Here is a 57,671-nt window from a genome sequence, read left to right on the forward strand (position 1 = left end):
GCAAACGCCTATATTTCGGAAAGTTCCTGATGCATTGAGTTCAGCATAATGCGTAGCTTGTCCGAATATAAAAGTTTGGGGTAATGATTGCTTGTCGCTATTTTCAAATGCTGATGGATTTTCCTGGAAAACCAGGCCGGGTAAGCCTTCTGGGATTAGCTTAAGTTTCTCCGTATAGTCGATGCGTTTATTTTCCAATACCCAGAAGTACCGGATATATGGCCGGAGTGGGAGTATTGGTGGTATGATACGAGCATCCATTGTCTAATGAAGGTTATCATTTAATACAAACTAAAATTAAGCATTTTTAAACAACATGATTTGTTACCAGATATATACAGATTTACTGGATAATATTAATTTTTTAGTACCATAGATAAACAAATTAGTATTTTATTGGTCAAAGCAGAGGCCGACAGTTAGCCAGCAGCAAAGACATTGAGGTTATCACGGATGCATTTCCATTATAGGAATTACCTGCAGCTGTGAATAAAAAAAGGGATATCCTGTGGTAACAGGATATCCCTAATGAATTAGCCATATTGGAAGAGTACACTTACATGAGTATAACCTGCTGCTATATTTGTAGCGGTTATTCTTCGAGCTCATTGCTCAATTCCTTCCATATGTTGGTTACGGTTGTTGCATCAGAGGTTGGCTGCTACAAAGGATTGGGTGTAATCTTTGATAATTTGGCGAACTGTTCTGAATTGCTGCATGATCTCTTCTTCAGTTCCCGTAGCTTTTGCAGGGTCAGGGAAGTTTTCATGGAATTTTTGCGCAGTGCTTGGGAAAAACGGACATCTTTCTTTGGCGTTGTCGCAAACGGTTATAACAAAGTCGAAGGGTATGTCCTGATACTCCGTAATGTTATTGGAGGTATGCCCTGAAATATCGATGCCATCTTCTGTCATGGTAGCAATGGCACGCGGATTGACGCCATGCGTTTCTACGCCAGCGCTATAAACCACTGCTTTATCTCCGGCAAAATATCGTAAATAGCCTTCTGCGATTTGGCTCCGGCAGCTGTTGCCGGTACAAAGGACAAGGATTTTTTTCATGTGTTGTTTAGTATAATAGGTGGAAGGTTTATGCTTTTATAGTGTTATTGGGCGAGTGGTACCATTTCTTCCGAAGCCAGAAAGCCACGTTTACCAGGGCGATGAGTGCAGGCACTTCAACCAGCGGCCCAATTACGCCAACGAAAGCCTGACCGGAATTGATACCAAATACGCCGATGGCTACTGCAATAGCCAGCTCAAAGTTATTACCAGCCGCAGTGAAGGCAATGGCCGTATTCCGGGAATAATCGGCGCCCATTGTTTTACCGAGGAGGAAACTTACGAAAAACATAATGGCAAAATAAATTACCAGAGGAATGGCTATTCTGATAACATCAAAAGGTATCTGCACAATCAATTCGCCTTTAAGACTGAACATCACTACGATGGTAAACAATAAAGCTATTAACGTAATGGGAGAGATGAAGGGCACAAATTTTTCTTGATACCATTGTTCTCCTTTCCATGTAATCAGGCTGTAACGGCTGATAATGCCTGCTGCAAACGGGATACCCAAATAGATGCCGACGCTTTTAGCGATTTCGCTGATGGAAATGGCTACAGTCAGGCCTTTCATGCCAAAAATAGTTGGTAGCCAAGTAATGAAAACGTAGGCGTAAACACTATACAGTAACACCTGGAAGATGCTGTTTAACGCAACTAAGCCAGCAGCGTATTCGCGGTTGCCATCTGCCAATTCGTTCCATACGATGACCATCGCGATACAACGGGCTAGCCCAATCAAAATAAGGCCAGTCATATATTCCGGATAGCCGTGTAAAAACAGTGCTGCCAACACGAACATGAGGATAGGGCCCACTACCCAGTTTAGCAGGAGAGAAGTGGTCAATACTTTTGTATTGCGGAATACTTCTCCCATGTTTTCATATTTCACCTTAGCCAGCGGCGGATACATCATCAATATCAGGCCTATTGCCAGTGGTATGTTGGTAGTGCCTGAAGAAAAAGAGTTGATGAAGCCCGATGAGGAGGGGAAAAAGTATCCGATACCAATGCCGATGACCATTGCCAGTAGTATCCACAAGGTCAGGTAGCGGTCCAGGAAGCCTAGTTGTTTCCGTTGTCCAGGATTGCAGTTTTGCATGATGATGCAGTATATATTTTCTAAAAGTCAGGAATACAATTCGGCCGATTAGCAGCAGCCAGGAGGGCAGCAAGCGGCATCGGATGGTTTTTCTGCATATACCGTAATGCTGTAGATGCCGGTATTACCTGAGCGGAAAGCCGCCATTTCTTCGGCGTTCAGGTAGTTGGAAAGAATATCATCCGGAATAGTAATGGTTTTTTCCTTTTGAATGCTGATATTTTTGAATCCATTGTTGTGTATCAAGTCAAGGTATTCTTGTTTTTGTATTGCTCCAGATACGCAACCAGCATACATTTCAGCCGCTTGCTGGATGCTGGCAGGTAAGGTGCCTTGCAATACAATGTCGGAGATACTGAAATGACCGCCAGGTTTCAATACACGGAATATTTCCTTTATCACACCGTTTTTATTGGGCACGAGGTTGAGTACACAATTACTGACTACTACGTCTGCAATGTTGGCTGTTACTGGCATTTTCTCAATATCGCCCTGACGGAATTCCACATTATTAAAGTGTAGTTTCTCGGCGTTGGCCCGTGCTTTTTCAATCATGGCAGATGTAAAGTCGATGCCAATTACTTTTCCTGCTTCTCCGGTTTCCTGTCTGGCGATAAAACAATCATTGCCCGCACCAGAGCCTAAATCAATGACGGTATCTCCTTTTTTGATTTTTGCAAACTGTGTTGGTAGGCCGCAACCCAGTCCCAGATCGGCAGCAGGATTGTATCCTTCCAGTTGGGTATAGTCATCGCTCATGATGTTATATACCTCAGTAGAGCAACATCCGGAGCCGCAGCAGGAAGCCTCGTTGGTAGCCTTGTCCTGTAATGCGATTTCGCTGTACTTCTGTTTCACCAAATCTTTCATTTGTTCATCGGTAGCCATGATAAAAATATTATTGTATTATTGCAATATTGCGATAGATTTAAACAAAAAATTTTAACAACAGGATTGTTGCGGATCTACGTCTTTAAAGAATGCGTTGAACAGCTCTTTATACTGCTTCCATACTTTTGGATTAATGCAGTAGCATACGCTGGCGCCTTCAATGGAGCCTTGTATTATCCCGGCTATTTTCAACTCTTTTAAGTGCTGGGAAGTAGTGGCTTGCGCCAATCCCAGTTCTTCCACCAAATCTCCGCAGACACACGCGTTCTTTTTTACCAGGTACTGCAGGATGGCAATACGGGCAGGATGCGCCAATGCCTTAGCCATGGCGGCTATGTCGTTCTGTTGTTTGGTAAATAGATCTGCCTTTGTTGCACCCATTGATTTATGTTAATGTTATTGTTATATCGCAATATTACGATATAGTTTTAAAAGAACCAATTTTTTATTAATTGGCTCTAAACTGAGAGGTTAGGCAGCAAAAGTCATTGATAGCCAGTATAAGTAAGATCTTAATTTTTTCGGTATCCTTCCCGTTCATTTGAAATGTAAACAGCAAAGCCGCTTCAATCATACGATTTATGCGGCTAATATTTGCTTGACCTTATTTTAAAGTTATTTAACCTTTTGATATTACCACTTACGAATTGTTATACAAATTACCGTTAAGGACGTACCATATAGGTACCTGGTATTTGAAAAGTATGATTATCCCAATTACCACCTGCTTGCCACCATGATGAATAAACTTTACCATCACTTCCAACCCAGAATATATCTATATGGTTTGGTTCTCTGGATGTACTTGTAATTATGGTTCCTGTTGCAGGTGGTGGATAACTTCCTGGTATTGAAAAAACGTGATTATTCCATGTGTCGCCTGAGTGCCACCATGAGGAATAGACTTTTCCATCATTTCCAATCCAAAAAATATCTACATGGTTTGGTTCTCTGGAAAGGCAAGTGATATTTGTTTCAGCGACCGGCGGTGGATATTCTCCTGGTATTTGAAAAACATGGTTATCCCAGGTAGTGCCAGCATGCCACCATGAGGAATAAACTTTTCCATCATTTCCAATCCAAAAAATATCTACATGGTTTGGTTCTCTGGAAATACTGGTAAAATTAGTTCCTGGCGCTGGTGGTGGATATTCTCCTGGTATTTGAAAAACATGATTATCCCAGGTAGTGCCAGCATGCCACCATGACGAATAAATTTTTCCATCATTTCCAATCCAGAAAATATCCAGGTGGTTGGGTTCTCTGGAAACGCTGGTAATATTAGTTCCAGCTTCAGGGGCAGGATATTCTCCTGGTATCAGAAAAACGTGATTATCCCAGGTTGTATCCGCATGCCACCATGATGAATAAATTTTTCCATCATCTCCAACCCAGAAAATATCTACATGGTTAGGTTCTCTGGAAATGCTGGTAACATTCGTTCCAGGTGCCGGCGGTGGATAGTTTCCTGGTATTTGGAAAACATGATTATCCCAGGTAGTGCCGGTATGCCACCAGGATGAATATATTTTTCCATCATTTCCAGTCCAGAAAATATCTACATGGTTAGGGTTTCTGGAACAACTTGTAATAGTGGTTCCAGGCGCCGGCGGTGGATAGTTTCCAGGTATTGGAAAAATGTGGTTATCCCAGGTATTCCCGATATTCCACCAGGATGAATAAATCTTTTCATCATCACCAATCCAAAATATATCTACATGGTTAGGATTTCGGCTAACAGAAAAACCACCATTGTTTTTGGTAACTGATGGAACTACTATTTCATATGTTCCTGGTATCTGGAAAGCATGATTATCCCAATTGCCACCGGTATGCCACCAGGATGAATAAAGTTTCCCATCATTCCCAATCCAGAAAATATCCAAGTGGTTGGGTTCTCTCGAAACACTTGAGATATTTGTTCCCGGAGCAGGAGCTATATAATTTCCAGGTACTTGAAAAACATGTTCATTCCAGGTCCCTCCGACATGCCACCAGGATGAATAGACCATTCCATCGTTTCCAATCCAGAAAATATCCAGGTGGTTAGATTCTCTGCATACGCTCGCGATATTTGTGCTGGGCGCTGGCTGTGGATAGTTTCCTGGCACTTGGAAAACATGATTATCCCAGTTACCACCCGCATGCCACCAGGAAGAATAAATCTTTCCATCGTTTCCAATCCAGAAAATATCCAGGTGGTTAGGTTCTCTGGAAATGCTGGTGATTTTCGTTCCCGGTGCTGGCGGTGGATAATTTCCTGGTATTTGGAAAACATGATTATCCCAGTTACCACCCGCATGCCACCAGGAGGAATAAATCTTTCCATCGTTGCCGGTCCAGAATATATCTACGTGGTTTGGTTCTCTGGAAACGCTGGTAATATTCGTTCCAGGCGCCGGCTGGGAATAATTTCCTGGTATTGGGAAAACATGATTGTCCCAGTTACTACCCGCATGCCACCAGGAAGAATAGATTTTTCCATCACTGCCAATCCAGAATATATCCAGATGGTTTGGCTCTCTTGAGACGCTGGTGATTTTCGTTCCCGGCGCAGGGGGTGGATAGTTTCCTGGTATTTGAAATACGTGATTATCCCAGTTGCCACCCGCATGCCACCAGGAAGAATAAATTTTTCCATCGCTGCCAATCCAGAATATATCTAAATGATTTGGCTCCCTTGATACGCTGGTAATATTTGTTCCTGGCGCCGGGGGCGGATAGTTTCCTGGTATTTGAAATACATGATTATCCCAGTTGCCGCCAGCATGCCACCAGGAAGAATATATCCTGCCATCGTTACCAACCCAGAATACATCTAAATGATTGGGTTCACGACTGATCGAAAAGTCAAAGGAATTCCTGGTTGCGGGCGGTAAAACACGGGGAAAATAATCCCTTCTTTCATAATTGGTTCTGAACAATGCATATATGGGTTTACCATCATTTTTGCTATATACTGCATTAACAGGATCACCGGTGGAGGCAAGACTTAAAGTAAGTGTGATGGTATTATCCAGTTGGAAATTCGGATCGTAAATTCTCATTATTACACGACTTCCGGTCATTCGATAACCATATACGGCTACCTGGTGATTCTTACCCAAATCGCCAGGATTGAGTGACTTTACGCGAATCAGACCAATTGTACTTGGGTGCCCGTTGTCAATATCATTTTTAATCATTGGCCACTCTTCCTTTATTGTTACATAAGCTCTTCCTTGTTGCCCAGCTTGATGTAATACCCCGTCATCTGTGTCGGCATATGCTGGGCTCATGAGTTTTAAATACATGGTTACATCATTTAAAGTAAAGCTTGCCAGCAATCTATCGATAATGTACTTAGTCAGAGGATCATCAGCATTATTAGGAACTGTGTTTATTTGGGGAATAGGTGTTTTAGCTTCATAATAATCCCTGACGGCATATATCATACCACCACATAAACCATTACTTGCATCTCCAAATTTTATATTGCCGATTAAGGGAATATTCTGCAATGCTGGAATTTTATATCCGAAGTCATTCCATTGATTTGGAAACTTGAAACCGCAGGTGGATGGCAGAAAATTCGGTATCAGGATATCTTTAGAAATATCAATGTATAATTCAACGTTTTCATTGTAGCTGTTGTCATTTCCAGTATGCCAAATGGCATAATCATCGGTAATAAATTCATGGAAAGAATTGTAGTGACTACCCACGATGTTACTAGCCAAAGGGTTGTTCCAATGAAAGTAAAATTCTGAATTTCTTCCATCTTCTATTCTATATCGGACATGACCTTCCGTTCCCGTCATGGTGACAGATTCTCCTTCAAAGGAAAGTCGACTGTGCGGTGGAATTGTTTTAGGGGGAGATACGTCCCATGTCCAGGCACCATGGTTTAATACTTCTTCAATTTTTGTCAGTGGAAATCTTGTGAGGTTATTGATACTTACAATTACACTTCTTGCAGGCATACTATTAAATTTAAGTGTTAGAATTATAGGCTCTTTATATTTGGGGAACGGTAGGACCTGGCGACTGAACGCCTGGATTTTGTGGGTTCTTGATCGTCGATACTAATGCGTAGCGCTTGATAAAATTCGGAAATAAGGTTAACGTAGAATTGTAAATTTTCGTCATTCTTGGTGTGCATAAAATGAAAAAAGTTGTCACTACATCGAGCAACAACTTTTATTTTTAGCGAAATATCGAAATGTGAATCAGGATACCTACTAGTCAATCATCTGCTGATCTTTTAAATAATCAAATATCAACATATCAACTGCAGAGATTTTGTCTTTATCTGCAGATGTCAGCCAGGTGAAACTTTCTATTTCTGCACATGCTTTTAACTCGCCTGTGTAATTTGCCGTATAGCAGGTCATCTTTACAGACACGCCATCAGGATGGCTATCTGCCTGTGCTTCAAAGCTGCCTATAAAATGTAGCGTTTGGGGATCCAATTCAACATTAAGCTCTTCTGAAATTTCACGACACAAGGCCTGCGCATCGCTTTCTCCTGGTTCTCTTTTCCCACCTGGAATATAACATTTAGTTTTTCCGAAGGATTTGGTAGATAATATGGACTTATTTTTTATCTCTATCCAGGCAAGTTTGTCTATTATTTTCATGTGCAGCTTTTATAAAGCGTTAAAGTTACATATTTAAGGCTTGTAGCCACTGAACTTTTAAACAAAGAAATTTGAGCTTTTTAACAAAACTTCAAGTAGATAATAGTTGGACCTTTGATCTCGAAATGAGATAACAGCGAACTATGAAGCTGTAAAGTAAAAAAGTGGTATATGAGACATGACCTGCAATATCAGCAACAAACTGCAAACGTTCCCCGCATATTATTAAATTCCTATACTGATGGGAACATAGAAGGGGAGGCATTTGTAACGGATCATATTTTCAGCTATATCATAAGTGGTAAACATGAGGTGTGGCTGAGTGGTATTAAGTATACTTTTGGTGAGGGAGACTTTCGATTCTTCCGCAGCAACCAGCTGGCAAGGTATGTGAAAAGTCCGGTGAGTGGGGTTTTCCGATCGGTAGCTGTGCACATGGATCAGTATACACTGCGGGCGATGAGTGAACAGTACGGCCTGAAAAAAGACCAGACCAATACTTCGGAAGTGCCATTATTAATCCATCCAGATAATCTGTTAAGAGGATATGTAGACTCCTTACAAGCGTATCTTCATCTACCTCAACCGGACCAGCGGCTGATAACACTCAAAACACAAGAGCTGGTATTGCTGCTGATAAAAAATGATACCAGGTTTAAAAATATACTCTTCGACTTTAGTGAACCAGGGAAGCTGGACCTGGAGGCTTTTATGAATCGTCACTACCGTTATAATGTCAGCATGGAACGCTTTGCATTCCTGACTGGGCGTAGTCTTTCCGGGTTTAAGCGCGACTTCGAAAAAATATATCATACAACACCAGGCAAATGGTTAGTTCAAAAGAGATTGCAGGAAGCGAAGTGGCGAATAGAAGACAAAAAAGAGAAGCCTGCCAACCTATACCTCGATCTTGGATTTGAAGACCTCTCACATTTCTCTCATGCTTATAAAAAAGCATTCCGTTATGCACCGAATCGCAAAATAAACATCAAATAAAATAGTAAATAATGGATACACAATTAAAGGGCAAAAGAGCCCTGGTAACCGGTTCTAGTTCCGGTCTGGGCGAAGCCATTGCCAAAATGCTCGCCAGCGAAGGCGCAACTGTTATTATTCATGGCCGTAACATTGAACGAGCTACCCAGGTAGCCGCCAGCATCGTGCGGGCCGGTGGAGCCGCGGATATAGCCATCGGCGATCTAATCACTAATGAAGGTGCAGACGTAGTAGCCGCTGCTGCACTTCAAGCCGGTCCTATCGACATTCTGGTAAATAATGCCGGCGCTACCTCCCACAAATCATGGGGCCAGGCCACAGCAGAAGACTGGCTGGATATTTACAATACCAATGTAGTGGCTTATGTAAGGATGGTGCAACGCATTGTGCCGCAGATGAAGCTACAAGGCTGGGGGAGAGTGATCCACATTGGCGGGGGCCTGGGCATACAGCCCATTAAGGAACAACCACATTATAATGCTACGCTTGCTGCGCGTCATAATATGTCTGTATCACTGGCCCGGCAATTAAAAGAAACCGGTATTACCTCCAATGTAGTATCTCCCGGTGCTATCATCAATCCGATGGTAGAAGAGTGGCTACAACAGGCCGCGCCAAAATTCAACTGGGGAACAGATCCTGAAGAAATAAAATACAAAGCAGTACAGGAGCTGGTTCCAAACGATACCGGCAGGTTTGGAGAACCTGATGAAATTGCAGGGGCGGTAACCTACCTGTGTAGCCGTTATGCGGATTATATCAGCGGTGCTGTCATCCGCGTGGATGGTGGCACAATCCGTTGCCTGTAATCGTTGACAGGCGGTGGTACAAGGACGGCTATGGTCGTCCTTTTGGCGTTTATAGCATAAAATGCAAAGTTTGCGCTTTGTGGCGCGATAAAAGAGACTTCATATTTCATATCCGATAAAAAACAGATATAATAGATAGACAATTTGCGGGCCCGATAGTATTGTACAATAATAATTCATATGCCCATTGCCGTTATTATTATCTTTGAGCGGATTTTTAATAGTATATGTCATTATCTTCCAACTACTATGATATGATCATTGCTCATATCAGCGCCAGGGTCATTTTAACAGAAGAAGAAAAACAACGTTTCTGTGATGCTTTAGTAATGCGGCAATTATTGCCCAGGCAATACCTGCTGCAACAAGGCGATATCTGTAGACATGAAAACTTCGTCTGTAAAGGATTACTGCGTTCTTTTTATGTAGATGACAAAGGGGATGAGCATACATTGCATTTTGCATTGGAAGACTGGTGGATCTCTGACCTCCAGAGCTTTATCAGACAGGAGCCGGCTAGCCGTAATATTATTGCCATGGAACCTGTCACCGTATTACAGCTTGAAAAACACGCCAGAGAAGAGCTTTTAAGGGAAATACCGGCGCTCGAACGTTTCTGGCGTATACTTAACGAAAATGCATGTGCCTCGCAAGATGAGCGTATCCTTAGCAATATCACCAGCACAGGCGCAGCGCGATATGCGCAGTTGTTAAAGAAATATCCTTCCATAGATCAGCGTATGCCCCTGAAATATATCGCTTCCTTTCTGGGTATTACCCCAGTTTTCTTAAGCCAGATCAGGAAAAAGGAACTGAAAAATTAAATTAGTTTAATTCTATTTATTATAATAGTTATACGTGCAATAGTGGCGCGTGAAATACTTTTGTGTTCATAACAAACATGCTAATGAACACAATAAATCATCCCATATTCAAATCATTTCAGTGGAAGGAACATTCACTGAAAAACAGGCTCACGGTAGCGCCTATGTCGCGCGTAAGCGCCACCACCGGAGGATTGGCAACCGATGAGATGGCGGCCTATTACAGTGCTTTCGCAGCAGGTGGTTTCAGTATGATCATCACTGAAGGGAACTATACAGATGAGACAGCGAGTAAAGGTTATGCACATCAACCCGGACTCACCACCGCCGACCACGCAGCCTCCTGGCAGCCGGTAGTAAAACAGACGAAAGCAAATGGTGCCCTTATCATCGCACAATTAATGCATGCAGGTGCACTTTCCCAATACAATCAGCAAACGCTTGCTCCTTCTGCCATTCAACCAGTGGGTAATAAAATGGCACAATATGGAGGTACTGGTGCTTATCCATTTCCGCAGGCCATGAGCCTGGAGGATATTACCATCGCAAAAAAAGGATTTGTGGATGCTGCCCAATTAGCCATCCGGGCTGGGTTTGATGGTATAGAATTACATGCTGCCAACGGTTATCTCCTCGATCAATTTCTAACCCCTGAACTAAACACCCGTAATGATCAGTATGGTGGCAGCACCAACAACCGGTTTCGTGTCATCGCTGAAATTATCGACGCAATCAGATCGGTGTCTCCGGCGCATTTCCTGGTAGGGATAAGATTATCAGAAGGAAAAGTCAATGACCTCAAATATCGCTGGAAAGATGGAGCAGCCATGGCTGTTGAAATTTTGGAAGAAGTGAAGAACGCAGCCCCCGATTTTGTTCACATCGCTGTTCAGAGTGGAGAGTGGGAGCGAGACAGCTTTTACAGTAATGGTACTTCTTTCGCTGCTTTGGCCAGGCAGATAACTGGTAAGGTGATTATTGCTAACGGCGGAATGCACCAACTCACCAGAGCAGCCAGGGTGATCGAAGAGTTTCATGGAGATCTGCTGTCAATAGGGAAAGCCGCGCTGGCCGATTGCGCCTGGCCATTACACACATTGAATGGCACGCCACCCATCGCTTTTCATCCTGATATGCTATGGCCGGAAGCTACCATCAAACATACCAATACTATTATTCAATCCAATCAATTAATTCATTCATGAAAGGACTTTTTTTAATTCTAATAAGTTTATACAGCTTACATGTTTCTGCACAATCAAACCATTTAAAAAATAATAAAATGAAAATCTCACAAATAAAAATCACTCCAGATCCATATCAACCTTTCCGCCTGGCTCAAGGCTATCGTGTAGGAAATCTTTTATTCATCTCCGGACAAACAGCTATCAATGATGATGGTCAATTAATCGGTATCGGTGATTTTGACAAGCAAGCCGCCAAAGCTTTTGAGAACCTGGAAAAAGTATTGACAGCCGGTGGTTCCAGCCTGAAGAATGTGGTGAAAGTAACTATCATGTTGAAGAGTATGTCCAACTTTGATAAGATCGTGGCGTTAAGAGGTAAATACTTCAAGGCCCCTTATCCCGCGGATACCATACTGGAAGTATCTTCCCTTTTTTCTCCTGATGCGCTGATAGAAATAGAAGCGGTGGCGGTAGCAGATGAGGCTGCAGAATGGGAAAAGTAGTAATGCTAATAACAATGAAGCCCTACCCAATAGCGTAGGGCTTTTTTGTTTTCAGGAAGTAATATTGCTAACTACGTTTATGCTTTTGTGATAAGTCACTTTTCGCCAATTCTTTGTATCATTGGGCATAAAAAATAATTATTCCAGCATGAACTTCAACAAGCGATTGGCACCAGATCTATATTCCTCGTATGCAATTGAAGGCAATCCAGCTTATTTCGAAAAAATGCATGAGGTGGAGTGGCGCGGGCAATTACAATCCAGTACTGGTGGCAGAAAGTTCAGGATAAAGTATTACGGTGAACTGTTCACCTGGGAAGTTAAGCAGCAAGCGACCCACCAGGAAATGCATCGTCGCAACTATGGCAATAACTTCAATGGTCTTATTGCGGAAACGAATGAGGCCCCTGAGCTAATATATGCAGTTGATGCGATCACCGATGAAAAAATACTGTTGTTTGATTATGCTATCCACGGCTATGATAACCTGTTCAACAATGAATGGGATCTCAGCAAAATGCCCCAACGAAATGCGGATAACCTGTACAGAGATGCAGCAGGGAATGAGGTATTTGAAGTAGTTGTAAGTACTTATAATAATGTCGATTATGAGGATGAAGCAGAGGGTTTTGTTCAGGATAATGGTTTTATCCGGTTAATTGATGGGAGAGAAGTAGATATTCCTTTCATGCAGCGTAACGGCTTCGATGCTATTTCAATTATTTTGTATAGTGCAAATGGGGATATGGTGGTTATACATCAACGAGAACTGGCTTAGACTTTCAATTAGGTTATAGTTAGGATAAAGGGAAGTAAACCCTATGCCTGGTTTACTCCTTTTATGACCGCAGGACATTATGCTCTTCGCGATTTAAATAAACCCATAGGTATTAGTTCTTTTGAGTTATCAGAAATAATCCCTGATGACCTTAAAACTCAACTTCCCACAATTGAAGAAATGGAAAGAGAATTAATGAATGAGTAAGGTATTTTCAGTTATTTAAGATCAAGTATTATTCTTTGCTGATAGACCCTTTCCAGAAAAAAGAAAACACTTATTTAGAATTAGTTACAGTTTCCTTTCAGATTTGTTTGACATGATGTACTAAAAACAGAAAAGCCGCTTAAATCCTGTGATTTAAGCGGCTTTAATAAGCTGTGATATTCTTGTTGTGATCCCGCTGGGACTCGAACCCAGGGCCCATACATTAAAAGTGTATTGCTCTACCAACTGAGCTACGGAATCATTCCCTTGAAGGGAGCGCAAAGGTATAAAAAAATATATTTCTCCCAAATTTTTTTTCGATTTTTTAAAAATCTAACGTCAACGCATACACGCTTTTGACAGGAACTTCGAACACACTCGTCTCCTCATAACGACTAGCCACAATGATTTTAGTAGCCGTGCCTTCCTGCTCAAACAACTGCTGCACCAGCTCCGGATTATTGTTGTCCTTGGAAAGATGCGACAGCAAGAGGTGCGTCATATGCGCCGGGCGATGCTCGCGGAAAAGCGTCAGCGCCTGCGTGTTGCTAAGGTGCCCATGACCGCCACGGATCCTGTTTTTCAGGAAATAGGGGTAACGGCCCTGCTCCAGCATCACCTCATCATAGTTGGCCTCCAAAAACGCAGCATGGCATTGTTTGAAATGATGCACGAGCCGCTCACAAGGTGCGCCAATATCTGTAAATACGCCGATTTTTATATCTCTGCAACTCACCACAAAACTATGTGGCTCTATCGCATCATGAAATTTCTGGAAAGCAGTAACCTCTAAATTGCCAATCATAACAGGTTCGTCTGCATTAAAACGACGTACCAGCGATTCTTCTATCACCACACCTCCATGCGACATTGTATTTGCCGTAATATATACCGGCAACTTATGCTTCTTCGATAATACAGCAATACCCCTGATATGGTCAGTATGCTCATGGGAAACAAAAATAGCTTTCACACGGCTCATGTCCAGCCCCAGACGCTTCATACGGCGTTCTGTTTCACGACAGGAAATACCGGCATCTATCAATACCGCCTCCTTGTCATTGCCCACATAATAGCAATTCCCATTACTACCGGAATTTAATGATGTAATATATACTGACATGATGCTGCAAAGAAACCTGATTTTTAACAATTCCGGAAATCTAATCCTAAAGTCAAGATAGATGCAGGATTAAGCAATATCACACCACTTTTCTCTGCCTTTTTTGGCTTAATTTGCCTGTTTGGAAACATGCTAACTTCTCAAACTATGATCAAACCATTTAAGGTTGTTGTTGCTGCTGCCATGCTGTGCGCTTTACATGCTTCCGCACAGGATGCCGATCCCGCACGATACCCACTGATCCCTTACCCACAGGAGATCACCGTAGGTCCGGGAAATTTTTATATTAACAAAAACACGCATGTTGTTAGTCCGGCTATCTTCGCCAATGAACTCAAACAACTGCAAGCCATCTTTTTTCAGTATACCGGCAAACCTTTGCCAGTAGCCGCTAAAGCAGGCAATGGTACCATCGTATTGGTACAGGACAAATCCATCGCTGGTGAAGAGGACTACATCCTCGATATCACCCCGGAACGTGTTACCCTCGCCGCCCGCACCGGCACTGGTATCTTCCGCGGTATCGAGTCGCTCCGTCAACTCCTCCCAATGGATGCCCGCGAACAACGCGCCTTTTTCCTGCCTGCTGCTCACATCAAAGACCACCCAGCCTACGCATGGCGTGGTATGCACCTGGACGTAGCCCGACATTTCTTCTCCATTAACTATGTGAAGAAATACATCGATCGTCTTGCATTCTACAAAATGAATAAGCTTCACCTGCATCTCTCTGATGACCAGGGCTGGAGAATAGAAATCAAAAAATATCCACTCCTCACGCAACAAGGCGCCTGGAGAGAGTTTAATAACCAGGACTCTGTTTGTATAGAGAAGTCGAAAGACAATCCTGATATGGCGCTCGACACGGAACATATCATCCATCGTGATGGTAAAACCCTGTACGGCGGCTTCTACACACAGGCGCAAATGCGCGATATCATCGCCTACGCTGCTGCGCGACATGTAGAAATCATACCGGAAATAGATATGCCAGGCCATATGATGGCGGCCATCAAATCCTACCCATTCCTGAGCTGTAGCACAGAAAATGGCTGGGGTAAAACTTTCTCTACGCCAATATGCCCTTGCAACGAAAGCACCTTCAAATTCGCGGAAGATATTTTCACCGAAATCGCTGCACTGTTCCCTTCTCAATACATCCACCTCGGTGCGGATGAAGTAGAAAAGACCAGCTGGGCAAACGCACCTGCCTGCGCAGAAGTCATGAAGGCCAACAACCTCAAAAACGTAGAAGAGCTGCAAAGCTATTTTGTAAAACGTATGGAGAAATTCTTTAACTCCAAAGGCAAAAAGCTGATCGGCTGGGACGAAATCCTTGAAGGTGGTATTAGTCCTACCGCGGTACTCATGTACTGGCGCTCCTGGGTGCCTAAAGCCCCGGTAGAAGCGGCCAAACATGGCAATAAAGTCATCATGACACCAGGTAATCCGCTGTATTTTGATGCTACGCCAGACAGAAACTCTATCTCCAACGTATATCATTTCGAACCAGTTCCTAAAGTCCTCACGGCTGAAGAAGCGAAATTCATCATCGGTGCACAGGCTAACTTATGGACAGAATGGATCGCCTCTGAAAAACGCGCCGACTATATGGTGATGCCCCGCATGACCGCACTGGCAGAGGTTTTATGGACACATCAACAGCGATATGAGAACTACCTGCAAAGACTGAACACCCATTATACCATCCTCGATGATATGGGCGTTCATTACAGAATGCCAGACTTGGAAGGCTTTACAGAGGATAATGTCTTCGTAGATAAAGGTAAACTGGAAGTCATCAAACCTAAACTGAAAGGCATCACCGTTAAATATACCACGGATGGCAGCATCCCGAATGATAATTCCACAGAACTCGATGGCAGCCTGGAAATCACACATCCGGAAACGATCAAACTGGCGGCTTTCTCACGTTTTGGCAACAGGGGAGATATCTACACACTGAAATATCGCCAGCAGAACTACCTGCAGCCTGTTACTGCAAACGGGTTACAGAATGGTTTACAACTGGACTACTTCAAAGGCACTTATAAAAGCGCAGCTAAAATCAGCAAAGAAAAAGACAGTACCCTCATCACGCCAAATATGCTGGTGCCAGTGGAACTGGGCCAGGGCGGTAAGCCGTTCGGCGCTAAGCTGCATGGTTACATCGATGTACCCGAAACCGGTATCTACAGCTTCTTCCTGACTGTCGACGACGGCGGTATCCTCTACATCGGCGATAATGAAGTAGTGAATAATGACGGCTGGCACGCACCTATGCAGAAAAGCGGCCAGGCGGCTTTACAAAAAGGTTTACACCCGGTGCTGGTGTCCTTCGTTGAAGGTGGCGGCGGATTTACCCTCAAGCTGGAATACAGCCTGAATGGAGGCAAAATCCTGCCTGTTCCTGATGCTTGGTACAAGCACTAATTCATAACAGCTATAACTCGTTTTTTACGTAAAAGCGCCCCTGCATTGAGTTGCAGGGGCGCTTTTGCTTATAGGATTTCGACTTACTTATTTATCATCTTTTATATGCTTTTCATAACTCTTGATGTTCACTAAGAAAATCAACAGAATAATCATCACCGCTATCAACATCACATACGCAATCATAAAAGGAAAATTGTAGATCGTAAGCGGCATCAGATTAGGCTGCTTTTCGCCTGGCCTTGAAAATGGCGCTTCGTCTTTAGGTGCATTGCTTGCCTCTTCTTTTACATATGCTAGTATATTGCGTATCTGATCATCGTTCAAGTCGGGATGGTCTGGCATTACCACTTGCGCATTCTGATTAAAGACTTCCAGGGCGGCTTTATCGCCAGACTTCACCATCGCCTGCGAACCCTTTACAAAGCTGAGTATCCAGGCCTCAGGATGTCGCTCTTCCACGCCTGCAAGGGCAGGGCCAGTGAGCTTCTGGTTAACATTATGACAGGAAGCACATCTCGCCTGAAACAGCATTTTACCATCTTTGGGATCCGCTGCAAATACTGCTGCTGAAATACATCCCAATATAACAGTAACGATTATACGCTTACAGTTCATGTTGTAATTTTTTTATGTCAGATAACAACTGATCCACTTCTTTCACGGAAGTGCCGCTATAGAACCCACGGATACGTTGCAGGTTATCCAGCAGCACCAGTCTGTCGCTATGAATAAAGTCTGTTTCTCCTCCGTCGCCATCGGTGGCGGTAATGTATAAACCCTTACGGGCAAAGAGGTACAGCGATTTTTTATCTCCCGTTAATAATTTCCATCTAGGTTTTAAGACATCATATTGCAGGCTATAGGCATGCAGGCGTTGAGGGGTATCGCGCTTGGGGTCTACAGTAAAAGACATTATAATCACAGAATCACCGGTAGCATTTTGTACTCGTTGTAATTGTTCCATCATCTGCGGACAAACTTTCGGGCAGCTCGTGAAGAAAAAATTGGCCACCACAATTTTATCTTTCATAATAGCATTTGTAATGGTTTGTCCATCCTGATCCTGGAAACTGAAGTCTGGCAAGGAAACCAGCTCTTTGGCCTCACTATTTACGATAGTGGTACCAGCATAAACGGGCAGACGCCCGAATTTATGCTCTAATACATGCACAATGCCATATGTCAGCAAAGGCACAGCTATAAGCACTGCCAGAAAGAACTTCCAGGAACTGACGATATGTGAACGCCTGATATCCATGCTTATTGTTTTTGAACCACAGGGGTTGGATTAGTAGGGAGATAAGGAGGCGCTTTCTTACCGGTGTTGTTCAGCGCATCGCTGATTGCGGGAAGATAGGCCAGGAAGATGATCAGCCCCATTAACAACAGCCATGGGCGGAAGGTATCCAGGACAGGTATACGCTTTTCTTCGTGCAGCGATTCACTATCCGGGAAGGCGATAACCGGTTCCATGCTGCGTTTGCTGAAGAAGGTGCCAAAGAAAACAATGAAATACAGGAACCCGGCCACAAACATGATACCTCCACCTGCCAAGCCAAGCATACTGGAAATTACCCAATAAGGATGGAACTGGTCGCTGGCAGGATTCAGGTAGGTGAGGCCCATATTGGTGCGCCGAGGTTCGCCCATGAGCCCTCCCCACATCAGTCCTGTAGAGAAAATCAGCACACCCACCGTCCAGAGATAAGGAATGATTGTATTGATCACCGGCAGGAAGATCTTTTTTCCTGTGAGCTGAGAACATAGAAAGATAGACATGCCCAGAATCGCCAGGAATACTGGTCCTGCAACGGTTAGGTGGAAATGTCCGGGTATGAAAGACGTATTATGAACGACATTGTTGAGTGAGTAAGATGCATTGACCAATCCCGTTAACCCCCCGAAGATAAAGAGTATGAGGCCATTGATCAGGTAACCGAAGAGGAATACGTCTTTGCGGAAAAAAGGCAGTTTCCATATCCAGTTATAGATCCCTTTGGCGCCTCGAAGTCTGGCTGCATATTCCAAGGAAGCCGCTATGGTAAAGGCGGTGATGAAGCTGGGCAAAGCCACGCCAAAGGTTAGCAGCGACTGTGTCAATTTGATACCGCGGCCAATGGATGGATCTCCAAATTGGTGGTGTACGCCGATGGGAATAGATAGCAGGAGGAAGATGAAGAATGCGATCCTGCCTGCTGTGCCGGAATATAGCTTACCGCCAGCCAGTTTGGGCAGCATCGTGTAAAACATAATATAGGAGGGTAGTAGCCAGAAATACACAAGGGCATGGCCGAAGAACCAGAACAGTGTGCGGGCCAGCGGTACATTAACGCCAGTGGTCCAGCCAAGACTCCATGGCACCAGTAATATCAGCACTTCATAGGCTACCGCCAACGTACATACGAACCAGATGGTGAAATTGACCAGCGTGCCGATCACGGCCAGAGGTGTATTGATGGTTTTATTTTCGCGTTTCCATCTCACATAAATAACAGACCAGTCGAAGAATGCCACCCAGGAGCCTACGATGAGCATGGCGGTGCCGATATAAAACGCAGGATGTGCTTTCAGCGGAGGGTAGAAGGTGTATAGTACAGAGGCTTTGCCCGACAGCATAGCCCATGCAGCCAGTAGGGTGCCGATGATCATCAGCCACATGGAAAGCGCTGTTGCCATTTTGCTGGGCTCCCGTTTCAGATAATAGGCGATGGTAGCGTGTCCGAAGGCCACTGCAAAGAAAGTGGTCAGCACGATGGCATTGATAACACCATGCAGCGTGAGGCCCTGGTAGTAATCCAGTTTGGCTACGGAAGACTGATGAATAACCCCGGCGCGGTAAATAACCTGCATCAGGCCATGGTAAATACCGATGGTCAGCAGGAGAATAGGTACAAATAACTCAATGAGAATGATATTTTTCAAAAACCTGCTTACTTGCATAGTTTACTTTTTTTTCGGATAGTTGACGATGATTTCTGCCTGCATGTTTTGGTGGCCGGTGCCGCAATATTCGTGGCATACCACCTTATAGACGCCTGGCTGATCGAAGTGGATCGTGGTTTTGCTGACGCCACCAGGTACTGCCATGAGGTTGACGTTTTTATTGTAGATGTCGAAGCCGTGGACTACATCATGGGAGGTCACGAAGAGGTCTACATCACTACCTACAGGGATATAGGCCACTGCTGGCTCAAAAGTCCACATCCTGGCTACATAGAATATTTGGTAGGTAGATTTGTCCAGCTGCTCCACCCGGGCTGTTTCGTAGGTTTTATCGTAGGGCAGACATTCCGTAACGTCCGCCTTTTTAGCACCGAGCGCGTAGAAGAGGGAGAAGATGAACAGCCCCATGACGATGAGGGCAGTGATGATGATTCTTTTCTCAAAAATATCTATCATGAGCCAGCGTTTTTAGATTCTGGATAACATAAGGAAATAGATACCGAACCAGATAATGAGTCCGAGAGCGATCAATAGGGCGAAGAAAGCGATTGCCCCTCGTGGTACGAATTTTTCGGGAGTTTCCTGCTGTTGCATACTTTCGGTTTTGGTTAGCGCATTTTACCGGTATTAACCATTGGTAGCAACGAATTGTTTATAGGGGTTTCCTCTTATTTTGGGAAATTTGTATATGAGAATTTGGGGTAATTATGTATTTTTGCGCTCCGTCGTCGGTATTTAACAATAATATTCAAGATACGCGCAGATCCGGTATTGTACTGAAAAGGCTTCTCAGGGCCTCCAAGGCGATACGCAGGGTCTGCGTTTTTTTATATCTTTTTGATAGCCGGGAAGGATTCAATGGCAGCATCTCCCCCATAATCTTTTTCTTCTGCTTCTTTGTTTTCTTTGGTCCAGAGTTTCCAGATGCCTACCCGCTGACTTTTGAAACGGACGCCTTGCTCTTTCAGTCTTTTTTCGGCGAACCAGGTGGTGAGTCCATATCCTTCATTTTTGTAGAAGAGGCCTTCAAAGGCTGGATTACCATTTTCGCAGCGTTCTCTTCGAAATTCGAAATTTCCATCTTTACTGAAGAAAATTTCATAGCGCAGGATATCATGATCGAATCCTCTGGTGGCGAGCAGATGTTTATCATGATATAGCATCACTACTTTGTGGGTACTGTCTTCATTGAAGGAATAAGTGATGCTATCCGGCGGTGTTGCGGCCTGTTCGAGGATGGTGTTTTTAGTATGTTCGTACCATTGCTGATGGGCGACAGTCGTTTGTTGGCGCTGACATGCAGCGAAGATGGGAAGTGATAATATGAGTAGTGGTAGTTGTGGTTTCATCAATGGCTTTTTATTCCGGTTCCCACAAATTAGATTCTTTTTGGATAAACGGTTATTAATGTCAGAAATAATTATCTAGTTTTCTGAAATCTTTAACATGTATACGTTCCCGTTATGAAGTCATTCATCCATATCTGCTGCTGTTTGCTGTGTTCGTTAGTGATGAAAGCCCAGCGGCAGGCGCCGGCATATCCGCTGGTCACGCACCATCCATATTTCAGTGTATGGTCTTTTAATGATACACTTACGGCCGATGCCACACATCATTGGACAGGTATGACACAGCCGCTTGTGGGCAGTGTTACCGTTGATGGCATTTCGTATAGGGTATTGGGTAAGATGCCGGATTATTACCAGGATATTTTATCTGCCGAAGGCGATGTAAGGTATACTACCAGTGTGCCTGATGGCGACTGGGCGAGTCCTGCTACCAATGATGCCACCTGGACAAAAGGCAGGATGCCTTTCTCTGATCATCCGTCTGACCAGGAAACCTTATGGAATAGTAAGGAGCTGTATGTTCGTCGCAGTTTCGATTTGAACCAGCTGCCGGAAGGGCCGTTGTATCTGAAGTTGCATCATGATGATAATATTACGGTGGCGGTTAATGGAAAAGAAATTTTCAGCCGTAACGGCTGGAATGGACGTTTCGCTTATTTTCCTATACACCTCGACAAGGGACTGCTGAAGCGCAAAGGTAATCTGCTGGCTATTCATGTCAGTAATACCGCTGGTGGCGCTTATTTAGCGGCTGGTTTGTCTGTGCAGCAAAAGAATAGTCAGGCTGATGCCCGTGTTGCGGAGCAACGTGGTGTGCATATCAGTGCTACCCAAACTGCTTATGATTTCAGTTGTGGTGGGGTAGCTGTAAAATTAAAATTCAGATCCCCATTGTTGATGGATAGTTTAGCGTTGATGTCGAGGCCGGTGACCTATATCACTTACGAGGTAATTGCAAAGGATGGGAAGTCGCACCAGGTAAGCGTTAGCTTCGCTGCTTCCAAAGATTTGTGTTTAGAAGATAAGTCGGCCACGGTAACGACTACACGTTATAATACCGGAGGACTATCCGTCTTGAAGGCCGGAACTGTTGCCCAGCCGGTATTACAGAAGAAAGGAGATGATTTACGTATAGATTGGGGCTATATGTATGTTGCAGCGAAAAGCTCGCCTGGCTTGAAATACGAAGTAACGGCATTACCAGGAGCCGGCAAGGAGAAGGCGCCTGCAGCAGCGAATACGTTATTATCGTTTACAGCGCCACTGGGCGATGTAGGAGCGAAGCCGGTATCCCAGGTATTCTTGATAGGGTATGATGATATCAAGGCGGTGGAGTATTTCCATCAGCCGCTGGAGGCCTGGTGGCGGGAGAATGGCGCAGTGACTATGGATCAGGCCTTGACAGCTGCCATGAATGACTACAGCGCTATCATGCAGCGCTGTGATAACTTCGATGCACAGCTGCGAGCCGATGCGAAGAAAGCAGGAGGAGAGGAGTATGCGCGACTTTGCGAGCTGGCGTACAGGCAGAGCATAGCGGCGCATGCTTTGGTGCGTGGGCCAAAGGGAGAGTTGTTGTTTTTATCCAAGGAGAATTTCAGCAATGGCTGTATCAATACGGTGGATATCACTTATCCTTCGGCGCCATTGTATTTGATATATAATCCTTCGTTGTTGAAGGGTATGATGAATGGTATCTTCTATTATTCGGAGAGTGGGCAGTTTACAAAGCCTTTTGCAGCGCATGATTTGGGTACTTATCCTATTGTGGCCGGGCAGGTATATGATGAGGATATGCCGGTGGAGGAGACGGGCAATATGCTTATCCTGGCGGCGGCTATAGCAAAGGTAGAAGGTGATGCCGGCTATGCGAAGCAGCATTGGAAAACGCTGACCACCTGGGCTGATTACTTGTTGGAGTCGGGGTTTGATCCGGCGAATCAGCTGTGTACCGATGATTTTGCGGGGCATCTGGCGCGTAATGCGAACCTTTCGCTGAAGGCAATAGCTGGTATCAAGTCTTATGCGATGCTGGCGGGTATGCTGGGTGATACGGCTACGGCTACACGGTACTCGGACAGTGCCACGGTGATGGCTACACGCTGGGTGCAGCTCGCCGCAGATGGGGATCATAGCGTATTGGCGTTTGGTCAGCCAGGCAGCTGGAGTCAGAAGTACAACATGGTGTGGGACCGTGTGTTGGGTTTTCATCTATTTCCGGAAAGCGTGTATCGGCAGGAGACGGCCTGGTATCTGGGGCATCAGCAGCGTTATGGATTACCGTTGGATAGTCGGCGTACCTATACGAAATCCGACTGGATACTTTGGACGGCGGTGCTGAGTGGTAGCCGCGAGGAGTTCGAGGCGCTGGTGCAGCCTATATGGCGTTATGCCACGGAGACGCCTACACGCGTTCCACTTGGCGACTGGCATGAAACAACAGATGGCAAGCAAGTAGGATTTCAGGCACGTAGTGTAGTGGGAGGTTATTATATGAAGATGCTAGACGCGAAGCTCAACGGGAGATAGGGACGTTTTATGTGTTGGAAGCCTTCATTGTGGCGGCTCTTCAAGCATACAATTAATTCAATCGAGATAAATCATTAGAAATGAATGAAATAAATTTGGTGAGAATAAAATAATTCCTATCTTTGCACTCCCGTTACAAACGAGGGGTGATTGATTCCGTAGCTCAGTTGGTAGAGCAATACACTTTTAATGTATGGGCCCTGGGTTCGAGTCCCAGCGGGATCACAGAAATTCAAGAAGCCTGTCTCTTAATAGAGATAGGTTTCTTGAATTTAATCAATTTCCGGTGGTTGACATTCGGTATTTTCCTGTACTTATTATAGCTTAACGAGGTTTATAGCTGCAGAGCTTTTCCCCACGGCATTGCCAACAGATGTATCGCCTGCTTTCTCATTATTGAAGATACAAATTGAGTTTTAGCCGAATTATAGATCACATTTTATCTACAACACATGAATGTTTTTCATTGGAAGTATATGTCGGCTGAAAAAGAAGTAAGACGTTTTGCGTAGCTATATTAAGATTATCCAGCAACGATATATTCTTCAGCTAGAAAACTTTTGATCATGCATAGTTCAAATTAGTTACTGCCAAAAAGTATCACCGATTTGTGAGAGCATATTGTTGTATTCAGTTAGTGTAATTGGAATGTAATAATATTTAACCGGAGCATGAAGTAGCGAAATCTGACAATTTCTCCATTTCTAACTTTAAGGATTATTTCCGAATTGGAAAAAAATGTATCTTCCTTCTGAATGGGTCAAAGCTATGTTGACAAATTCCTATAAATCCTATATATGAAATTACTGTTTGTAGCATTATTATCAATTACTGTTTGTCAGATTGGCCATGCACAGTTGCCTGGTCGCAGTTATATTTGGGATCTTACTGACCAGCCTTTATTTGTGCGATATAATTTGACTAATCTTCATCACTATAAGGATAGAATAAAGATTATTGACAGCTTGTCCGTTAAGTATCGGTGTACTGGGACAAAGTTAATCGTATTGTGGTGTTTCAATAACTCTTTTAGTAAATGTACTTTTATAGTAAACGGTCCAGGTAGTACTATCAAATGTTATCACTTCCAACATCCATCAGGAAAGGAAGTGCCAGAAGCAAATTTTCCTACTGAATACATGCTTCGAAATCTTGTAAAAGACTCGTTATTTTTTTGTAACAACTTTAGCTTACCGTCCCCAATTAGCAGCTTTACAACGACCTGGGTGTTATATAACAGTGACTATCCGAATAGTCAATTTAGGTTTGTGTCATTGGATGATCTTGCGGAAAGTGAGCGACCCTTTGCAATCCTATTGAAGCTATTTACTCTGAGTAGATAATTGTTGGATAATCTCAATAATATAACACATCGAAATCTGATTCTTATATCAACCTATTCTTTCTATTTATCAAATCCCTATGTCTAATTTCAAGAAACTTGATTTTTATTGGCATTTGCTAATATCAATGTTAGTATTGTTATGTTGTTATTCATCTGTTGAAGCGCAAAATAATTTTGCGATGCTTGATAAAGTGGTGTTGCCTAGCCCGGAAGCTACCGCAATTAATAGATTTGGCAATTGGCCAATTGGAAATTTTACTGGAACACCTGAAGTTTCAATACCGTTGTTTGAAATAAAGTCTGGAAACCTAAAGCTGCCAGTGACCTTAGCCTATCATAGCAAGGGCGTAAAGGTGACTGATGTCGCCAGTAATGTGGGTATGAGCTGGAGTTTAATCGCTGGAGGATCGGTGAATAGAACTCGAATGGGAGGTGTGGCAGATGAGTTGCCGGATAGGGGGTTCTGGGACTCCTGGCCTGTAACTACTTATTACTATTACATTCTGGAGAAAATGGCACATGGAGGGTACGATTCCCAACCTGATATTTTTAGTTACAGTATACCTTCTGGAAATGGGAAGTTCCTCTTTGATAGTAATAAAGTAATGCATGCCATTCCATACGAAAAGATAAAAATTGACTATAACGTTACCTACGCAGGAATGAACAACCCATTTTTCATGGGAGGAGCTATATACCCAATAGTTAAGTTCACCATTACAAAAATGGATGGTACAGTGTACGAATTCGAAGATCTTGAATTGGCATATTCTGAAGCACTCCAATATATTGATAGAGCGGCGGATCCTCAGATTCCAGATGCTGCAGGACTCAACCCGTCTGATGCTTATCCTAATACATGGCATCTAACCAGAATAATCAGTCATGATAAAAAAGATACAATTAGTTTTGAATATGAAGACAGAGACGTTAGCTATAAAGTACATTCCAAGAGTGAGGTGTTTGTAACTGGTAAGGCAAACCCATATTTAAGTGGCTATATTTCTACTGTCCATATTCGCCAACATATTCGAAATAAATGTCTGAAGAAAATATTGTTCTCCTCTGGAAGGGTTGAATTCTATGAAAGAACAGCCAGAAAGGATGAATTAGGGGCCAACCGGCTGGATAGCGTTGTGCTGTATAATAGTAATAACGAGCGGCTAAATGCTTATAATTTCTATTATAGTTATTTGAATGGGACACAGATGATGCCAGATAATGCCATACCAGCAGGTACGCCAGCAGAGGAGCTAAGGCTTTTCCTGGATAGTGTGCAACAAGTTAGTAATAATGCTACTATTCCCCCATATAAGTTCACATATGAACATTCATTGCCATTCCCTTCACGTTTGCTCGGTGCTGGAGATTATTGGGGATATAATAATGGGAAGCAGTGGTATAATATTAGAGATTCAATAAAAGATGCGGATTATCGGTATGATTTAATCAATCCGCGATTAATCTCAAGTATTAAGCAACCATCTTACAATTATGGAATTCAAGGTGCGCTTTCTAAAATTATATATCCTACAGGTGGTAATACCACTTTCTTATTTGAACCGCATGAGAAAGCCGGAAGAATTGTAGATGAACCTATTAGAACCTGTGATGGGAATTTGGGACTTACGCTAAGCAACCTAAGTTTTGCCAATAATGAAACAGTGGCCAAGCTCACAATTCATCCACAGCGGGATAATGCAAATATGATCTCCAATGTAACCTGTACGATGTGGAGCAATTATGCGCAGTTTCCAGCCAATAAATATTTTGTTGAAATAAGGGATAGTGCAACGAATCAATTATTCTATTCGTTTAGTTATGATCCAACCGCTCCAGCTACTGGGTGCTATTCATATACTAACGCGCCTACACCTAAGTGTACTAAACAAATTAGCTTTTTACCCGGCACCTACTATGTAAAAACAAGAAATGACAACTACAAATATCCAAGTAATGATCCGGATTTGGCATTTGCTTCTTTGGATATAGGTGAGGTAAATTGTGGGTTTATTCCAACGCCGCGCACTGACAGTGTAATAATAGGTGGATTTCGACTAAAACAGGTAATCGATGAGGATCCATTGACTGGTCGTAAACAGACACGGAAGTATGCTTACAATAATGCGGATGTCGCTTTTCGGTATGGAGACTTTTTGTTGGAAAATTTGCATAGTTATGATGCGGGCATGACTGATGTTCCCGTACGGATCCTTTCCTCTTCAGGTGTCTATTCCATGGATGATGTAAATAGAAATTATGTGGGATATGCCAATGTGAGAGAAACAGCTGTTGATCTTAATACTGGTGCAACAACTGGGTATACAGACTATCAATACACTACTAACGTAGATGATCTTACCACAGGTCCAAGCTATACAAGCCCTCCATATCCTCCTATCAGATCTTTTGACTGGCTGAGGGGAAAATTAGAGCTAAAGAAGGTATATAAGCTGGATAATAGTACACCTACACTTGTTATGGAAGAGCGGCACTTTTTTTCGAACCTTAAATCGAAAGCAAAAATTGAAGGAGAAGCTTTTTATCAGTATAGATATGCACATGGTGTAGGCCCCCTTAATCCTGATTCAGCATTGCTTTTGTTTCAGGGAGACATAAAGCACGTTAGATTTACCTATGATGAAGCGAATGTGACAGAAGATAAAGTTATCTTAAAAGAATATACTGCGGATGGTAGTGCTGTTGTTAAGGAAATGCGAATGACTTATGATGACGATACCTACCTGGAAACGGAGACACAATCATTTGACAGTGACGGAACTAGGCTACGTACTGTTACGAAGTATCCGGGAAATTATAAGGGCATTACAGCAACAGATAATATTTCCGAAGGTGTTAAAACGCTTCAGAATAAATTTATGCTGGCTAAGCCAGTTGAACAAGTTGTTTTTCAGCTATTGCCCGGACAACAGGAGAGGGTCATGACAGCATCATTTAACAGCTATTATCCTGGTACCGGATATCCATTTGAAAAATATAAGACGGAAAACGAAGGACCTTTGTCTGTTTTTGACATTAACGCTGTAGTCAATGGAAAAGTTAATTACGACACTGCCTACAAAAAACAGGTGATTTATGATTCTTACGATATAAAAGGCAGAATTAATCAAACGCACCTGGCTAATATGGAATCACATAGTTATATCTGGGGGTACAATAATGAATATCCCATAGCCGATATAACCAATGCATCAATCGACGAGGTAGCTTATACAAGTTTTGAAGATGATGGAACCGGTAACTGGAGTTTTATCGGCGCCCCGGTAACGGATGTCAGCGCTCCCACAGGTAGCAAATGTTTCCAGCTCACCGGCAGCAATGGCATTAGCAAAACAGGACTTGTTGCAAGCCAAAAGTATATCATTTCCTATTGGACAAAGAATGCACAGCCTTTGCCAGTGACGGGCACAGTTGCAGGATATCCAATAAAAGGAAGAACTGTAGGGGGCTGGACCTATTATGAACACCTTGTGACTAGTGTGAATACGGTACAAATAACTGGGCAGGGACTCATTGATGAATTACGTGAATATCCGGAGAATGCCTACATGTCAACTTTTACTTTCTACCCAAATATAGGCATGCAGGCCAGTGTTGATAGCAGAAGTATGATTTCCTATTATGAATATGATCAACTCGGACGGTTGAAGGTTGTACGTGATATGGAGGGGAATATCATCAGAATCGTTAACTATAAATATCAGCAATCAACGTCAAATTAAGGAATCATGAGTATAGCTAACAATAACAACATATTTTCTTGTTTAGGCTTGGTTGCCGTTTTTATGGTATCTATGCCTACCCAGGCTCAAAATGTGCCTGGGTCAAAAGTCAGGAGCACTGCTAATGCAGCGCCCCTGCCAACTCCCTATACCAATGGAGTTGTCAATTACGTACGCATTTATGAACCAAGCTTTAAATCGACCGATACCAATCTCGTGATAAATCAGTCTGCAACCATAGCAAAGGTAAAAGTGAAAACGGATTACAGTGATGGTTTGGGTACGCCTATACAAACTGTGATAAAAGGGGGAAGCACAGGTGGTCATGACATAGTAAACCCAATACTAATCGATAATTTGGGTAGAAATACCCTGGAGTATTTACCGTACGCAAGTTTAGATGGTACCGGGAACTTTAAAATGAATCCGTTTGGTGAACAAGAATATTTTTATAAGAATAATTTGAGCGTAAGCGGTGCATCAGAAAATATTTACTACAGCGAGAATGAATACGAAAATTCACCATTAGGAAGAGTCTTAAAAAAATATTCATCAGGAAATAGCTGGGCAAAAAATGGTGATAGTCATCCTATAATCTTTAAATATGAGACTAATACGGTCGCTGATTCTGTCAGACGATGGTATTATGTTAATGGAACACCGATTACTACCGATTGTTATCCGCCTGCCTCTCTCTCCAAATCCATCGTAGTAGATGAATTGGGGAACCAAACAATTGAGTATAAGACGATGAATGATGTGGTAGTGTGTAAACGTGTGCAAACAGATAAGGCACCCTTATCTGCACATATCGGGTGGCATTCGACTTATTTTATTTATGATGCAATGAGCCGGATGATTTGCGTAATTCCGCCCGCAGCTATTGCAATAATATCGTCTAACTGGAATTTTGATTCAATAAGATCTGGTTATTGCTATCAGATGCGGTATGACGGAAGGAGCAGACTGATTACCCGGTATATGCCGGGTGCAGATTCTATAGAAATGGTTTATGACCAGAAAGATAGACCTGTAATGTTGAGAGATGGAAATATGCGACAGGATGGTAAATGGTTAGCCACATTCTATGATGATTCCAGACGCCCGGTGAAACTGGCATTTTATGCCAGCAATCAAACAAGGGAAGCTATGCAAACGTCGATTAATAACAATGGAATGAAGCAAATTACCCAATCTTTTACTGCGCCTGCAATTGCTGACTTGGTTGTTGCTACACATGATAGATTGTTATATGAGGCCAAAAATAGTGTTGAACTGATTGCAGGATTTGATTCGAACAATGATGAAATAGTAGTGCAGGTAAATCCATCCTTGTCCGGGCAAACAACAACTGTTACCGTGAACAGTATTCTTCCCGGAATGGCGGAATCAGATTTAACACCTATTGCCTTTTATTTCTATGATAATTACAATTTTTCGGGAAAACAGGATGTGAGTGTAGCAGACCTCCAAAGGCCGTATCCGGATGAAAGCAATTTTCCTGAAAGAACTCTTGGGGCAACAACCATTGTGAGAGGATTAGCAACCGGAACAAAAGTAAGGGTTTTAGGCACTGATAAATGGCTTACTACCACCAATTACTATAACGAAAAAGGTAATGTTATACAAACAATAACAGAGAATTTATCCGGAGGGAAGGAAATTTCTACTACATTATATAGTTTTGATGGTAAGGTACTAAGTGTGTATAGGCGTCATATAAACCAACAAGGGACAATGATACCTAATGTAAATATTGAAACACGCTTTACCTATGATCATGCCGGGCGCACACTCACAATAAAAAAACTGGTAAATGATAACGCCACACCCGAAAGGATTATTGCTGCCTATACTTATGATGAACTTGGAAATGTTACCGGTAAAGAATTAGGACGAAAAGGCAATGAGGCTCCACTGGAAATAATGACATTTGATTATAATATTCATGGTGCTATCCAGAACATCAATAAAGCCTATCTTAACGGTGATGTAAATGGGATGCATTTTGCTCAATCCATCAGCTATGATGATGTTTTTGAGAAGATTGCCTATAACCAGAATATATCCGGCCTAAGGTGGAAAGGTTGGAATGATAAAACCAAAAGAGCATATGGATATAGTTATGATAGAAGAGAACGACTGACAAATGCCGAATTCTCTGAGGAAAGTGGCGGTTCCTGGAATAAGTCTGTCAGGGATTTTTCTACTGACTGGATCACGTACGATGCAAATGGAAATATTACTGCCATGGCAAACCATGGTCAGTTGGGAACTTCCAGTACTTTCATCGACCGTTTGGCTTACAGGTATGCATCGAATAGTAATCAGCTTGTTTCTGTCTACGATTCAACAAACATTACAGAGCGTTTAGGAGATTTTAAAAATAGTCCTACAAATGATATCGACTATAAGTATGATAAAGTAGGAAATCTTACTATGGACTTGAATAAAGGAATTTCTTCCATACACTATAACCATTTATTCTTACCAGATGAAGTTGTATTTACCGGTAATAAGGGTAGGATCAGCTTTTTATATGACGCGGCAGGTAATTTGTTGCAGAAAAGAATACTTGACCAGACCACTGGTGTGGATAAAGTGACAAAGATTGATTTTATGAATGGGTTTATTTACAAAAACGACACCCTGCAAACAGTCACTCATGAAGAGGGTAGGATAAGGTTTTTATTGAAGCCCGGAAGTAGCCCTCGCTATGTATTTGATTATTTTATCAAGGATTACCAGGGAAATACCAGGATTGTACTAGCCGATTCTACATCACAATCTGTATATTATGCATCTATGGAGGCCCCCAAAGCTGCTACTGAAGCTGCTTTATTTAGTAATATTGAGCAAACAAGAGTTGCAACACCCGCAGGATATCCTCAATATGCAGAATTGGAAGAAAATAAAGCTGTGGCTAAGTTAAATGCGCAAAATGAGTCAGGTAAAATAGGGCCATCACTTGTTCTTAGAGTAGTTGCAGGAGATACCGTGCGTATAAAAACTAAAGCATTTTACAAGTCACAGGGTCCAAAAGAAAATGGTAATAACGACTTGCTCTTAAAAAATATCCTTCCTGGCGCTGTTAAAACTTTAGCAGGAAACAAAACTGGTACCACAGGACATGGTGGCCGGAATGATTTTATTCAGCCTTTTGGCAACTCCGTTTTTGATGACCAATATAATAGTTTACGAAGGAAAGATCCGGCAGGACAGAAAGAGGACCACCAACGCCCCAGAGCTTATCTGAACTATGTTTTGTTTGATGATAATTTTAAAATGGTGGAAGGGAATTCAGGTGTTAAACAGGTTTCTGCCGCATCAGATGAGTTGCAGGTGTTGTCAAGTGATAATATTGTAACAACTAAAAGTGGTTTTCTATATGTATTTACAAGTAATGAAACTGCACAGGATGTTTATTTCGATGATTTGCTTGTTGTACAAAGTGAAAGCCCGGTTGTAGAAGAAACTCATTATTATCCATACGGTCTGACTATGTATGGCATTAGTAATTCGCCATTTTCAGCAACTACCTATCCGGTTAACAACTTCAAGTATAATGCCGGGTCAATGTTACATAGCAGGGAGCTGGCAGATGGTACCGGTCTGGATTGGTATAGCACACCAATGAGAACATTGGACCCGCAAATAGGAAGGTGGTTACAGCTTGACAGTAAACCAGATTTTAGTGTTTCTCCGTATACAGCCATGGGAGGAAATCCTATTAAAAATACGGATCCTCGTGGTGATACATTAGAAGGAGTTAATGAAAGGTCAGCTAATAGATTACTGCAGATTATAAATTCTTCCTTGAAGAAAAGCGGCGCACTTGCAGCTTTGTTTAAGCTGAGTCCTGACCAGGTAACATTTCAGCATATAAATACCCAGGACTTTCTTAATGCGGCTGCAAGTGCTTCTGCAGATGAACTTGCGTTGGGCCTGGCTTACTTTGCTGCAGTAAATACAGGAACAAGACACGTTGTGAGTATTATTAAAGGAAATGAAGACCCAACAGAATATGATTTAAAAAATGTTAAAAAAGGAAAGTCGAATAGAGCAGTATATGAAGATAATACCGGCGGTGGGACTAATAATAATGAATGGGGACCAAACGCCACTTTTACGCTCATGGTGATGGATCCCAAAAAATCGACTGACTTTAGAACAGCAGATGGTAAATACTTTGAAGCAAAACCTACAGTTGAAGAGCTATTAGCTCACGAAGTACTTGGACACGGATATTTTTTACATGGGTATGAGTCGCCGGATTATGATAGTCAACTTGCGATTGTTATGGGTAATATTGCAAGAAAAGCTGTCGGTGAGCAAGGGTATAGAACAGGGACTGACCATGGTATATTATACGGTCTACAGCTAGATGAGGCAACTGCTTTACCTGAAACATACAGAATTGTTGCTCAATCACTCTTAAATATAAGTTATTATAACAATTTGCCATACGGTGTGAAAGTGCATTCATCAATAAAGAATGATGTTAAGAAACGTTAGATAGTCACCAGTTTTTCAAATTTTAATAAAATTAGGTTGGTTAACCATGAATACGAATCCCGGTTGTTATACGCGACCGGGATTATATTGTGCTCCCATTACATAGCAAAATCCAACCTGAATCAGTCAAAATAACCGGGATTCCTACTGGAATGAAAGGTGCTGCGAATCAATATAAATTAGATGATTTTCATCAATGGGCAAAGAACTCTGATCCGGTGGTCTAGGGCAGGGCAATAATGAGACAAACTCGTATTGAGCCGAAGCCACGACTGCATCTGAGAATTTAATGTAGCAACCTTTTACCTCTAATAAACGAAGTTCAGGGCCCCCATCATCAGTAAAGTTTGGTATTAGTTGTTCGGTAGGTTGTGAGTCATTGGATCTTCCACACATGTATGAAAGGTGGATTAGTGGAAGCGATGTTATAGCGGATGAAAATTTTTCACATACGGTTTTGTGTCAATTCGAAAACGCAGGATTTAGTGTTAAAGTTTTTCCTAAAGGAACGTCGGATGTGGATATAGTACTTACTAGTAATAAAAAGATTTTAGGAGCGCAGGAGTCACTACAATCAGGGCTACGCCCGTTCAATAAGAAAATGGAATACGATTTTTGCTTTAATGTTAAAATTGGATGCCGTAGCCCGTATAAATCCTTCGGTAATAGGACCAGGTAAGTAGCATCTTTAGAGAACCCACAATACATATCGTATGAATTTTGTAGAACGCAATGCAAATAGGGGATTTGGTCAGCCAGTTATAATTGGTAGACGATTGACCGTACTCAGTGTTGTAGCATCAGCCTGTGGCAGAGATAATGTAGCCGACTTTCTTGAAGAATTTGATCTTAGTATGGAAGAGTTAAGATCTGCTGTTTCATATTGTAAAAACACAGAATGTAAAATAGTAGAAAGTTCACTCGATCAGAATTGTGAAGGATGCATTTTGAGAAGCATAAGTGAGGGATGGAAGTCAGTTAAGGACGACTTTACAGAGTCAGGCGGTATATCAATTTCTAAAGATGGTATGACCTTTTTTTTAGGATCGTTAGATGAACTTGAGGATTCCGAGTTTGGTGTAATGGGATGGCAATGGGCTGAGACAGTAGAAAAAAAATGGTTTTCATAAGTATAAAAATAAACCAGTCCAAATAGTATGGAACTGGTTTGCCTTTACATTATTTGTTGATTGACCTTTGTTAATAAGTAATCCAATTTAGAAAATGAATATTGCTTTTCTGTGTGAGTGCAGCGGTGCTGGTGTCTGTGATCAGTAACGTGAATGCCAAATGATCGGGCGAAAATGAAATCGCCGTTAAATAGATTGATTTCGGGTAGCAAATTGGGTATCTATGGTTATAAAGAAAAATATGATGAGACACCCACTATGGCGGAGTCGGAATGAAATTGTGAGATCCCAGCGGTATCACCACTTAGGACAAGCTTTCGAAACTGAAAGCCTGTCCTTTTTAGTTCCATTGGAAGTCGTTCCCAACGAAGTTGTAAAATATTTGTGCAGATTTCAAGATAAATCTGTTATTTGAAAAATGTAGCATGATCTGCTATAAAAGCTTCTAAGGTTCGTGGAGGACAACCTAGTATTGCCTTTACACAGTCTGTAACAATTTCAGTTTCTCCATTACGCTGTGCAGCGTCGTAAGCCAGGAAAGTTTCGATTAATGTGGCCGGCATGTTCTTTTCTTCCATATCCAGCCTTGCCTGTTCAAAAGAAATAGGGGAGTAGATCACTTTCTCATGAATAACATTGCTGATGGCCGTCGCAACATCATTATAGTTTACTGCCTTATCGCTGGTAAGGAAATATATTTTATCAAAGTGAGATTCAGGTACTGTCAGACATTTAAAAGCCACATCTGAAATATCTCTCCTATCCACATGCGCTCTCTTTCCATCTCCGGTCGCTTCATAGAATTTCCGTTCCTTACGCACAGCATCGGCTATTTCACCTAACCAATTCTGCATAATTCCATTGGGACGTAGGATCGTATAATGGATTCCAGATGCTATTAAATAATTTTCGATCTGTCCGTGAGCACATGGTATATAAAACCTGGAGTTGGCGTCAGCGGCACCTGAGGAAAGCTTCACAATATGCTTAATTGCCATTTCCTTTGCCACATCAATCACATTTTTTTGATCTTCTACAACTGTGGGGCTATTTCCAGATAATAAAAAAACAGCCTTACTGTTTTCCATTGTAGCATACAAACTTTCCTTATGGGACATGTCTGCCTGTACCCATCGTACAAAAGGGACATCGTTAGTATTATGGCAGTTCCGGGTTACTGCGATTGTTTCAATTTGGGCTTTGGATAACAGTTGGATCAGCAATGAACCGATATTGCCAGATGCACCAAAGACGGTAATTTTATTATTTTCCATTTTGAAAGATTTTGAATGATGGCTCAAAACTATCTTAACGGAAAAAAGGAAAATTGAACAAACCCGACATTTTTTAAGACAACCATTCCGGAAAATTTAATACTTGTTCATTTGCTTGTTGCGAGAACTGCTTCGGTGTAGTGCCCGTAAACGATTTAAAATCACGGATAAAATGTGCCTGGTCAGCATAAGAATGCTGATGGGCTATATTAGTGTAAGATGTGAACTTACGGCCACGAATGTGGTCCAGAGCTGCCTGAAAGCGGCAAATACGAAAGTATAACTTTGGAGGTATGCCTATATTCGTTTTAAACAACCTTTGCAGCGAACGTTCTGTAATGTTAAGTTCTGTCTGAATTCTATATAAGCCATCGTCATTGTTTATATTCAAATTGGCTACTGCATATGAAGCGTATATATTATCACGATGCTTATTTTTTGTAATCAACTGTGAGATGAAATCGGAGATAATAGTAATTCTTTTATTTAAACATCTCTCTTCCAGCAACTGCACCGTTAAGTTATTTTTTACAACATCATTTAAATGAAAATAGCTATCTGTTAACTCATTAGCATCAATTCCGAAAATTGATTTAATGGCATTGGTCTGAAAACATACGATAAGGTTGCAATAGCTATCGCTGACTGTCTTTTGCGAATTGGAACTTGTCAGACCATGCAGATAAAGTGGGGGTAACTTTTCATTATTGATATTCGTAAAACAGGTGGTTTCCTGAAATACCAGGCCAGGGTTAGCGTCTGCAATTATCTTAAATGTTTTTATTTGATCACAACTGCCGTTACTTTCCAGTAAACCGAAATGTCGTATGTATGGTCGCAACTTCGCAGCTGGTTGTATTTGTGTATATTTCATCCTCTTGCATTTGGCGTAATAAACTGAACTGCCGGCAAATAATTAAGAAAGGACACTGCTTATTTTTGCGGAAATACCTGCTTAAGCTTTTTTTAATGGTAAAAATATTTATGTGACCCTTACAAAAATATAAATTTAGTATGAATTAGCTGATTTTTGCCAATTTACGTAAATCGTACAATAAGTTCGAGCTTTGTATCATAGGGATCACCAACAACTTGTAAACCTCACGTATGGCGGGTTTTGTTTTAGTTGAACGTTTAATATGATTCCTTTTGTGTAACCCCACTTTTTCTCCAATACTTAATATAAAAGTTGAACCATTACACTACAGAATCTAAACTGCCATTAAATTACCAGTCATAGGTATTAGTTTTAGTTAGTAATTCAAACTTTATTACTTAACCTAAAAATCTGTCTAGCATGAAACACTCTAATGTATTTTACATTAGCGCAATCGTATGTATTGCCTCCTTAACCCTCCTCTTCTCCTCCTGCTCCAAGAAAGACACGGCATTGAACGACCCATCAAAAGTCCCTACAGTAGAAGAAATGACGAGCTATCTGGCCAATCAGGGATTTGACCAAAAGCATATTGTCTTCGAAAAAGATCGTGTTATTATCGAAGGCGACATTATTATCACCATTTCTGACCTTAAACAACGCCTTGCGGACGCGAAAGTAGGGCCGAAAACAGAACAACGGCGCGGAACTTACATTGTTGGTAATGCTTATAATACCAACATCAAATTTTACCTGGAGCCTGGCATTCCTACTGTCTGGAGAACGGCCATAGAAGGTGCGGTGAACAATTGAAACGCTGTGAATGGCACCCGTTTGGGAATGTCTATTGTATCCTCGGCGGCAAGCGCCAATACCCGGGTTTTTATGGGTTATGAAGATGCCAACTGGATCGCGAGAGCGTATCTGCCTGGATCAGACACCAAACCAGGGGTAACTGTGGAAATTAATTCCAAGTATAATACGCTTTCTGCTACGCAGCAGCTATTTGCCATCACGCACGAATTTGGTCATACAATAGGCTTCCACCACACCAACCAGACTAACGGTACATTAATACCCGGAACGCCGACTTCAGATCCTAACTCCGTGATGAATTCAACTGTGCTGCCATGGAATGGATTTACAACATGGGATATCCGTGCTACACAGATATTATATCCGCAATAGGTAGAAGCATAGGGCGATTTGGAGCGAACAACTTATCCTAATAATATGGGGGGACCAACTACTCCCCATATCAATTTTATATGCATTACCCTTTCAAAAACGCCACCATCGGCCATTGTGTTAAACTGTCTTTTAGATGGCGGTTAACCCTGGTTCCTGCTGTAACTTAACGATGTATCAAAATCGTGTATGCGTGATTGTTGGATTTTCAAGTATATAGTGCCAGCTGGTAGCGTGAGAAAAAAATATGTAGATAAAAAAATCAGAATTCTGTCGCTAATATTTGAAAATGATTCAATTATCGATACATTCAGAAAGAAATATCATCTTCCCTTTATGCCGAGACATGCAAATTTTTCATCCCTGGTACTTGGCTCTTAATCTAAACTCGTATGAATACGCCCGATAGAAGTGAGCGTATATGCTGATCTTGTACAAACAACGTGTCCTGGCATATTAGTTATTTAAATGAAAGAGTTTATAAGCTACAGAAAGTAACCAGAATTCCCTTCTAACTTTATTTTAAATTCTCAGACCATGAAAATTTATGTTTTATTGGGATGCATGATGATCGGCACTTCCGCATTCGCACAAAAAATTAGTGAGGACAAAGTACCTTCACCTGTTAAAGCCGCTCTGGCAAAGAAATTTCCTGCTGCCACAGGGATTAAGTGGGAAATGGAGAAAGGGAACTATGAGGCGGGCTTTAAAGTGAACAATCAGCATACATCTGCTGTATTTGATATGAAAGGTGGCTGGATGGAAACAGAAACAGCTGCGCCTGTTGCCGCACTGCCTAAGGACGCAACGGCATATATTGCCAGTCACTATAAAGGTGCCAAAGTAAAAGAAACCGCTAAAATTGTGAAATCGAACGGTGTAGTGAATTACGAAGCGGAAATTAACGGTAAAGATGTTATATTCGATGACAAAGGAAATTTCCTGAGAGAGGAAAAGTGATGACCCGCTAACGATATCCTTCAGTAGCAGATTCAAACCAATGTTCAATGAAGCAGCTACGCATTTCACTATTGCTTATTTTCTTTTTCATTACTACATATGCCCAAGAGAAAGATCTACATTATTATCTAGACCAGGGCAAACAAAATAGTCCGCTGCTGAAGGATTACCAGAATCAGGTAAAAGCGGCGCAAATAGATAGTATGCGCCTGCGAGGCGCTTACGGGCCACAAGTGAATGGAATAAGTAATAATACCTATGCACCAGTCATTCATGGCTACGGATACGACAACGCCATAACCAATGGTGGTCAGGTAACTGCGCTCGTAACCGCCACCAAAGAGTTGAACGGAAAGAAGAACCTGAATAATCAACTATATGGCATCGACTTGCAAAATCAAGGCCTTCGCATCACTGCCAGAATTTCAGAACAGGACTTGAAAAAAAATATTGTAGCGCAGTATATCATCACCTATGGCGATTGGGAACAATACTGTTTTAACAATAGTGTATTACAGCTGCTGAGAGAAGAAGAAGTGATCCTGAAAAAGCTTACCCAAACAGGCACCTACCGTCAGACAGATTACCTTACCTTTCTCGTAACCCTGCAACAGCAGGAACTTTTACTAAAACAACTGCGCGCCCAGTATCAGAATAACTTCGGACAACTGAATTATCTTTGTGGCATAATAGATACTGCCTTTACTCCCATAGTAGATCCTGCATTACGTATTGATCACCTTCCCTCCCTTGAGAATACTGTGTTTTACCGTCAGTTTGAAATAGACAGTCTGAAGCTCCGAAATACAGATGCCGCCATTGATTTGTCTTACCGGCTCAGAATAAATCTGTATACTGATGGAGGTTTCAATTCTACATTAGCCCTGGACCCCTACAAGAATTTTGGCGTCAGCACTGGTATAAGCCTGGCGATCCCCATTTATGATGGTAAGCAACGAAAACTACAACATAACAAGGTGGCAATTTCTGAAGAGACAAGAAAGAACTACCAGGAGTTTTTTTCCCACCAGTATTATCAACAGATACAACAGCTTTTGCAGCAACTGGCTTCTACATTTGAGCTCATTGAGCAAGCCACCAAACAAATTCATTATGCCGATGGCCTGATGCAGGCCAATAAGGCGTTATTGGTGCATGGTGACGTGAGAATAGCAGATTATGTGATTGCCATCAATAACTATCTGAATGCTAAAAATATTATCACGCAAAATATTGTGTATAAATATCAGTTGATTAACCAGATTAATTACTGGAACAGCGCTAATTGATATCAAGTATGAAATTATTATATCTGCTCACTTTTGCATGGATACTCCTAACAGCTGCCTGCAATCAAAGTGTTCCTGCTTCCGAAGAACAGGCCGCATCAATAGGTACGCCTGTTACAGTTGCCTCTCCTGAAAGAGGCACAATGGAAGATGCTGTGGAACTGAATGCTACCGCTGCTTTTTTGTTGAAAACAAATGTAAAAGCCGTTGCCAATGGCTTCCTGCAAACATCCAACATAAAAATAGGTCAGCATGTAAGCCGGGGACAAGTGCTGTTCCTGCTGAAAACAAAAGAAGCTGAGAATTTAGGAAACACCATCAATAAGCTGGATTCTTCTTTCCGGTTTACGGGTATTATTCCTATTAAGGCTACCGGTAACGGCTATATTACTCAGCTGACCACACAGGCAGGTACCTATGTGCAGGATGGTGAGCAACTGGCGACTATTTCAGATGATAACAGCTTTGCTTTTATTTTGAATTTGCCCTATGAACTGACTTCGCTGATACCCGCCAACCACAAGGTAAACGTGGCTTTACCAGATGGGCAGCAACTGCCTGGAGTAATGGAAGCTCCGCTGCCTACCGTGGATTCGATTGCACAGACACAGAATTATGTGATCAGGGTTGCCCCTGGTAAACTGATTCCTGAAAACCTGATTGCAAAAGTTCGACTTGTTAAATCAATTAAAGCGAATACCATGTATGTTCCCAAAGAATCGGTACTTTCCAATGAATCTCAAAGCGAGTATTGGATTATGAAAATGAAAAACAATACCACCGCCATAAAAGTAACCATTCAGAAAGGACTAGAAAACGGCAATAAGGTCGAAGTATTATCTCCGCCACTAACTACAGAAGATAAAGTGCTCACCAGCGGTAACTATGGGCTTTCCGACACCGCCACTGTCACCATCGTTAACAAGCAGCCGGTATGAAACATTTCTTGGTAGCATATAAGAATCCGGTAACGGTGCTGCTTGTGATTATTATCGCAGGAGGATTGTTTGCCTACGGAAAGATACAATCGGCTCTTTTTCCAGAAATTACTTTCCCCAAAATAAAGGTCATTGCAGATGCTGGTCAACAGCCCGTCAATAAAATGATGATCACCGTCACCCGACCGCTGGAGCTGGCAATAAAGCAAGTGCCAGATCTGAAAATGATCCGCAGCACTACCAGCAGGGGTAGCTGCGAAATCTCCGCCTTCATGGATTGGCAGGCCGATATTAACATCAGCCAGCAACGCATTGAATCGAAGATAGGGGAAATTAAAAATGCATTGCCACCAGATGTCCAGATCAAAGTGGAAAGAATGAATCCTTCCATATTGCCGGTAAGCGGTTACGCTATAGAAAGCCATAATCGATCACCCATCGATCTGAAATACCTAGCCACCTATATCATCAAGCCTTATTTATCACAAGTTGAAGGTGTTTCCGAAATCCGTATCATCGGAGGAAAAAACAAAGAATACTGGGTCCAGCTAGACATGCAGAAGATGAATACCTTTGGCATTACACCGGATCTGATCAGCAACGCATTGACCCAAACTAATTTTATTAAATCGAACGGCTACCTATCTGATTACCATCTACTGTATCTCACCGTTACCGATGCGCTGGTAGACACCAGAGAAAAACTAAATAACCTGGTGATCAGCAACAACGGAAGGAGGGTAGTGACGCTGGCTGATATTGCGGCTGTGGACATACAAGATGCAAAGGAATACATTAAAGTAAATGCCAATGGCAAAGACGGTATACTGGTGGCAGTGATCAAGCAGCCCAATGCCAATCTGGTAGACTTATCAGACCAAATGACGGCGAAGATGGCTGCTCTGAAAAAGATCCTGCCATCGGATGTGAAAATCATCCCGTATTATATACAGGCCGACTTTGTAAAGGAAGCGATTAAGAGTGTAACGGATAGTTTGTGGATTGGATTGCTGTTGGCCATCATAGTGGCAATTATTTTCCTTCGTTCATTGAAAGCCAGTACCACCATCCTGATCAGCATTCCTGTGACTTTACTATTGACGCTGACTGTATTATACGCTACCGGGCAAACCTTCAATATTATGACGTTGGGCGCTATTGCTGCGGCCATAGGGCTGATAATTGATGATGCCATTGTAGTGGTGGAGCAAATACACCGTACACATGAGGAACATCCCGACGAACCTACCACTGTACTTTTACCCAAAGCGATTAAATATCTGTTCCCCGCAATGGTGGGGTCTTCCCTTAGTACAATCGTTATCTTTCTGCCATTTCTGCTGATGACGGGAGTCGCCGGCGCTTACTTCAAAGTAATGACCAATACTATGGTCATTACGCTGGTATGTTCATTCTTTGTTACCTGGATAGGGTTGCCGGTGATTTATCTGTTGCTGACCAATCAGAAAAACGAACGTAAGTTGGCAAAACAGACGCATAAAGGGCATGATGTAAAAAAACAGCGCTGGGTGACCTGGTTCATTACCCGGCCGTGGATTAGTATCGTGTTCATTGTTACACTGATCCTAGCGATCTTACTTATTGTACCACGTCTGGAAACCGGTTTTTTACCCGAAATGGACGAAGGTAGTATCGTGCTGGATTATAGTTCTCCGCCAGGCACTTCTCTCGAAGAAACAGATCGGATGCTGCAGCAGGTAGAAAAGATTATCACCAGTATTCCTGAAGTATCCGCCTATTCCAGGCGTACTGGTACTCAGATGGGATTCTTTATAACGGAGCCCAATAGAGGAGATTATCTGATACAGTTGAAGAAAGACCGGAAGAAGAGCACCAATGAGGTTATAGACGTCATCCGCAAGCAGGTGGAGGCCACGCAACCGGCACTACGCATCGATTTCGGGCAAGTGATAGGTGATATGCTTGGGGATCTGATGACCTCCGTGCAGCCTGTTGAAATAAAGATTTTTGGGAACGACCAGGAACGGCTGAAGGATTTGTCCAGGCAGGTAGCAGCGGTGGTGAGCAAGGTACCTGGCACCGCAGATGTATTTGATGGCATTGTGATAGCAGGCCCTTCTATCAGTATGGAAGTCAACAGCCGCCTGCTGGCGCAATATGGTATTACCCCTGCCAACTTGCAGTTTCAGTTGCAAACAGCGCTGGAGGGTAATGTAGCTGGCGCGGTATTCGAAAAAGAGCAGTTATCACCCATACGGCTTGTGTATCCCGGTAGTCGCATGCTAAGTGTATCAGCAATTAATCAGTTACAGATATTCTTGCCAGACGGGAAGCTACGGCCACTAACGGACCTGGCCACCCTCCATTTCAATAGTGGAGAGGCTGAAATAACACGGGAAAACTTGCAGTCGATGGGGATTGTCAGCGCACGACTGGATAACCGTGATCTGGGGACTGTTATGCGTGAAATCAGGCATCAGGTAGGAAAAGAGATATCGTTACCTCAGGGCTATAGCATTGCATACGGAGGTGCCTATGCAGATCAGCAACAATCCTTCAGCGAGTTGTTACTGATCCTGATTACGGCCAGTCTACTGGTATTTGGTGTTATACTTTTTCTTTACAGAGATTTCGTAGATGCAGTGATCATTCTGTTGGTAGCCATTTTGGGTATTAGCGGCAGCTACATTGCGCTTTATTTCACCCATACACCACTAAATGTTGGTAGTTATACAGGGCTTATTATGATAGTAGGAATTATTGGAGAGAATTCCATTTTTACTTTCTTACAGTTTAAAGAATCCATGCGCAATACCCAAGAGGCGGATGAGGCGATTGTATACGCAATCTCCACCCGCCTAAGACCAAAATTAATGACAGCCCTTGGCGCCATCATTGCTCTGATGCCCATTGCACTCGGGATTGGTGCGGGCGCACAGTTGCATCAGCCCCTTGCCATTGCTGTGATAGGTGGTTTCATACTAGCATTGCCGTTATTGCTGATTGTGTTGCCTAGCTTGATGCGTTGGCGGTATCATCGAAAAAGCAGGAATCAGATGTTGAATTAATTTTTTTTAAAGAACTATTGAGTGGTATTTTGATACAGATCAGTCAATCTAAATAAAATTTAAAAAGCAATAATTGCATATGCTCATGGCAATTTAAAAATCAATCGGTTGTTTTTGAATATGCTTTTAGTTGAAATATTTCATTATTAATATTCTTAACCATTACTAAAAAGGGAGAATAGCTTTTTTTAAAAAAAACTATTCTCCCTTTTTAGTAGATAGAGCGTTTAAGCTGTTACCCTATCTATTGTTAAATTCTGATGGATAGGTCTCACTTTAGTTATATGCATGTTGCTTAAATATTGACCAAATTTTTTTACGCAAATCTTTAATAGATCGTTCACTCTGGTCCATCAATGGTGCATGGAATTTCAGAATATTCTTTGCATATGCTTAAAGATGTTGGATTGTCTGCATGAGTGGTTTGATGTCCTGTTTCCGAAGCTTTTTGAATGAGTAGTCCTAATTAATTGATACCTCTTTTGCAGAAATATACGCTTGTTGTTTCTTTGCAATCTAATTGCAGTAAAAATATGCACATTTTATTTGCTGGTTAGTATGCCTGACTTGAGTAGTTGTAATAAATGTAAAACATACCCCCATTATCGTACATGCCTTGCAGTTAGTTAAATGAATTTCACTGAAATTTTAGAACAGCTGCGGAGAGATAACACTAAATTAATGTTGGATACTGAAACGCTTTACTGCATTGTTTTAGCAGTTGTTATTCCGGTATCCTTTGCCAGAGAAGTTTAGTATGAGTATAGTAAAAGTTAGTATTGCTGATAGAAATGTATGTGATCTAAAATTCTAAATTGAAATTAATGTTAATCGAAGCTCGGAAATTTGGTTATGTCGTTCATTTTATTTTATTTTACGATCATTATTCGATGCGCACGGTATGCAAAGAATAATAAGTATATTTAATGACCTTCTGACTCGTTGGTTAATCCACCATAACTCAAAGTAGACCATGCCCCCAAGTGCTGATAGTCAGTAGCGTTTAAGACCCGCAGCTAAATAGTTAAAACAGGATCTACTGTCTGTTCCCGTTTTTTATTATTCACTGTTCGTTGGATGTTGTTACAGTATTTCACGGCAATACTGGAATAGCAGCTAATTTTTCTGACTTTTTTAGTTACTAAAGTTGAAAGTTATGAAACCCTTATGTTGTTGTATTCAATTGAGAGCGTACTGAAAGATTACCAGAATCCATTATGATGGCATGTTTCGGAGCATCCGCCTAAGCTCTGTACAGCCAATGGTTCGTTGTTGCAATAGTATACTATCACTATTGTCAACTGTCATGTCCTTTTTATTTAGCTAATAAACTGTCACAGATTACTTGTCACATGCAAGCCTAGCCTGCATAGAGTAACCTGTTGTTTTTATTATAAGCCAAAGGATAGCCGACGGGGTAAAGTACGTCCCTTTTATGAAATGTATGATTGCTGAAATACTATTAATTGCGATGAGACCTTTATTAAAATATAGAATGAAACGGATCGAGTTACGAACGCCCGATAGTAAATGGACGTTAACCAGTGCCCACAGTATTGTTGACCGATGTCCGGGCAAATTGAGTGATTAAATTTTCAATTTGTAAATGTTGAGCTGATCGTTCGCCGGGAACCCGGTGTTGGTGGAACATTGCCGGTTTCCCTCCCCAGCGGACGTGTGCTATAACCTGCCGCATTTACCGGTGTGGCCGGGAGGTGCTTGCTAAAACGCGTGCAGTTTTATTACCGTGAATAAAACTCGTACCGTTTTAGCCCTGCATCCTTTTGCCTCCATCAGCCAATAATTACACCTAAAATATTTACAATAAAAGTTATTACTCTATGAAGAGTTCTTTACACACCCTTACTTGTATTACACTCATCGAAATGTTGCTCAGACTGCAGCATGAAAACGAAAAAGGGATCACCTTCATTAAAAGCGGAGAACAGGAAATCTTTGTGTCTTACCCGCAGCTCATCAAGAAAGCCAAACATTGTCTGTATTACCTGCAAACAGTTGTAGGTATACAAGCTGGCGATGAACTCATTATCCAGGAAGAAGACAATGAACTGCTGCTGACGGCCTTCTGGGCCTGCATCCTGGGTGGTATTATCCCCGTTCCTGTGTCTACCGGAACAAAAAATGAGCATAAACTGAAATTGCTCAAAATCCGGGATACGCTGAAAAATCCATACCTTTTTGCAGGAGAAGAACACGTACAGCGCCTAACTTCCTACATCCAGAGTGAAACCCCGGATATAGATGTGCCTGCCCTGTTATCAAAAGTTATCTATTCCGGAACAGACTTCAACCTGTTCCCGGATACCGCCGTTCTGCATTCAGCTTCACCGGACGATCTGGCATTCATACAGTACTCCTCCGGCTCAACCGGTTCTCCCAAAGGCGTGATGCTCACACATCGCAACCTTTTCTATAATACAATTGATCTCGCAGAAAAAATGCAACTGGGACCTGCTGATGTAAAACTCAGCTGGATGCCACTGACGCACGATATGGGCATGATCTGTTTTCACCTCACCGCCGTTCAGGCGGGATGCAGGCAGTGTCTCATGCCAACACCACTGTTTATCAGAAGGCCGCTCCTCTGGATGGAATCTGCCAATCGCCATAAGGCAACCATCTCGTATTCACCCAATTTCGGATACGAGTATTTCATGGAAGCGATGGATAATAAACCGGTAGGCAACTGGGATCTTTCTGCCTTGCGCATGATCGTTAACGGTGCAGAGCCTATCTCGGCTGATGTATGCCATCGTTTTGCAGCAAAACTGAAACCTCAGGGCTTGTCGCACCTCGCAATTTCTCCTGGCTATGGTATGGCCGAGGCCTCCGTATGTGTTACGCTGAGCGCCGCAGATGCACCTGTAAACGAGCATTTCTTCCAAAGAGATACTCTTCGTATAGCCGACAACGTGATAGAGGAAAGCGACGCTTCTTCTCAAACAGTTGGATTTGTTGAGTGCGGAACAACGGCCCGGCATTGCCAGGTAAGAGTTTGCGGAGAAAAAGATGAGATACTGGCACCCGGTATGATCGGACATATTCAAATCAGCGGCTTGAATGTTACTGCTGGTTATTACCGGAATGAAGAAGCCACAAAAGCGCTGCTAACGAATGATGGCTGGGTACGTACCGGCGACCTTGGATTGATTCATCCAAACGGTCAGCTGATTATCACCGGCAGGCATAAAAATATGATCATCCTGCAGGGTAATAATTATTACCACCATGATATAGAACGACTCCTCTTTGGTATCCCTGGCATTGCTGCCGGAAAAGTAGTGGCCTGCGGCATTCCGGGCGATAGCCACGAACGCGAACGCCTGGTGATATTCGTATTATTTAAAGGAGCGCCAGCAACATTTGCTGATACAGAAGAAGGAGTAGTATCCACGCTCAGTGATGCACTAGGTATTGTTCCTGATATAGTCGTACCCGTTAGGGAAATTCCTAAAACCACCAGCGGCAAAATTCAACACTTCGAAATATTGCAACGTTACCGCCGTGGCGAATTTGATGAGGTGTTAAAAACCCTGAAGTCCTTATCCGCAGAACGCTTCCTGGACCAATGGAAACAGGAACAACCTGCAGCCAGACTCCAAAAAATTGAAAACTGGTTACAGTTAACAGTAGCCGCGCTGCTGAAAATATCTCCCGAAGAAACTGATCTGATGCAACCACTGGTAGATCAGGGGATGAAATCATTACACGGCGTACAACTCAGAAATCTGCTGGAACGCAGGTTGAATATGGACCTCGCCATCGGCGTATTATATAAATACCCCTCTATAGACAAACTCGCCGGCTTTATTCATAACAGCCTATTTCCAACTACCGTGATCACACGAGCTGAAAGTACCCCACCACAAGCCAATAATGGGCTGCTGGAAAAAGTAGCCGCATTATCTGATGAACAAATTGCATTACTCCTTAATGAAAATTGATTATGAAGACAAGGGATGAAAAATTAGCGGAATTAAGCCCGCTTCAGAAAGCCTACCTCCGGATGGAGGAATATAAAGCCCGCCTGCAACAGCTGGAAGAGAAGGGTGTTAGTCGTATAGACGTTGCAGTAATTGGGATCGCCTTGCGTTTTCCTCAGGCTGATACACCGGCTGCCTACTGGAATAACCTCCTGGCCGGCCGTGATCATATTAGTACTTTTCCAGCCCAAAGAAGTGAAGATATAGCAGCATATATGCGTGCTGCAGGTAAACCGGTACCTTCCAACTACCGCGAAGCGGCATACCTGAGTCAAATCGACGAATTCGATCATCGTTTTTTCAAGTTCAAACATAAAGAGGCAGCGCTGATGCATCCATTGCAACGCCTGCTGCTGCAAACGTCTTGGCAGGCCATGGAAGATGCTGGGTACCTGAATACACCGGCCACACAAAATACCGGTGTATACCTGGGAGTCTCTGGCGACATTACCTACGGCCAATATATGGATATGATTACTGCCAGCGATCAGGGGGAACTCAGTTCCAATGCACTCACTGGCAACAATAACGCTATCACTTCCAGCCGTATTTCTTATTTCCTGGATCTGAAAGGCCCGGCCATTACCATTGATACTGCCTGTTCTTCCTCACTGGTGGCTATTCATCAGGCTTGTCGTGCGCTCATGAACGGCGACTGCGAGATGGCGCTTGCTGGCGGTGGACGATTATACCTGGTACCGGAAACGGGTCAGTATGAAGTAGGTTTCGAATCTCCAACTTCACGTACCAAAGCTTTTGACGCCACCGCCGACGGTGCAGGTGTGGGAGAAGGCGTTGCCGTGATTTTGTTGAAACCCCTTCATAAAGCAGTTGCAGATGGTGACCGTATTCATGCTGTCATTAAAGGCAGTGCTGTCAACCAGGATGGTACTTCTGCAGGTATCACCGCGCCTAACCTGGCAGCCCAGGAAGCGGTACTGAAAAGTGCATGGGAAGCTGCCAATGTAGATCCGGCCAGTATTTCATTTATCGAAACACATGGTACAGGTACCGCACTCGGTGATCCAATCGAATTCCAGGCGCTTACAGATGCCTTTGGCCCGCAGGCCGCTAAAAACAGTTGTGCCCTCGGCGCCGTGAAAAGCAATATTGGACATCTGTTTGAAGCTGCCGGTATAGCAAGCCTCGTAAAATGTATCCTGGCATTGCAGCACCGTACGATCCCCGCTGTTATTAACTATACTTCTCCTAATCCGGAAATCAACCTTGTTGATTCGTTCTTTTATATCAATACAGAAGCTATCGGTTGGAATCCGCCTGCCAGCGTAGGCATTCGACGCTGTGGTGTGAGCTCTTTTGGTATCAGCGGCACCAACGCCCATGTTATACTGGAAGAATACATCGCACCTCAAACTGCTACCAACGGTAAACCGAAAGCAGATAATTTCTTGTTTACACTTTCGGCAGATAGTAGTGAAGACTTGCAGGTACTGGCCAGTGCCTATATTTCCTGGCTGCAGGACAAATCGGCTAACGACCTGGAAAATATTTGCTACGCCAGTAATATCGCCCGCGGACACTATTCCTGGCGTATAGCTTTCGTGACAGACAGCATTGCTCATTTAACGGATTCACTGAAGAAAGCAGCAGCAATGCAAACACAGGCTGTCCGCAGATTCCAGGTAGACCCAACTGACAGTTCCCTGCAGGAACTAGCTGATTTGTACCTGGAAGGCGGCATAATTGCCTGGGATAACCTGTATAAAAATACCGCTGCGAAAAAGATTGCCCTGCCTCCATATCCGCTGAATGCAGTACGTTGCTGGCCAGTATTCACCAGGGTGGCTGCTCCTGCTTCTGTAGCGGCGGCAGTATCAGCTATAACGGTATCGTATACACGTGATCAGATATATGCAGCACTGCGTATCATGATTGCAAAAGATACTGACCTGAAGCCGGAAGATATAGGTGAGGATGCAGATTTCATGCACCTGGGACTGGATTCCCTTATTATCATGCAACTGATTCAGGGTATTCGTAAGGAGTGGAAACTGCAACTGGAAATGTCGCAGTTTTATGAAAAACTGAATACGCTTAGTTCTCTGACTGATTATCTGCTGGAGAATATTAGTGGATCAGCAGTAGCTGAAACCGCACCAGTAGCCACTATTGCCGTTCCTGCGGTACAAGCCGGCGCTGCGCCTGCACAGATCAATTATTTTGTTCCATATAAAGAAGTACAGAAGAAGTCTGATCATAACCTCTCACCACAGCAATTGCAACACCTGCAGCAGCTGTCGGCCCGTATCAATAAACGCACTGCGAAATCGAAAGACAGTACCCAGGCATACCGTCAGGTATTGGCCAACAACAGGAATGTAGCAGGTTTCAGACCTGAGCTGAAAGAAATTACCTATCAGATCATAGCCGAAAGTGGTAGTGGTGCAAACATCCAGGATATAGATGGGAATCGTTATGTAGATCTCACGATGGGTTTCGGTGTTAACCTCCTTGGCTATAATCCGGAGTTTATCCATGCAACACTATTGGCAGAAATGATGAATGGCTTCCCGGTTGGTCCAATGGTGGATACTGCGGGAAAGGTAGCCAGTTTGATTACGGAGATGACAGGAGTGGAGAGGGTTGCGTTTTACAATTCCGGCTCAGAAGCGGTAATGGTAGCACTCAGGTTGGCAAGGGCTACTACCGGCAGAAGCAGGGTGGTGTTGTTTAAAGGTTCCTATCACGGCACATTTGATGGTGTGCTGGCACTGGCCAATGCGCTGGACCCAGCTACCTCTATTCCACTGGCGCCGGGCATTGCGGAAAATTACGTGAGCAATATTACTGTGCTGGACTATGGCACACCGGCATCTCTGGAGTTTATCAAAACACATGCACATGAACTGGCTGCTGTACTGGTAGAACCGGTACAAAGCCGTAAACCTGATATCCAGCCTCATGATTTCCTGCATGCGGTAAGAGAGATTACTGCGGCAGCAGGAACGGCCATGATTATGGATGAAGTGATCACTGGTTTTAGAATTCACCAAGGTGGCGCCCAGGCCTGGTTCGGCATTAAAGCTGACCTGGTAACCTATGGTAAAATTGTAGGTGGTGGTATGCCGATTGGTGTAGTTGCTGGTACTTCCAGGTTCCTGGATGCTGTAGATGGAGGTACGTGGAAGTTTGGAGATGATTCTTTCCCTGATAAAACCACGACGTTTGTGGCGGGCACGTTTAACCAGCATCCGCTCACTATGCGTGCGGCGCTGAGTATTCTTACCTACCTGAAACAGGAAGGACCACAGCTGCAGGAAAGACTGAACGCCCGCACTGCACAATTGGTCATCCGATTAAATAATTATCTCAGCGAAAAACGTATACCCATTTCCGTTGTTCACTTCGGATCTCTTTTCCGCTTCGTGCTGAAAGGGAACTGGGAACTGTTTTTCCAGCACCTGCTGGCAAATGGTGTGTATGTCTGGGAAGGACGCAATTGCTTCCTCTCCACGGCTCATACGGACGAACAGGTGGAATATGTTTACAATGCGGTCATCCGCAGCGTTACCGAAATGCTGGAAGGCGGCTGGGTAACTGTAGAGCAACCTGCAGCAACCACACAACTGATTCCATTTACAGAAGAACAAGAGCAATTATATGCGTTGGCGGCAGCCGACCTCCAGGCATCCAGTGCCTTCAATGAAAATCAGGTAGCCGACCTTCGTGGCCCCCTGGATAAAAAAGCGCTGCGGGATGCGGTAAGTATCGTTGTAAACAGACACCAGGCACTCAGGACGATTAGTCTTACCGAAAAAGGAATGCTGGTGGCTTCTGCTACAGAAGTTCCTTTTGAAGAAACAACGATTGAAAGTCTGAAAAACAGCGGTCTTACAATTGAAGAGTGGATGAGTGAAAAAGGGAAAGAGCCTTTCCACCTGGACCGTGGGCCATTTATTCGCTTCCTGCTGTTGGAACATTCACCAGAACATCATCGACTACTGATGACAGCTCATCACATTGTAGCGGATGGCTGGTCTATTGAATTGATCTGGAGTGAAACAGGTATCGCCTACTCTTCCATTACAGGCAAAGAGCCAGTATCATTGCCTGCATCTACGCCTATTACTGCTTTTAATAAATGGCAATTGCAGATGCAGCAAGAACAGGCTGCAATGAATAATCAATTCTGGAAATCAGCATTTGAAAAAGATTATCCTGCTATTGAATTGCCAGCCGATCGTTTGGGTGCGACTACTACCGCCAAACCTGGAGATAGTTTTACTATCACCATAGAAGCCACGCTGCGTAAGCAACTGCTGGCCTTTGCACAGCAAGAGAAACTAACCTTGTTCCATATTCTGTTGGGCGCATATAATCTGCTTCTACATCGGTTAGCCGGACAGGATGCCTTTGTGATTGGCATTCCATCCGCAGGCCAGGCGCAGATGGGAGAAAATTGTCTGGTAGGACAATGTGTAAGTATGCTGCCTTATCACAGTCTGTATACGCCTGAAACCCCGCTGCGAGATTATCTGCTGGGAATACGTACTGGCTTGTCAGATATCATCCGTCATCAGCATTGCTCCTTTATTTCATTGTTGCAGGATACCAACCTGGTACCACCACGTATCGCCACTGAAATCGATATGAATAGCGTGAAAAACCGTTTCCGTTTCCGCAATCTTGAAGTAGCGGTAACCTTCCCGCCGGTACAATCTGTAAAATATGATTTGAGTATAAGCCTGATAGAAATGGATGAACAGCTATTAGCAGGTTTCTACTTTAACACTGCTTTGTTTAACAGAAGCACTGTAGAAAACTGGGCAGCCTGCTATACCACGCTGTTGGCGGATATCGTAGCCAGTCCTGAAAAAACTGCAGGCGAATTGATGATCAATAGTGAGGAAAGCGTGAAGGTATTTGATGCCTGGAACAACTTATAAATGATCTGGACAAGCTAGCCTTGTCCGCAACGCTATATCAACATGAATATCAGATCAGGAAAGATATTGCCGGTTGTAGCCGCTGATAAAACGGCCATCATATATGATCGTAACAGTTGGAGTTACGGCGATCTGGCGATAGAGGTTTGGAACAACGCCATGTTGTTGAAATCTGCTGCCGGTAGGCCGGTGGCTATTGTATCAGATCATCCTGTTAGAAGGCTGATCCTGGCGCTTAGCGTAATTGAAGCAGGAGGCTATTGCTGCTTCCTGCATCCGGGGAATGATAAGTCGTTACGCCACTATATGCAGGCATGGGGAGATGTGGTCATTCTTACCGACGAAAAATTCAGTCATCAGTTCGACCTCCCCCAGGTGATCGCATTTGATAAAGACGGCTATACTTTTCCGTCTGCCTTGTTTGAGGAAGAGAATTTAGCCCCCTATACTGATGAAGGCGGCCTGCTGCTACGAACTACCACTGAAGATCATACCGCCGTATATGTGGCTGATATGCCATCCCTGCGCGAGCATATCGATTATACCATCACAGAGTTTGGCATCACTGACCATTTGCGGTTGCTTACTCATGCGAGTGAGCAATACCATGATTTATTGGAATGGCTGTTGCCGGCTATTACTGCAAAAGCTACCATACATTTTATAGAAACGTTTGACAATAACATACAGGAAAAAGGTGCCCCGCTGCTGAAACTTACTGCTGAGGGTATCCGCGAATGGTTGCATCATCCATCGCGGTATTCCGGCGTAGGAAAAGCGCGACTGATTATTAGTGGCCACCGTAAAGTGAATCATCATCTTATTAAAGCCTGGCGCAAGCATTTTCCTGCTGTTACTATTGCTTCGTATACCTACCAGCCATTTGGATTGCCTGTTTCTGTGGCCAGTGGTCACCTGGAAACGGCAGAACCACTGGACGCCGGTATCACTGACAGCTTGCTGCTGAACAGGCCTTTTGGCAAAACACGCATTGCTATTCATGATGAGCAGAACAGACCAGCACCGTTGAATGTGCGTGGTAGTTTGCTTATTCAGAATAACCTGCTTACCAGGCCTGTTCTAATAGAATCGCAACAGCACCCGCAAAACAACCAGCTGTTGCCATCGGGCTATAATGCACGTTTTGCTGCGGGAGGAAAAATTCAGTTGCTGAACCAACAGGGCCGCGAAGTGCGTAAAGGCAACCAATTATTGATGTTGGATGAAACAGAAGAAATCGTATGTACGCACCCGTTAGTATATAAATCTGCTGCTATTCAGTATTTCCATAATGGGGAAAGCTTTATAACGGTGGCGGCTACACCAAAAGAAGGGGAAAGTCTTACCCCTATGGCATTGCGCCAGTGGCTCAGTGTTTATATTCCTGCAGCGAGGATGCCCAGGTATTTCGCGATACTGCCTGCATTTCCTGAGTTGCCTGATGGTACTGCAGATATAGCAGCGCTGCAAATATCTGATACCTGGTACGATAGCCAGGCCACCGCCAACGAAACAGAATCGGATATTATTGGTATATGGAAAGAAGCATTGAAGCTGGAAGATATTGGTCCTGCGGATGATTTCTTTTCATTGGGAGGCCATTCGCTCTTAGGCGCGAGGGTAGCTGGTTTGATCAATCAAAAAATGGGAAGCTCGCTTTCCCTGAAAGATATTTTCATTTATCCTACACCTTCATCACTGGCAGCATTCATCAATGCTGAAACGGGAGACGCTGCTGTGGAGCGGCTAGTCAGGCAAGACCGCAGCAGTTATATCCCACTCTCGTTTTCACAGGAACGTGTTTGGTTTATTCACCGTATGCAGGGAAGCGTACCTTTTCACTTGTCAGCATTACTGAAAATGTCTGGCAAGCTGGATATCACGTCACTTGAATCTGCACTGCGGCAGATTGTACAGCGACATGAGGTGATACGCACACTCATTCGTGAAAACGATGGAGAAGCATTCCAGCAGGTAATGCCGGCAGATGCCTGGCAACTGCAGTATGCCGACGCAGCGGCGCTGGATGGTGAAGAAGGGGTGAATACGCTGATCAACGAAACACAACAGATTCCATTCGACCTGGAACAGGATTATATGTTGCGTGCCCTGTTGATCCGTAAGTCGGACCAGGAACACCTCTTGCTGTTTGTGATGCATCACATTGCAACTGATGGTGGTTCTTTCCCGATCATGATGAACGAGCTGGTGACGGGCTATATTGCCCGCACAGAGGGCCGCGAAGCGAATCTACCATCACTGCCACTACAATATGCAGATTATACGGTATGGCAGCGCAAGCATCTCTCGGGAGCATTGCTGGAACGTGAAACGAATTATTGGAAACGACAACTGGAGGGCTTATCTCCCCTGGAATTGCCAACTGATTTTGCGCGTCCTGCTATTCAAAGTACCGCTGGCGGCATGGTTACCGCTACTTTGGATAAACACCTTTGTCAGCAACTGGACCTGGTAGCAAGACAAGAGGGAGTTACCCGTTATGTGATTTTATTGGCAGCATTTAAAATATTACTTGCACGGTATAGTGGTCAGCAGGATATCTGTGTAGGCGTACCCGTAGCAAATCGCAACTATGCGGAGCTGGAACCACTGGTAGGATTTTTCCTGAACCTGTTGGCACTCCGGACTAATTTACAGGAGGTAGGAAAGGTACATGATCTACTGCAACAGGTGCGTAATACTTTACTGGAAGCATATGCACACCAGGAAGTTCCTTTCGAAAAGGTGGTGGGCGCTCAGCGTGATCTGAGCCGCAGCCCTGTATTCCAGGTATTGTTTACACTTCATGAAGGTGGTGGTGCGGAGAATTTCCGTATCCGGGATCTTGCACTGAGTGAACTGAATCTGGAAGAAAGGTCTATTCAGTTTGACCTGGATGTGGCCGTGGTGGAGAGTCATGGCAGTCTGCAAATCAATTTTGGTTATTGCTCCGACCTGTTCAGCAGGTCAACAGCCACACGTATGGTACGCCATTTCAGAGAAATTTTACAGGCTATCCTGGAAAATCCTTACCGGAAAGTTGCGGCCATACCAATGATCACTTCCGATGAAGCTACATTGCTACGCAGTTTCAACAAGAATAAGCTGGCATTTCCTGATAACACCACTTTTGACCAGTTGCTGGATGATATCGTGGAGCGTTACCCTCAGGGAGTGGCTGTAAAACATAATAATAACGTGGTCACCTATACGGAATTACAGCGGGATGCCGGCAAGCTCGCCGGCGCCTTGTATTCCGAAGGACGGCTGCAGCAGGAAGATATTGTGGGTGTGCTGACGGACAGGTCCCCATTATTGGTAACGGCTATTTACGGAATCTGGAAAGCAGGTGCCGTCTATCTGCCATTACATCCGGAACTACCCGTTGAGCGACTGAAGATGATTGCGGAAGATGCGGGATTGAAAATTATTATAACAGAAAGAAAGTATGCGAATGCCATTATCGCGTTACAGCAGATTTGTTCTGATATTCAGCAGATCATCTTTATAGATGAACTGGCATCAACGGCTGTTGCTGCAGTGCCTGAACTACAACGTGATGGTCATGCACTGGCATATGTAATTTATACTTCGGGTTCTACTGGTACTCCCAAAGGTGCTATGGTAGAACATCGGGGTCTGATTAACCATCAGTATGCACGACTTCGTGCATTTGAAGCTGGTGATAACTGCCGCATCGCGCAGAATGCTTCGCAAAGCTTTGATATTTCCATATTCCAGATGTTGGGCGCACTTCTTTGTGGAGGCAGCACCGTTATTTACAGTCAGGATGTAGTATTGCGCCCGGATGTTTTTCTGCAGCAGGTTTCAGCCGACGGTATTACACTGATGGAGCTGGTACCCGGATATTTATCACTGGTGTTGGATGAATTACCGGAAGATAAAGGCGCTGTTTTTACCAACCTTCAATTTATGATGGCGGGTGGAGAAACAGTCAAAAAGCAGCTGGTAGAGCGCTGGTTCGAGGCATTTCCGCACATACCTATTGTTAACGGTTACGGACCTACGGAGGCTTCAGATACCATCACACAGTACATTATGCGGCAGCTGCCAGCGGGAGAGAGCATCTCCATTGGTAAGGCCCTCGATAATCTTGATATATACATTGTAGACAGAAATGGTGCATGGTGCCCTCCTGGTGTGATCGGTGAAATTTGGGTAGCGGGTACCGGTGTAGGACGTGGTTATGTAAATGATCCTGTAAAAACTGACCGTGTATTCATGCAGGATCCATTCAGCGACACACCACAACGCCTCTATAAAACCGGCGACCTGGGCCGCTTCCAGGAAGATGGCACTATTACTTTCATTGGCCGTAAAGATCACCAGGTAAAAATCCGTGGGTATCGTATTGAACTGGGAGAAATAGAACAGCGTCTGAATAATTTGCCAGAAGTAAAAGAAGCAGTGGTGATAGATAGGGAAGGGGCGGATAAACAACTGGCATTGTATGGTTATGTAACGCTGAACGCTGGCGCCAACGCCGATGAATCCAGCCTGAAATCCGCGCTGGGTAATGTACTGCCGGCCTATATGGTGCCCGCATATGTCACAGTACTGGATGCTTTTCCACTGAATACAAATGGTAAGGTAGATCGCAAATTGCTTCCAATGCCAGAAGCAGGAAATGCTGGCGCTGTTGAAATGGTGCTGCCGCGTAATCGCACGGAAGCCGTGATGGTATCCATCTGGCAGCGACTTCTCCATATACAGGAGGTGAGCATCCGGGCAGATTTCTTCGAACTCGGTGGGCATTCGCTGTTGGCTGTAAGGGTATTGTCGGCGATAAGAGCTGAGCTTTCGCTCGATATTAGCATCAGGGACTTTTTTACTTATACGACTATAGAACTGTTGGCAGCTCATTGCGGCAATACTGCAGGTAGCGAAAGTATCTACGACGGGCTGCAAAAGCAGTCACGCAGCGGCCTGATTCCATTGTCGTTCTCACAGGAGCGACTGTGGTTCATAGACCGCCTGCAGGGCTCCTTGCCTTATCATCTTTCCTTCCTGTTGAAATTAACAGGTAAGGTGGATGTAAAGGCATTACAATATGCATTGCAACAGATTGTA

Annotated in this window: 36 protein-coding genes and 2 tRNA genes (2 of these 38 cut by a window edge); 21 read left to right on the forward strand and 17 right to left on the reverse strand. The window is 43.3% G+C overall.

Features of this window, described 5'->3' with window-relative positions; genetic code table 11:
• The 7 genes from ACE38W_RS16375 to ACE38W_RS16405 all read right to left on the reverse strand — a co-directional run.
• A protein-coding gene (locus ACE38W_RS16375) for a DUF6597 domain-containing transcriptional factor (protein WP_375832328.1) crosses the window boundary here: on the reverse strand, positions 1-261 show its beginning. 528 nt of this gene lie to the left of the window's left edge; 261 of the gene's 789 nt are visible here — the first part of the coding sequence; the start codon lies at positions 259-261; its stop codon lies beyond the left edge, outside the window.
• A 386-nt stretch (positions 262-647) separates the two neighbouring features.
• Entirely contained in the window at positions 648-1,061 is a 414-nt protein-coding gene (locus ACE38W_RS16380) for an arsenate reductase ArsC (protein WP_375832329.1), read from the reverse strand.
• Positions 1,062-1,089: 28 nt separating this feature from the next.
• A complete protein-coding gene (arsB, locus tag ACE38W_RS16385; RefSeq protein ID WP_375832330.1) occupies positions 1,090-2,166 on the reverse strand; it encodes an ACR3 family arsenite efflux transporter in 1,077 nt (358 codons plus the stop codon).
• A 48-nt stretch (positions 2,167-2,214) separates the two neighbouring features.
• Positions 2,215-3,054 (reverse strand): arsenite methyltransferase, encoded by an 840-nt coding sequence (locus ACE38W_RS16390; protein ID WP_375832331.1) that lies wholly within the window; start codon positions 3,052-3,054, stop codon positions 2,215-2,217.
• Positions 3,055-3,108: 54 nt separating this feature from the next.
• Entirely contained in the window at positions 3,109-3,438 is a 330-nt protein-coding gene (locus ACE38W_RS16395; protein ID WP_375832332.1) for an ArsR/SmtB family transcription factor, read from the reverse strand.
• 284 nt (positions 3,439-3,722) lie between these two features.
• Positions 3,723-7,019, reverse strand: coding sequence for a hypothetical protein (locus ACE38W_RS16400; RefSeq protein WP_375832333.1), 3,297 nt, complete (start codon positions 7,017-7,019; stop codon positions 3,723-3,725).
• A gap of 258 nt (positions 7,020-7,277) precedes the next feature.
• Entirely contained in the window at positions 7,278-7,676 is a 399-nt protein-coding gene (locus ACE38W_RS16405) for an NUDIX domain-containing protein (protein ID WP_375832334.1), read from the reverse strand.
• A 171-nt stretch (positions 7,677-7,847) separates the two neighbouring features.
• Between ACE38W_RS16405 and ACE38W_RS16410 the strand changes: the two genes are divergently transcribed.
• From ACE38W_RS16410 to ACE38W_RS16435, 6 genes are all read left to right on the forward strand, one after another.
• On the forward strand, positions 7,848-8,672 hold the full coding sequence (locus tag ACE38W_RS16410; RefSeq protein WP_375832335.1) for a helix-turn-helix domain-containing protein: 825 nt from the start codon (positions 7,848-7,850) through the stop codon (positions 8,670-8,672).
• Between the two features lie 11 nt (positions 8,673-8,683).
• Positions 8,684-9,481: an SDR family NAD(P)-dependent oxidoreductase gene (locus ACE38W_RS16415; RefSeq protein ID WP_375832336.1), complete on the forward strand. Its 798-nt coding sequence runs from the start codon at positions 8,684-8,686 to the stop codon at positions 9,479-9,481.
• Between the two features lie 227 nt (positions 9,482-9,708).
• Positions 9,709-10,305: a Crp/Fnr family transcriptional regulator gene (locus tag ACE38W_RS16420; protein WP_375832337.1), complete on the forward strand. Its 597-nt coding sequence runs from the start codon at positions 9,709-9,711 to the stop codon at positions 10,303-10,305.
• 83 nt (positions 10,306-10,388) lie between these two features.
• Positions 10,389-11,510 (forward strand): NADH:flavin oxidoreductase, encoded by a 1,122-nt coding sequence (locus tag ACE38W_RS16425; protein WP_375832338.1) that lies wholly within the window; start codon positions 10,389-10,391, stop codon positions 11,508-11,510.
• Positions 11,511-11,587: 77 nt separating this feature from the next.
• Complete coding sequence (locus ACE38W_RS16430; protein ID WP_375832339.1) at positions 11,588-11,995, forward strand: RidA family protein; 408 nt, start codon at positions 11,588-11,590, stop codon at positions 11,993-11,995.
• A gap of 148 nt (positions 11,996-12,143) precedes the next feature.
• On the forward strand, positions 12,144-12,773 hold the full coding sequence (locus tag ACE38W_RS16435; RefSeq protein WP_375832340.1) for a hypothetical protein: 630 nt from the start codon (positions 12,144-12,146) through the stop codon (positions 12,771-12,773).
• 395 nt (positions 12,774-13,168) lie between these two features.
• On the opposite strand, the gene ACE38W_RS16440 is transcribed toward ACE38W_RS16435, so the two are convergent.
• Together ACE38W_RS16440 and ACE38W_RS16445 are read right to left on the reverse strand one after the other, a co-directional pair.
• Positions 13,169-13,241 (reverse strand) — tRNA-Lys (locus ACE38W_RS16440).
• A gap of 64 nt (positions 13,242-13,305) precedes the next feature.
• Entirely contained in the window at positions 13,306-14,103 is a 798-nt protein-coding gene (locus tag ACE38W_RS16445; RefSeq protein ID WP_375832341.1) for an MBL fold metallo-hydrolase, read from the reverse strand.
• 147 nt (positions 14,104-14,250) lie between these two features.
• Here ACE38W_RS16445 and ACE38W_RS16450 point away from each other — a divergent pair, with 147 nt between their 5' ends.
• Positions 14,251-16,536: a family 20 glycosylhydrolase gene (locus ACE38W_RS16450; protein WP_375832342.1), complete on the forward strand. Its 2,286-nt coding sequence runs from the start codon at positions 14,251-14,253 to the stop codon at positions 16,534-16,536.
• Positions 16,537-16,623: 87 nt separating this feature from the next.
• On the opposite strand, the gene ACE38W_RS16455 is transcribed toward ACE38W_RS16450, so the two are convergent.
• From ACE38W_RS16455 to ACE38W_RS16480, 6 genes are all read right to left on the reverse strand, one after another.
• On the reverse strand, positions 16,624-17,154 hold the full coding sequence (locus ACE38W_RS16455) for a c-type cytochrome (RefSeq protein WP_375832343.1): 531 nt from the start codon (positions 17,152-17,154) through the stop codon (positions 16,624-16,626).
• Positions 17,144-17,797: an SCO family protein gene (locus ACE38W_RS16460; RefSeq protein ID WP_375832344.1), complete on the reverse strand. Its 654-nt coding sequence runs from the start codon at positions 17,795-17,797 to the stop codon at positions 17,144-17,146. The genes ACE38W_RS16455 and ACE38W_RS16460 overlap by 11 nt, the downstream gene beginning before the upstream one ends.
• 2 nt (positions 17,798-17,799) lie before the next feature.
• Positions 17,800-19,479 carry a cbb3-type cytochrome c oxidase subunit I gene (locus ACE38W_RS16465; protein ID WP_375832345.1) on the reverse strand — a complete coding sequence of 560 codons (1,680 nt, stop codon included), beginning with the start codon at positions 19,477-19,479 and terminating at the stop codon, positions 17,800-17,802.
• 3 nt (positions 19,480-19,482) lie between these two features.
• Entirely contained in the window at positions 19,483-19,938 is a 456-nt protein-coding gene (locus ACE38W_RS16470) for a hypothetical protein (RefSeq protein ID WP_375832346.1), read from the reverse strand.
• 12 nt (positions 19,939-19,950) lie between these two features.
• A complete protein-coding gene (locus tag ACE38W_RS16475) occupies positions 19,951-20,076 on the reverse strand; it encodes a cytochrome c oxidase subunit 2A (RefSeq protein ID WP_375832347.1) in 126 nt (41 codons plus the stop codon).
• A gap of 233 nt (positions 20,077-20,309) precedes the next feature.
• Entirely contained in the window at positions 20,310-20,831 is a 522-nt protein-coding gene (locus ACE38W_RS16480) for a hypothetical protein (protein WP_375832348.1), read from the reverse strand.
• 114 nt (positions 20,832-20,945) lie between these two features.
• On the opposite strand from ACE38W_RS16480, the gene ACE38W_RS16485 reads away from it, so the two are divergent.
• The 5 genes from ACE38W_RS16485 to ACE38W_RS16505 all read left to right on the forward strand — a co-directional run bounded on the left by ACE38W_RS16485 (position 20,946) and on the right by ACE38W_RS16505 (position 34,093).
• Positions 20,946-23,360, forward strand: a complete 2,415-nt coding sequence (locus ACE38W_RS16485) for a glutaminase domain-containing protein (RefSeq protein ID WP_375832349.1) — start codon at positions 20,946-20,948, stop codon at positions 23,358-23,360.
• Positions 23,361-23,512: 152 nt separating this feature from the next.
• Positions 23,513-23,585, forward strand: a tRNA-Lys gene (locus ACE38W_RS16490).
• Positions 23,586-24,884: 1,299 nt separating this feature from the next.
• Positions 24,885-28,448, forward strand: coding sequence for a hypothetical protein (locus ACE38W_RS16495; RefSeq protein ID WP_375832350.1), 3,564 nt, complete (start codon positions 24,885-24,887; stop codon positions 28,446-28,448).
• A 6-nt stretch (positions 28,449-28,454) separates the two neighbouring features.
• Positions 28,455-32,963 (forward strand): DUF6443 domain-containing protein, encoded by a 4,509-nt coding sequence (locus ACE38W_RS16500; protein ID WP_375832351.1) that lies wholly within the window; start codon positions 28,455-28,457, stop codon positions 32,961-32,963.
• A gap of 713 nt (positions 32,964-33,676) precedes the next feature.
• Positions 33,677-34,093, forward strand: coding sequence for a DUF433 domain-containing protein (locus ACE38W_RS16505; RefSeq protein WP_375832352.1), 417 nt, complete (start codon positions 33,677-33,679; stop codon positions 34,091-34,093).
• Positions 34,094-34,500: 407 nt separating this feature from the next.
• Here the strand turns inward: ACE38W_RS16505 and ACE38W_RS16510 are convergent, their stop codons facing one another.
• Together ACE38W_RS16510 and ACE38W_RS16515 are read right to left on the reverse strand one after the other, a co-directional pair.
• Positions 34,501-35,367 carry an NAD(P)H-binding protein gene (locus ACE38W_RS16510; protein ID WP_375832353.1) on the reverse strand — a complete coding sequence of 289 codons (867 nt, stop codon included), beginning with the start codon at positions 35,365-35,367 and terminating at the stop codon, positions 34,501-34,503.
• A gap of 73 nt (positions 35,368-35,440) precedes the next feature.
• The gene (locus tag ACE38W_RS16515) at positions 35,441-36,241 is read right to left on the reverse strand and encodes a helix-turn-helix domain-containing protein (protein WP_375832354.1); all 801 of its coding nucleotides are present in this window, start codon (positions 36,239-36,241) and stop codon (positions 35,441-35,443) included.
• Between the two features lie 423 nt (positions 36,242-36,664).
• Between ACE38W_RS16515 and ACE38W_RS16520 the strand changes: the two genes are divergently transcribed.
• The 9 genes from ACE38W_RS16520 to ACE38W_RS16560 form a co-directional block, all read left to right on the forward strand.
• Complete coding sequence (locus ACE38W_RS16520) at positions 36,665-37,057, forward strand: hypothetical protein (protein WP_375832355.1); 393 nt, start codon at positions 36,665-36,667, stop codon at positions 37,055-37,057.
• Positions 37,058-37,084: 27 nt separating this feature from the next.
• A complete protein-coding gene (locus tag ACE38W_RS16525) occupies positions 37,085-37,432 on the forward strand; it encodes a M57 family metalloprotease (RefSeq protein ID WP_375832356.1) in 348 nt (115 codons plus the stop codon).
• 537 nt (positions 37,433-37,969) lie between these two features.
• On the forward strand, positions 37,970-38,392 hold the full coding sequence (locus tag ACE38W_RS16530; protein WP_375832357.1) for a PepSY-like domain-containing protein: 423 nt from the start codon (positions 37,970-37,972) through the stop codon (positions 38,390-38,392).
• Between the two features lie 47 nt (positions 38,393-38,439).
• Positions 38,440-39,681 (forward strand): TolC family protein, encoded by a 1,242-nt coding sequence (locus ACE38W_RS16535; protein ID WP_375832358.1) that lies wholly within the window; start codon positions 38,440-38,442, stop codon positions 39,679-39,681.
• Between the two features lie 8 nt (positions 39,682-39,689).
• On the forward strand, positions 39,690-40,619 hold the full coding sequence (locus ACE38W_RS16540) for an efflux RND transporter periplasmic adaptor subunit (protein WP_375832359.1): 930 nt from the start codon (positions 39,690-39,692) through the stop codon (positions 40,617-40,619).
• Positions 40,616-43,669 (forward strand): efflux RND transporter permease subunit, encoded by a 3,054-nt coding sequence (locus ACE38W_RS16545; RefSeq protein ID WP_375832360.1) that lies wholly within the window; start codon positions 40,616-40,618, stop codon positions 43,667-43,669. The genes ACE38W_RS16540 and ACE38W_RS16545 overlap by 4 nt, the downstream gene beginning before the upstream one ends.
• A 1,841-nt stretch (positions 43,670-45,510) precedes the next feature.
• Positions 45,511-47,634: an AMP-binding protein gene (locus ACE38W_RS16550; RefSeq protein ID WP_375832361.1), complete on the forward strand. Its 2,124-nt coding sequence runs from the start codon at positions 45,511-45,513 to the stop codon at positions 47,632-47,634.
• Between the two features lie 2 nt (positions 47,635-47,636).
• Positions 47,637-52,580 (forward strand): aminotransferase class III-fold pyridoxal phosphate-dependent enzyme, encoded by a 4,944-nt coding sequence (locus ACE38W_RS16555; RefSeq protein ID WP_375832362.1) that lies wholly within the window; start codon positions 47,637-47,639, stop codon positions 52,578-52,580.
• A gap of 42 nt (positions 52,581-52,622) precedes the next feature.
• On the forward strand, positions 52,623-57,671 hold the 5' portion of the coding sequence (locus ACE38W_RS16560) for an amino acid adenylation domain-containing protein (protein ID WP_375832363.1). It continues 4,440 nt past the right edge of the window; 5,049 of the gene's 9,489 nt are visible here — the first part of the coding sequence; its start codon is at positions 52,623-52,625; its stop codon lies beyond the right edge, outside the window.

The organism is Chitinophaga sp. Hz27 (assembly GCF_042263525.1).
Lineage (GTDB): Bacteria > Bacteroidota > Bacteroidia > Chitinophagales > Chitinophagaceae > Chitinophaga.

Coding starts and splice junctions, on each gene's coding strand:
- ACE38W_RS16380 (WP_375832329.1), bottom strand. CDS start 1,061: ATGAAAAAAATCCTTGTCCTTTGTACCGGCAACAGCTGCCGGAGCCAA.
- arsB (WP_375832330.1), bottom strand. CDS start 2,166: ATGCAAAACTGCAATCCTGGACAACGGAAACAACTAGGCTTCCTGGAC.
- ACE38W_RS16390 (WP_375832331.1), bottom strand. CDS start 3,054: ATGGCTACCGATGAACAAATGAAAGATTTGGTGAAACAGAAGTACAGC.
- ACE38W_RS16395 (WP_375832332.1), bottom strand. CDS start 3,438: ATGGGTGCAACAAAGGCAGATCTATTTACCAAACAACAGAACGACATA.
- ACE38W_RS16400 (WP_375832333.1), bottom strand. CDS start 7,019: ATGCCTGCAAGAAGTGTAATTGTAAGTATCAATAACCTCACAAGATTT.
- ACE38W_RS16405 (WP_375832334.1), bottom strand. CDS start 7,676: ATGAAAATAATAGACAAACTTGCCTGGATAGAGATAAAAAATAAGTCC.
- ACE38W_RS16410 (WP_375832335.1), top strand. CDS start 7,848: ATGAGACATGACCTGCAATATCAGCAACAAACTGCAAACGTTCCCCGC.
- ACE38W_RS16415 (WP_375832336.1), top strand. CDS start 8,684: ATGGATACACAATTAAAGGGCAAAAGAGCCCTGGTAACCGGTTCTAGT.
- ACE38W_RS16420 (WP_375832337.1), top strand. CDS start 9,709: ATGTCATTATCTTCCAACTACTATGATATGATCATTGCTCATATCAGC.
- ACE38W_RS16425 (WP_375832338.1), top strand. CDS start 10,389: ATGAACACAATAAATCATCCCATATTCAAATCATTTCAGTGGAAGGAA.
- ACE38W_RS16430 (WP_375832339.1), top strand. CDS start 11,588: ATGAAAATCTCACAAATAAAAATCACTCCAGATCCATATCAACCTTTC.
- ACE38W_RS16435 (WP_375832340.1), top strand. CDS start 12,144: ATGAACTTCAACAAGCGATTGGCACCAGATCTATATTCCTCGTATGCA.
- ACE38W_RS16445 (WP_375832341.1), bottom strand. CDS start 14,103: ATGTCAGTATATATTACATCATTAAATTCCGGTAGTAATGGGAATTGC.
- ACE38W_RS16450 (WP_375832342.1), top strand. CDS start 14,251: ATGATCAAACCATTTAAGGTTGTTGTTGCTGCTGCCATGCTGTGCGCT.
- ACE38W_RS16455 (WP_375832343.1), bottom strand. CDS start 17,154: ATGAACTGTAAGCGTATAATCGTTACTGTTATATTGGGATGTATTTCA.
- ACE38W_RS16460 (WP_375832344.1), bottom strand. CDS start 17,797: ATGGATATCAGGCGTTCACATATCGTCAGTTCCTGGAAGTTCTTTCTG.
- ACE38W_RS16465 (WP_375832345.1), bottom strand. CDS start 19,479: ATGCAAGTAAGCAGGTTTTTGAAAAATATCATTCTCATTGAGTTATTT.
- ACE38W_RS16470 (WP_375832346.1), bottom strand. CDS start 19,938: ATGATAGATATTTTTGAGAAAAGAATCATCATCACTGCCCTCATCGTC.
- ACE38W_RS16475 (WP_375832347.1), bottom strand. CDS start 20,076: ATGCAACAGCAGGAAACTCCCGAAAAATTCGTACCACGAGGGGCAATC.
- ACE38W_RS16480 (WP_375832348.1), bottom strand. CDS start 20,831: ATGAAACCACAACTACCACTACTCATATTATCACTTCCCATCTTCGCT.
- ACE38W_RS16485 (WP_375832349.1), top strand. CDS start 20,946: ATGAAGTCATTCATCCATATCTGCTGCTGTTTGCTGTGTTCGTTAGTG.
- ACE38W_RS16495 (WP_375832350.1), top strand. CDS start 24,885: ATGCTTGATAAAGTGGTGTTGCCTAGCCCGGAAGCTACCGCAATTAAT.
- ACE38W_RS16500 (WP_375832351.1), top strand. CDS start 28,455: ATGAGTATAGCTAACAATAACAACATATTTTCTTGTTTAGGCTTGGTT.
- ACE38W_RS16505 (WP_375832352.1), top strand. CDS start 33,677: ATGAATTTTGTAGAACGCAATGCAAATAGGGGATTTGGTCAGCCAGTT.
- ACE38W_RS16510 (WP_375832353.1), bottom strand. CDS start 35,367: ATGGAAAATAATAAAATTACCGTCTTTGGTGCATCTGGCAATATCGGT.
- ACE38W_RS16515 (WP_375832354.1), bottom strand. CDS start 36,241: ATGAAATATACACAAATACAACCAGCTGCGAAGTTGCGACCATACATA.
- ACE38W_RS16520 (WP_375832355.1), top strand. CDS start 36,665: ATGAAACACTCTAATGTATTTTACATTAGCGCAATCGTATGTATTGCC.
- ACE38W_RS16525 (WP_375832356.1), top strand. CDS start 37,085: ATGTCTATTGTATCCTCGGCGGCAAGCGCCAATACCCGGGTTTTTATG.
- ACE38W_RS16530 (WP_375832357.1), top strand. CDS start 37,970: ATGAAAATTTATGTTTTATTGGGATGCATGATGATCGGCACTTCCGCA.
- ACE38W_RS16535 (WP_375832358.1), top strand. CDS start 38,440: ATGAAGCAGCTACGCATTTCACTATTGCTTATTTTCTTTTTCATTACT.
- ACE38W_RS16540 (WP_375832359.1), top strand. CDS start 39,690: ATGAAATTATTATATCTGCTCACTTTTGCATGGATACTCCTAACAGCT.
- ACE38W_RS16545 (WP_375832360.1), top strand. CDS start 40,616: ATGAAACATTTCTTGGTAGCATATAAGAATCCGGTAACGGTGCTGCTT.
- ACE38W_RS16550 (WP_375832361.1), top strand. CDS start 45,511: ATGAAGAGTTCTTTACACACCCTTACTTGTATTACACTCATCGAAATG.
- ACE38W_RS16555 (WP_375832362.1), top strand. CDS start 47,637: ATGAAGACAAGGGATGAAAAATTAGCGGAATTAAGCCCGCTTCAGAAA.